This is a genomic window from Stenotrophomonas sp. YJH_SMC_64, assembly GCF_059371375.1.
Map to the genome: position 1 here is coordinate 55,988 of NZ_JCAFUN010000006.1, position 56,563 is coordinate 112,550.

Below are 56,563 nucleotides of genomic sequence, written 5' to 3' on the forward strand. Positions count from 1 at the left end.
CGCCGATCGAGCAGGCGTTGCGTGCGCTGGGCTGGGTCGACGGCGAGGTGGGGCCACCGCGTGCGGTGACTTCGGCCTTCGGCAGCGACGATGGCATGCCGTTCGAGCAGTGGCTTGCGCAGGTATTCCTGCCGCGCCTGCACGAAGCCCGCGCCGACGGCCAGTGGCCACCACGCAGCGACGTGGCGGTGGCGGCGTATCGCAACCTGGACGGCCAGCCTGGCGTCGAATCATTGCTGCGCCTGCTGGCACAGCTGGATGAACGGATCAACCAAGGCATCCACGCCGGGCGTGGATAACCCGACCAAGGTCGGCATCTACCAGAAGCACGCGTGCGCTGACGCGCCGCGCAGGAGAGCACCATGGAACGCATTGAACACCGCGCATGTTTTGGCGGCTGGCAGGACGTCTACCGCCATCATTCGACCACGCTGGGCTGCGACATGCAGTTCGCCGTGTACCTGCCACCGCAGGCGGAAACACAGAAGCTGCCGGTGCTGTACTGGCTGAGCGGCCTGACCTGCACCGAGCAGAATTTCATCACCAAGGCCGGCGCGCAGCGTTATGCGGCCGAGCACGGTGTGATCATCGTCGCGCCCGACACCAGCCCGCGCGGTGATGACGTAGCCGATGCCGAGGGCTACGACCTGGGCAAGGGGGCAGGGTTCTACCTCAATGCCACCCGCGCACCGTGGGCGAAGCACTACCGCATGCATGACTACGTGGCGCAGGAGCTGCCGGCGCTGATCGAGGCGAACTTCGCGGTGACCAACGCGCGCGCGATCAGTGGCCATTCGATGGGCGGCCATGGCGCGCTGGTGATCGCGCTGCGTAACCCCGGGCGCTATCGCAGCGTGTCGGCGTTTTCGCCGATCGTCGCGCCCAGCCACGTGCCGTGGGGGCAGAAGGCCTTCCATGCCTATCTGGGCGACAACCCGGCCGACTGGGCGCAATGGGATGCCTGCGAGCTGATCGCTATGGCTGACGAGCGCCTGCCGCTGCTGGTCGACCAGGGCGAGGCGGACGAGTTCCTGCAGACCCAGTTGCAGCCGCAGCGCCTGCAGCAGGCCTGCGACGCCGCCGGCCATCCGCTGACCCTGCGCCTGCAGCCCGGCTACGACCACAGCTACTACTTCATCGCCAGCTTCATCGGCGAGCACATCGCCCACCACGCCCGCGCCCTGCAGGGCTGAGGGCTTTCCGGTAGCGCCGGCCGCTGGCCGGCAACCTGCAGCCCTGTGATTCATTGGGTTTGCCGGCCAGCGGCCGGCACTACCATCGCGGTGCACTCGGAGTGTCGTTTTGCCGCAGTGGATCACGCCGCTGTGGCGTGCCGGCGCGCTATCGTGCGCGTAGACGGCCTTGCGGATCGGGGGGATGCATGCCGGTAGTGCTGGCGCTGCTGTATGTGCTGTGCCATGGCCTGGTGCTGGCCCTGTGGCCTGGCCCCGCCGGGGTAGGCTCCTTCGTTTTCCTGACCGGCGCACCGCTGCTGGCCGCCGCCGCGTGCCTGGTGCGGGCGCAACGTGACCGCGCCGCTCTGGGCTGGCGTTCTACCGCGATGGCACTGCTGCTGTGGGCCGGCGGCATGACGTTCAACATGGTGGATGCGCTGGGTGCCGGCCGGGCTGACTTCACCCCACGCGTCAGCCTGTTGTTGTACGTGCTGTATGGCGTGCCCCTGGTGTTCATCCTGGCGCGGGCACGCCGCGAGCGCCTGAGCATCAGCCTGATCGACGCGGCGATGGCGGCGCTGCTGGGTGTGCTGTTCTTCGTGCACACCGCATCGTTCGCCGCCCGTGTCGAGGTCGACGCCCATGCGATGTCCAACATGCAGCGCATGTTCGACATCCAGAACCTGTGTATCGCCGCGTTCGCCGTGGTGCGATGGCTGGCCGGCGACGTGCCCGAACGGCGCAGGTTCTTCCGCGCACTGGCGCTGTACGCGATGGCCTATCTGCTGGTGGCCTACTACATCAACCATTACACGTCCGACGATGCATTCGGTGCGTTCAACGATCTGCTGATTGACATACCTTTCCTGCTGATCGCCTGCCTGGCGCTGGACACGGCGCCGGACGCAGGCACAACGCCGCACCCGCGGCTGGCGAGGACGGTGCAGGCCGCCGGTCCGATCATCCTGCCATTGCTGCTGCTGGTGGTCGGCACGCTGGTGGTCGATCATGCGCGGCCGTTGGCCGTTGCCGGCTTCGTCGTAGCCACCCTTGGCTTCGGCCTGCGCAGCGTCCTGCTGCAGACCGATCTTCTGGAACGCCAGGCAGCACTGGATCAACTGGCGCGGCAGGATGGCCTGACCGGCGTGGCCAACCGCCGCGAGTTCGACGCACGGCTGACGTCCGAGTGGAATCGCGCACGGCGCAGCGGCACCGAGCTGGGCCTGCTGCTGGTGGATATCGACCACTTCAAGGCCTTCAACGACCAGCACGGCCATCCGGCCGGTGATCGTTGCCTGCAGGCGGTGGCCGGGGTGCTGAAGGCCATAGCCGGTCGCGGTGGTGACAGCGTTGCGCGTTATGGCGGTGAAGAGTTCGCCGTCATCGTGCCCGGAAGCCCGTTGTCGGGCGTGCTGGCGCTGGCCGAGCGGCTGCGCGAAGCGGTCGAAGCGCTGCCATTGCCGGAAGGCCCGGTCAGCATCAGCGTCGGCGTGGGTTACCTGCATCCGCCGGCTCTGGCCAGTGCCGATCAGTTGCTGGCAGACGCCGATGCCGGCCTGTATGCCGCCAAGCGGGCTGGCCGCAACCAGGTGATCCTGCATGCGCATGTGCTGGACGACGAGGGCAGCACGCACGGAACGATGGACTGCTGAGCAGCTCTCTGCATGCGATCACACGGGGGGCGCGACGGCTTATCGCTGCCGCAGCCAGCCGGTCGGATCGAGCAGCCTCAGCCCGACCGGTGACAATGAGCGTTGCCGCAACGGCAGGTTTGCCGCCTGCACGGCCATCGCACAGCGTGCCAGTTGCCGGCGCAACGGTGCCAGCGTGTCGTCTTCGCGGGGCCGCGCATGCCGCCATTGTGCGATGCGCAGCAGGCAGACCAGCAGGTCCAGTTCGCTGGCGGCAATGAAGGGAGAGCCGGCCGGCAGCAGATCGATCGGAGCGGCGGGGGTGGCCAGCAGCGGCAGCAGGCCGATGAAGGCGTCGCATCCCTCCTGGCCAAGCCCGAGTCCGCTCAGCTGGGCAAGGCCATCGGCCTGCAGATCGGGGTCGCGCAGCTGCCGTATCGCGCCCAGCAGCGCCTGTTCGCCGCGGCCGAACTGTCGACCGAAGGCGCGGTAGTTGACCCGGGTGGGAAACAACGGGGAACGGGAGGCCATGGTGGCTAGGGCTGTGGGTCGCGGGTTTCCACCAGTACCGGACAGGGCGCGTGGTCGATGGTCCATTGCCCGATCGAGGGTTCGAACAGGCGTTCCAGCCGGGACAGGTGGCGGTGGCCGATGACGATCAGGTCGCACTTCAGGCGCCGGGCCTGCTCGCTGATCACTTCGCCAGGGTCACCGGAGGGAATCTGCGCGATGGCGTCAATGCCGCGTTCGCGCAGCTCGGCCAGGGCTTCGGCCAGCACCGCTTCGGCCCGCGAGCGCTGGCGGGCGGCTTCCGGGTACTCGATGCGGTCGGCTTCGCTGGCATCGGCCGCCAGCGCGAATTCGGGGTCGAGCACGCACAGCAGGTGCAGGCGGCTGTGGGGGCCGGCGATGGCGGCGGCCAGGTCGAGCACGCGTGCGTGCTGGGGGCCACCATCCAGGGCGACCAGCAGGGTATTGAACATGGATGTCTCCTTGGCAGGCCGGGGATGGTCGCCGATGTCACCGCGCGCACCCATGCCGTGCGCGGCAGTCAATGAATGCGTCGAACGCAATCCACCGTGGTTGCAAGTGCCGTAAAGTCATCTGATTTACTGGAGACTGTCATGCCCCTGCCGGACCTGAACCTGTTGCTGGCACTGGACGTGCTGATTGACGAATGCAGCGTGGCCGCCGCCGCGCGCCGGATGAACCTGAGCGCGCCGGCGATGAGCCGTACCCTGGGCCGGATCCGCAACGCGCTGGGCGACCCGGTGCTGGTGCGTGCCGGCCGCGGTCTGGCGCCCACGCCCCGCGCCCTGCAGCTGCGCGAGCAGGTCCGCGATGTGATCGAGCAGGCCCACCGCGTCTTCAACGCCGGTCGTGAAGTGGACATGCGCGTGCTCGAGCGGACCTTCAGCGTGCGTGCCAATGATGTGTTCGTCGGGGGGTTCGGCGGACGCCTGCGCGAGCTGTTCCGCCAGCAGGCGCCGCGCGCAGTGCTGCGCTTCGTGCCCGAAGGCGATACCGATGACGATGCGATGGCGCAGGGCCGGATCGACCTGTACATCAGCACGGCCGGCAAGCATGCGCCCGATACCAAGGTGCAGAACCTGTTCAGTACCTCGTTCATGGGCGCCGCGCGCGAAGATCATCCCTTGTTCGATGAGGAGATCAGCGCCGAGCGTTTTGCCGCCTGCGACCACATCGCGGTGTCGCGCCGCGGCTTGCCGCGTGGTCCGATCGACGATGATCTGGCCGCGCTGGGCCTGCAGCGGCGGGTGGCGCTGATCAGCCCGACCTTCCACGGCGCGATCTTCGCGGCGGCCGAATCGGACCTGATCCTGCCGCAGATGCCGAGCGTGATGCTGGAGCGGATCGTCAGCATGCGCCTGCCGCTGCGCCTGTTCCCGCTGCCGATCCCGGTGCGGACCGCCGCCATCGTGCAGGCCTGGCATCCACGCCTGGACAACGACGCCGCCCACCAGTGGCTGCGGCGGTCGATCAAGACCATGTGCGAAAGCGCAGGGGAGGCCCCGCGCTGACATCTGCATGCGTGCGCCTGGCGCACGCCTGGGATGCGGGTTGCGCCATTTTTCGCAGGGTACCGGCTCCCTAGACTGCGCTCCCCGGAGTTTCACTGAGCGCATTCCAATGACCCCCAACATGCCGTGCACCGCACGGATAGGTGCCCGGCGATGAGTACGCCGGCCGCCGCTGTCCCGGCCGCCGCAGCGCCCCGTCCTGCCGCCGCCCCCGGGCTCGATCGCCGCATTCTGGTCGGCCTGTGTGGCGTGCTGCTGGCGGTGCTGGTGTCGGGCTTCAACGAGAACATCACCAAGGTCGCCCTGGCCGACATCCGTGGCGCGATGGGTTTCAGCGTCGACGACGGCAGCTGGGTCGTCGCCCTCTACAGCGCGATGTCGGTCAGCGCGATGGCCTTCGCACCGTGGTGTGCCGCCACCTTCTCGCTGCGCCGCTTCGCATTGGCGATGATCGGTGGCTTCATGGTGCTGGGCGTGCTGTGCCCGCTTGCCCCGAACCTGCAGGTGTTCCTGCTGCTGCGCGCGCTGCAGGGTCTGTGCGGTGGCGCGCTGCCGCCGCTGCTGATGAGCGTGGCGCTGCGCTTCCTGCCCCCGGGCATCAAGCTGTATGGCCTGGCCGGCTATGCGCTGACGGCGACGTTCGGCCCAAGCATGGGCACGCCGCTGGCCGCGTTCTGGGTCGAGCAGGTGGGCTGGCACTGGGCGTTCTGGCAGATCGTGCCGTACTGCCTGGCCGCCATGGCGATGGTCGGCTGGGGCCTGCCTCAGGACCCGCTGCGGCTGGAACGCTTTGCCCAGTTCGATGGCGTCGGCCTGCTGCTGGGCCTGCCGGCGCTGGTGCTGCTGGTGCTGGGCCTGGTGCAGGGCCCGCGCCTGAACTGGTTCGACTCGCCGATGATCACGCTGATGATCGGTGGCGGTGCCGGCCTGATGGTGCTGTTCATGATCAATGAATGGTTCCATCCGCTGCCGTTCTTCAAGCTGCAGCTGCTGGCCAACCGCAATCTCAGCTACTCGCTGGTGACGCTGGGCGGCGTGCTGTTCGTGCTGCTGGCAGTGATCTCGATCCCGTCCGGGTTCCTGGCCAGCGTGCAGGGCTACCGGCCGCTGCAGACCGCACCGATGCTGCTGTGGGTGGCGCTGCCGCAGGTGATCGCGCTGCCGCTGGTGGCGGCGCTGCTGAACATCCGCGCGGTGGACTGCCGCTGGGTGCAGGCCACGGGCCTGGCGATGCTGGCGCTGGCCTGCTGGCTGGGCTCGCACCTGGACGTGGCCTGGATCCGCGACAACTTCCTGTGGGTGCAGCTGCTGCAGGTGTTCGCGCAACCGATGGCGGTGCTGCCGCTGCTGATGCTGGCCACCGGCGGCCTGGCGCCGCAGGACGGCCCGTTCGCCTCGGCCTGGTTCAACACGGTCAAGGGCTTCGCTGCCGTGCTCGCCGGTGGTGTGCTGGATGCCGTCGCCCAGGGCCGCCGTCATTTCCATTCCACCGTGCTGGTCGACCGCCTTGGCGAGCAACCGTGGCTGGCCGATGGCCCGCAGCTGGGCGCGCGCCTGCATGCACAGGTACAGGCGCTGACTTCGGCCGACCTGTACTGGGTGGTCGCACTGGTGGCGCTGGCCTTCATTCCCCTCATTGCCTGGATGCCCACCCGCATCCATCCGCCACGTGCCGTGGCCTGAACCTTTCGCAGGAACCCCCTCATGACGATCAATCGAACCACCCTCAACACTGGCCTGGGCCTGGGCGTGCTGGCCCTGGCCGTCGGCGCGTGGCTGCTGCTGCGCGATGGCGGCCACCAGACCACCAACAATGCGTACGTGGTGGCCGACTACACCCTGGTAGCGCCGAAGATTCCCGGCTTCGTCAGTGCCGTGGAAGTCGAGGACAACCAGTCGGTGAAGGCCGGTGATGTGCTGGCCCGCATCGACGACCGCGACTACCAGGTCGCCCTGCAGGCGGCCCGTGCCGACCTCGCCAATGCCCGTGCACAGCTGGCCAATGCGCAGGCCGCACTGGCCCAGCAGGACTCGTTGATCGCGCAGGCCAGGGCCAGTGTCGATGTCAGCCGTTCCGAACTGACCCTGGCCAGTGCCGACCAGCAGCGTTACCGCGAACTGGCCCGTGACGGCGCCGGTACCGTGCAGAACGCGCAGCAGGCGCAGTCGAAGCAGGCCGTGGCCAGTGCGCATCTGCAGCAGGGCCAGGCCGCGCTGTCGACCGCACGCCAGCGCACCGACATCCTCAGCGCGGGCGTGCAGGCTGCACAGGCGGCGGTGCAGCGTGCGGAAGCGGCGCAGGCACGCGCCGAACTGGATCTGTCGCACACCGTGCTGCGCGCACCGATCGATGGCATGGTCGGTCGCCGCGCGGTGCGCGTGGGTGCCTACCTGACGCCGGGTACGCCGGTGGCCGCGGTGGTGCCGCTGAAGCGCGCCTTCGTGGTCGCCAACTTCCAGGAAACGCAGATGACCCGCATGCAGGCCGGCCAGCAGGTCGAACTGAAGGTGGACGTATTCCCGGGCAAGCCGCTGCGCGGGCACATCGACAGCATTGCACCAGCCACCGGCGTCACCTTTGCTGCCGTCGCACCAGAGAACGCCACCGGCAACTTCACCAAGGTGGTGCAGCGCATTCCGGTGAAGATCGTGCTGGAGCCGGGCCAGCCGCTGCTGGACCAGCTGCGTGCCGGCATGTCGGTGGAAGCCAGCGTTGACCTGGGCAGCCGCGCGCGCGCGCAGAGCGTGCAGCACAGTCCGGGCCACAAGAGCGGGGAGGGCGCATGAGCGCAGTCACCGTGTTCCGCACCTTCGTTGCGGCCAGCCTGTGCACGGCCCTGGCTGCCTGCACGATGGGTCCGGACTTCGTACGTCCGCAGGCGGAACTGCCCAGCCACTGGCAGAGTGAGGCCGTCGCCGGCAACGCCATCGACCAGGACGCGGCCTGGTGGGCCGGTTTCGACGATCCGCTGCTGGGGCAGCTGGCCAACCAGGTGCTGGCGGCCAACCTGGACCTGCAGCTGGCGGCCAACCGCGTGCAGCAGAGCCGTGCTGCACGCGGCATCACCGCCGCCGATCGCCTGCCCAGCGTCAGCGCGAGCGCCAGTGGCGTGCGTGCACGCAACAGCGAGGTGGGCCTGAATGATCCGTCCGGCAACGGCGGCCGTGATGACTACGGGCTGTTCCAGGCCGGTATCGGCCTGAGCTGGGAACTGGACCTGTGGGGCCGCGTGCGGCGGCAGGTGGAAGCGGCCGACGCGCGCGTGCAGATGGCCGAGGAGGATGCACATGCAGTGCGCATCGCGCTGCTGGCGGAAACCGCGCGTGATTACCTGCAGCTGCGCGCGACGCGGCAGCTGCTGGCGATCACCGAGGACAACCTCAGCATCGCCCACGACATCAAACGCCTGACCGAAGCACGCCAACGCCAGGGTGTGGCCAGCACGCTGCAGGTGTCCAGCGCGGCCGCGCAGGTGGCATCGCTGCAGGCACGCATCGCGCCGTTGCGGCATCGCGAATCGCAGCTGCGCAATGCGCTGGCGTTCCTGCTGGCGCAGCCGCCGCAGGCGCTGGACGCGCAGCTGCAGGATGCACGCCGTGACTGGCCGGCGTTGCCGGCCGTAGCGGTGGGGCTGCCCAGTGAACTGGCCGAGCGTCGCCCTGACATCCGTCGTGCCGAAGCGGCACTGCATGCGGCAACGGCAGGCATCGGCGTGGCCAAGGCCAGTTTCCTGCCGCGCATCACCTTGAATGGCGACGCCGGCTTCCAGGCCAAGCAGCTCGATGATCTGGATGGCTGGAACGCGCACCGTTTCAGCATCGGTCCGTCGATCAGCCTGCCGATCTTCCAGGGCGGACGGCTGAAGGCCAATCTCGCGCTGAGCAGGCTGCAGCAGCAACAGTCGGCCCTGCAGTTCCGCCGTACCGTGCTGCAGGCATGGCACGAAGTGGATGACGCCATGGATGGCTACAGTGCCGAGCAGCAGCGCACGGTGCAGCTGCACGTGGCAGTGGATGAGAGCGAGACGGCACTGGGGGCGGCGCGCCGGCAGTATCAGGCCGGCGTGGTCGACATGCTGGACGTGCTGACCACCCAGCGCATCGCACTGGACAACCAGGCCGCGCTGGCCAACAGCCAGGCCACCGCCGCGATCGCGCGTGTAGAGCTGTACCGCGCGCTGGGCGGAGGCTGGTAGTGCCGGCCGCTGGCCGGCACCTTCATGGATGTTGCGGATGCCGGCCAGCGGCCGGCACTACCTCGCGTCGCGGTAGTTGCCAACCAAGGTTGGCAACTACCAGAGCAGGGCCTCAACGCACGTCGCGCAGTTCCCAGTGGCTGCCGGCCAGCAGGCGCAGGCGCTGCTTGAACACGTCACTATCGATGCGGGTGGTGGCGACCAGGTTGATGCGCAGGTCCTTCTGCTCGCCGGTCACGGTGGCGTCCGGATCGGTCACGCCCCACTGCGGTTCCACCGCGTCCGGGTCGGGCTGCTTGGCCTTCCAGCGCTCGAACAGCGTGCCGCTGCGCAGGGCATCCTGCAGCTCTTCGGCGAAACCGGCGGCGCCCTGCGAATGGAAGGACAGGTCAGGGTCGTTGCCGCGGGCCTTGGACGGGTCGGGCAGGCTGATGTGGTACTGCGCAGGCATGGAGTTCTCCTTGAAGTGCGGCAAGACTGGCACAACCGCAGTGGAATCGATGTGCAGATTCCGGCCGTGGCCAGCGCTCATTCGAACCGATGCGGCCCATCGGCGAAGCCTACGGTGACCGCGCCCTTGCCGACGTTGACCATGCCGGTCAGGCTCATCACCGATTCGTACACGGTCACGCCATGGGTGGCGCAGACCTCTTTCAGCTGTGCGTAGCCGGGCAGGGAACGCAGCTCGTCCAGTTCTCCGCCGTAGCTGACGCACACCGTCGGCGTCATCAGTCCGGCACGTACGCGCTGGCCGACCACCGCGAACAGCTTCTGCACGGCATTGTCGAATCCCTTGATCTTGGCCACCGGCCCGGTCTCGCCGCGGTAGCCATGCAGCACCGGCTTGATGTCCAGCGCGCTGCCCAGTGCGGCGCTGAGCAGGCCGACACTGCGGTCGCCCTTGTGCCGTGCGCGCGCACGCATGTAGTACAGGTCACGGGTGACCATGTAGCCGTGCACGTTGCCGGCCAGTTCCTCCAGCCGCTCGCGGATCTGCTGCACGCTGGCGTTGCTCTCGCGCAGGCGCACGGCTTCCACCGCCGTAACCGCCTGCGCGGCGAACAGGTTCTGGGTATCGAGCACGCGCAGCGCGAACGGTGAGTTGTAGCCTGCCGCCTGGCGCACCGGCTTGTAGTCGTTGAGGATGGCGAAGCTGGCCTGCAGCGCGTTGTCATGGATCGGGCTGCGGGTCTTGGTGATGGTCATGCAGAACACGTGGTCGTAATCGATCACCAGCTGCTGCAGGAACAGGTCGCGGATCTGGTTGACACTGAAGGGAATGGTTTCCGCCTCGGCGCCGTGTTCGGCCACGTGCGCGTGCAGGAAGCTCAGGGTGGCCTGCTCATCGCGGTGATCGGCCAGCACGGCTTCGCCGATGCGGACGGTGATCGGCAGCAGCACGATGTTGTGCTCGGCAATGAAGTCCTGCGGCAGGTCGCAGGCCGAGTCGACGACGATTCCGATGCGCATCCGCGGCTCCCCCTCCAGGGCGGTTGTAGGTTCGGAAACGTGAAATCTATCTCAAAACCAGAGCCCGCGCCCGAGGGAAAGGCGCCACCCCTGTTCAGCGATCGCGCTGTACCGCCACCGGCAGGCTGTCCAGGCGTTGCCATTCGGGCTGCTGCAGCAGGGCAGGATCGGCCAGCACGGCCGCCATCAGCGGATGGGCGTCGTTGCCCCAGAACAGTTCCTGGTCGATGGCCAGGGTCGGGACCCCGAACACCCCGGCGCCGATTGCGGCCTCGGTGTTGCGCCGCAACTGTTCCTTGACCGCCGGGGCGGCGATGGCGCTGGCGACATCCTCGATGCCCAGCTGCGCACCCGGTTCGCGCAGGGCTTCGGCGCTGTCACCGGCATGGCCGTCGCGCCAGATCCAGTCGAACAGCACGTCCACCGCCTGTGCGCTGGCTCCGGCGGCCAGGCACAGGCGCAGCGCCGACAACGGATTGAACGGATGGCCGGGCGGGAAGCGCATCGGCGTGCCCTCGGCCTGCGCGGTCCATTGCAGCTGGCGGTACATGAAACGGCGCTTGGCCGGGATCTCGGCCGGCCCGAGATTGCCCAGGTGATGCAGCACCGCGCCGAAGGCGATCGGCACGGTCTGGATCTGCGCGAACTGCGGCAACTGTTTCAGCTTCTGCCAGTGCAGGTAGGAGTAGGGCGAGACGAAGTCGAAGTACCAGCGCAGGGTGGCCATGGTGGTGTCCTTCAATGCGGTCAGGGCTGCGCATTGCGCTGCAGGTAGCGATCACGCAGGTCGGTCTGGCGCGAGCGCATCGGCATCGCACGCCCGCCCAGCCAGACCTGTTCGGCATAGTGCGCCACGTCCAGCGGGTCGCCTTCCCACAGCACCAGGTCGGCGCGCTTGCCGGGCTCGATGCTGCCGATCTGGTCGGCCACGCCGAACGCCTGTGCGGGTACCCGGGTCAGCCCGGCCAGACCGTCAGCCCAGGGCAGGCCGTTGGCCACTGCATTGCCAGCCAGCTGGCGCATCTTGCGCGCATTGTGGGTGGCGTCGCCGCGCTGCACGAACGACACCGGCACGCCTGCACGCTGCAGGCGCGCGGCGTTTTCCAGGGTGGCACCGATCTGGTCGAAGCTGGCTGGCAGGTTGGCCAGCACGTCGACGAATACCGGCACGTGCGCAGCGGCCAGCTCCGGCGCGACCTGCCAGGCTTCGCTGGCACCGGCAATGGCGATCTTCACCTTCTCGCGTGTGGCCCAGCGCAGCAGCTGGCGGATGTCCGAGGCACGATCCACCTCCACCACGATGCGGCCCTGGCCGGCCAGGTAGCGACTGAGTGTGCGGCGCCCGGCCGGGGTCAACAGCGCGTGCGGCGAATCCACAGCAACCTGGCCGCGTGCTTCGTCGACCATCTGTTGCAGCAGCATCCATTGCGCGGCGCGCGAATGGCCGGTCAGTTCGGAGGCGGCCGCGCCGATGCGCAGGAACAGGGCACGCGGGCCGATCGGGTCGGCGCTGCCGTCCAGCCGCATTACGCCGCCCTGGCCGGCCACGAAACCACCACCAGTGGCTGCCCCCAATGCAGTGAAGCCGATGCCTTCCAGGCGCGTGACCGGAATCAGCACCGAGGCCGGGTTGTAGGCGAGGGTGACGTCGAATTCCGGGCGCAGCGGCTGCTCGCCGAGCTTCAACGAACTGTCCACCGTGCTCGATTCACCCGAGACCTCTTCGATGCCGGTTTCGGTGATGCCACCGAACAGGGCCGGGGTCAGCGGCCTGCCATTGGCTTCGACCACGGTCGCCCCGGCCGGCGCGGACAGGCCGGGGCCGACCGCGCGGATGATGCCACCCTGGACCAGCACATCGGCGTTGTGCAGGCTGCCGCGTGCGCTGGCCGTGTGCACCGTTGCGTTGCGCACCAGCAGGTCCTGTGCCTGTGCGGATGCGGAGATGCAGGCCAGCACCATGACAGTAGCGCCGAACCATGCTCGGCTGCCCTTCGCGGCAGACTGCGCCAACTGCTTGAGCACCATCATCAACGCACCTCCTGGCCGAGCTGGAAATCAGAACGCGGCGTCGCTGCCGGTGCACTGCGGTCGTACAACCTGCGGCCATCAATGAAGACCTGCTCGGCCAGCGCGTAGGAACTGAAAGGGTTGCCGTTCCAGACCACCACGTCGGCCATCTTGCCGGCCTCCAGGGTGCCGGTCTGGCCTTCAATGCCCAGCGCCTTGGCGGCATTGGCGGTCATCCAGGTGATGGCGTGTTCGGGCGTGATCTCCGGCATGCGCGCGCGGCGCGCGGACGCCATCACCTTGGCTGCTTCCTGGTTCAGGCGCTGGATGCCCTCGGGTGAATCGGAGTGGACGATGGCGCAGCTGTTCTTCGGCCGGTCGACCAGCGCGATGTTCTCCGGAATGCCGTCGAAGGCTTCCATCTTGAAGCCCCACCAGTCGGCCCACAGCGCACCGCAGACGCCGCCGGCGGCCAGCCTGTCGGCCAGCTTGTAGGCCTCCACGCCGTGGTGGAAGGCGGCTACCTTGAAGCCGAATTCCTTGGCCAGATCGAGCATGGTGGCCATCTCGTCGGCGCGGTAGCAGTGGATGTGCACGCGGATGTCGCCTTCGATCGCGCCGGCCAGCGTGTCCAGCTTGAGATCGCGCTTGCCGCCGGCATCACCGGCGCTGTCGCCCTTGTCGCTGCCGAACCAGCTCTTGCGCTTGGCCGGCTTGGGCTTGTTCTTGGCGATGTAGTCGGCGGCATCGATGAAGGCGGCACGATAGCCGGCCACGTTGCCCATGCGCGTGGCCGGGGTCACGCCCTTGCCCTCGCCATAGACCCGCTTGGGGTTCTCGCCGCAGGCCATTTTCAGGCCCCACGGCGCACCGGGGAACTTCATCGCCTGGTAGGTGATGGCCGGGACGTTCTTCAGCGTCACGCCGCGGCCACCGACAAGGTTGGCCGAGCCCGGCAGCACCTGCATGCTGGTCACGCCGCCGGCCAGCGCGGTGGCGAAGCCCGGGTCCTGCGGCCACACCGAGTGTTCGGCCCAGACGTTGGCGGTGACCGGTGCGGTCATCTCGTTGCCGTCGCTGTGCGCACCGACACCCGGGCTGGGATACACGCCCAGGTGCGAATGCACGTCGATCAGGCCCGGAGTGACCCACTTGCCCTGTGCATCAATGCGGGTGACGCCCGCATCGGCCTGCAGCTGGCGGCCGACGGCAACGATGCGGCCGTCGCGCAGCAGCACATCGGCGTTGTCCAGGCGCTGGCCGGTACCGGTCAGCACGGTGGCGTTCTGGATCAGTACCGGCGCATCGGGATGGGCCTGGTAGGTGCTGGGGTAGGGATCGGCGACGAAGCGCGAGGCGCCCACCGCCGGAGCCGTACTCAATGAAAGCAGCGCCAGGGCCACCCCGGCGCGCAACAACGTCGATGCCATGCAGTTCCCCTTGCAACCTGGTCCAACCGCCGACGCTAGCCCGGTGGTGGCGGGCTTGCCAAGTGACCTTCTTCACAGGACGGTCGACGGCGGCTCGACTGCACCGGCCGGGTGGCCGAAAATACCCGGTCCCCCGCCGTACCGGACCGCCCATGAAAAGCAAGCAGGAAATCGTCGACAACTGGCTGCCCCGGTATACCGGCGTGCCTCTGGACCAGTTCGGCCAGCACATCCTGCTGACCAACTTCGGCGGCTACCTGCATACCTTTTCCGAGCTGACCGGTGCGCCGGTCATCGGCCTGGACCGGCCGATGGCAAGCGCCACGATCGACGGCATCACCATGATCAACTTCGGCATGGGCAGCCCCAATGCCGCGATCATCATGGACCTGCTGTCGGCGGTGATGCCCAAGGCGGTGCTGTTCCTGGGCAAGTGCGGTGGCCTCAAGCGCAAGAACCAGCTGGGCGACCTGGTGCTGCCGATCGCTGCGATCCGTGGCGAGGGTACCTCGGGAGACTACCTGCCGCCGGAAGTGCCGGCGTTGCCGGCGTTCGCGCTGCAGCGTGCGGTCTCGACCATGATCCGCGACCTCGGCCACGACTACTGGACCGGTACCGTCTACACCACCAACCGCCGGGTCTGGGAGCACGACGAGGCCTTCAAGGAGCGGCTGCGGGCGATGCGCTGCATGGCCATCGACATGGAAACCGCCACCGTGTTCGCCGCTGGCTTCGCCAACCACATCCCCAGCGGTGCGCTGCTGCTGGTGTCGGACCAGCCGATGATCCCCGATGGGGTCAAGACCGAAGCCTCCGATGCCAAGGTCAGCTCCCAGTTCGTGGAAAACCATATCCAGATCGGTATCGAGGCGCTTAAGCTTATCCGGCGCAACGGCAAGTCGGTCCGCCACCTGCGCTTCGACGAATGATGATGATGGCCTGGCGCGGCGCGCCGGCCCTGGGGAGTAGGTGATGGACGTTGCCGCGCAAGTGGTGGAATTCTGGAAGGAGGCGGGCCCTGCGAAGTGGTTCGCCCGCGACGACGCGTTCGACGCGCAGTTCCGCCAGTTGTTTCTGGATGAGCATTTCGCCGCCGCTTCGCGCGCGCGCGAACATTGGCTGGGCAGTGCCGAAGGGGCGCTGGCCCTGATGCTGCTGCTCGACCAGTTCCCGCGCAACTGCTTCCGGGGTACTGCCCATTCCTACGCCACCGATGGCCTGGCCCGGCATTACGCCATGCGCGCCATCGAGGAAGGCCTGGACCTGCAGCTGGTGCCGAAGCTGCGCGCCTTCATCTACCTGCCGTTCGAGCACTCCGAGGATCCGCTGGACCAGGACCGCTCGGTGGCGATGTTCGACGTGCTGGGTGACAAGGAATACCTGCAGTACGCCGAACTGCACCGCGACATCATCCGCCGCTTCGGTCGTTTCCCGCATCGCAATGCCGTGCTCGGTCGCTTCCCCACGGCGGAAGAACTGGATTACCTGGCCGAAGGCGGGTTCGCCGGCTAAGAAAAAGGGGACGGAGGGGATTAAGTCGTTTGTGCCATAAACGACTTAATCCCCTCCGTCCCCTTTCTCAGTGCCGATCAGTACTTCGGCACGCCGTTGTCCACCTCTTCCGACCAGGCGTTGATGCCGCCGGTGACGTTGAACACCTTGGTGAAGCCCAGTGCACGGAACTGCTCGGCAGCCTGTGCGCTGCGGCCGCCGTGGTGGCACATGAAGGCCAGTGCGGTGTCCTTGGGCAGGGCCTCCAGCTCCGCACGGCCGTTGCCGTCGAAACTCTTGAACGGCACGCCCACGGCAGCGATCTCGCGCTCCTCGGCCGGGCGCACGTCCACCAGGGTGATGTTGCCGGCACGCACCAGGTCATCGGCATCACGCACGCTGATTTCCTGCACCGGCTTGGGTGCGTTCGGATTGTCGATGGCCAGGCCCTTGCCGCGGATGTCGTCCACCCAGTCGATGGTGATGCCGTTGGCGCGACGCGCGCTGGCCAGGTCGAACTGCACGCGCAGGCCGTTGGACTCGGCAGCGATCGCGCCTTCGTCGTGCGGAGCCAGCTGGAAGTTCGGCTGGAAGCCGGCGTCGATGCTCAGCTGCAGGGCAGCGCCCGGAGCGTCGGCCAGCGCGCCCTTGAGCATTTCCACGGCGGCCGGGGTGACGGTGATGCTCGGCGGGGTGCGGTCCGGTGCGGCCAGGCCCAGCACGCTGCTCAGCTCGCCGCTGGCGGCCATCTGCAGCACGATGTCGCTGCCACCGACCAGTTCGCCGTCGATGTACAGCTGCGGGATGGTCGGCCAGTCGCCGTAGGCCTTGATGCCTTCACGGATTTCCTGGTCGGCCAGCACGTTGACGTGGGCAAACTCGACGCCGAGGTCCTGCAGGGCGCCCACGGCCTTGGCCGAGAAACCGCACTGCGGCATCGACGGCTGGCCCTTCATGAACAGCACGACGCGGTTGGCGTTGAGGATGGATTCGATGCGCGAACGCAGGGCGGGATCGAGGGACATGGACGTCGGGTTTCCGGGAATTCGAATCATCAATTCTACCCCTCATGGCATCATGGGGGATGAGCAACGCAGGAACATTGCATCGCATCCCGACCCGGCCCTGGCGCTGGCTGCCTTGGCTGGTGGCGTCGCAGTTGGCCGTGATCCTGGTATGGGTACTGGCAGGCTGGCACTGGGGCCTGCCGCTGATGGTGGCCAGCCACGCGCTGTTCATGGTACCGATATTCCTGCCCAACAGCCGCTTCTACGCACCGGTGCTGAGCCGGTTGCCAGAGGCCGGCAACAGCGTCTGGCTGACGATCGATGACGGCCCCGGCCCGGAAACCCGCGCCGTGCTCGACCTGCTGGACCGCCACCAGGCGCGGGCCACCTTCTTCCTGGTGGGGGAACGTGCGCTGGCACAGCCGGAACTGGTGCAGGAGATCCTGCGCCGCGGCCACGACCTGGGCAACCACAGCCACAGCCACCCACAGGCGCGCTTCTGGCGTCTGGGCCCGGCGGCGATGCGGGCGGAGATCGAGGGCTGCCAGCATGCACTGCAGGCCCTGAGCGGGCATCCAGTGCGCTGGTACCGCTCGGTGGTGGGCATGACCAATCCGTTCGTGGCACCGGTGTTGAAGGCGCTGGGCCTGGTGCGCGTGGGCTGGAGTGCCCGGGGCTACGACGGCGTCGGCTGCACGCCGGAGGGCGTGCTGTCGCGGCTGTTGCCTGACCTGCAACCCGGCGCCATCGTGCTGCTGCATGAGGGCGCCGCCCACGGTCACAATCGGGTGATCATCGAACGCGTTCTGCAGGCGCTGGACGAGCGGGGGCTGAAGGCGCGGCTGCCGGTCCTGTAAACCAGGCTTCTGGCCGCTTGGGGCAGCCGGGCGTGGGCTCGCCCCTACAGGAGTGGTCGCGAGGCCATCCACGCATGGCGTGGATCTACCGCAACAGCACAGCCGAGCGTGGGTTCGGCCCTACAACGCGGGGCGTTTGGCCACCAGCAGCCAGCTGTTGAAGGGGGTACGCCCGTGCAGCGGCCGGGGCGCGGTCACCTGCAATCCAGCTTCGGCAAGCGTTGTCTGCAATACCTGCGGATCGGGGTAGTGGCGCGGTCGCGTGCCCATCCAGCCGATCAGCCAGGCCAGCCGGTCCGCCACCCGCGTGGTGCGGTCGCGGCCATCGCCGGTGGCCAGCGGCGTGCGCAGCAGCAGGCGGCCGCCGCGGGCCACCTGTGCGCTGGCCGCGCGCAGCAGTGCCTGCTGTGGGCCCGCGTCCAGGTACTGCAGCACGTCCAGCAGCAGGACGTGCCCGGCCTGCGCCGGCAGCGGCGCCTGCACATCCACGCAATCGAAGCGCACGTCATGCAGGTCGGCGGCAGCACGCTGCGCGCGGGTGATCTTGCCGGCATCCACGTCCACGCCAAGGTAGCGCTGGGTACCGCCGCGCTGGCGCAGTACATGGGCGAACAGGCCCAGCCCGCAGCCCAGGTCCAGCACCGGCTGCCCATCGTCAGGCAGATGCTGCAGCACGCCGTCGTACAGCGGATCGCTGCCGAGCTTGCCACGGGTGTAGTAGTAGTCGCGGCGGCTGCCCCAGGCCTGCGCCGGGCGGAAGGCCTCGGCAATCAAGCGGGCCTGCGGGGCCGTCAGGGGAGTGCAGGGCAGGGGCGGGCCGTTCCGTGGCGTGCCGTCCATCGCCTCAGTCCGTGCCGCCGAGCAGGTGCGCGGCCACCGGAAGGGCGCGTGCGCTCCACAGCGCGTACATCCGCGCCGAAGGGTGCAGGCCATCCTCGGCGATCATCGTCGGGTCTTCGCCCTGTGCGCGGCTGATATCGGTGATGTCGACGAAGGCCACGCCCTGCTGGGTGCTGATCACCTCGGCTGCCGCGTTGAACTCGTCGGTCTCGATCTCGATCGCGGCCAGGTCGCGGCCACTGCCGACACCGAACGGGGTCGCGCCCCAATCGGGGAAGGACAGCACCAGCACGCGGCCGGCATCACCGCCGGCGAAGCCGATCGCCCGCTGCAGCAGGGCCTGGAACTGGCTGCGGTACTCGTCCAGCGGACGCCCGCGGTACTGGTTGTTGACGCCGATCAGCAGGCTGACGAAATCGAACGGGCCCTGCGGTGCAGCCGCGTCGATACCCGCATCGAGCTCGTCGGTCGTCCAGCCGGTGGTCGCAATGGTCTGCGGGTCGGCCAGCGCCACGTCCTGCGCGCGCAGCGCGGCGGCCAGCTGGTGTGGCCAACGGCCTTCGACTGCAACCGCTTCACCGATGGTGTACGAATCGCCCAGCGCCAGGTAGGACAGCGCCACGGCTCAGGCCACCGAGCGGCGAGGCTTCAGCGGCACGACCTTGGTCGCATCCTCGGCGCGGCGCGCCAGCACACGGTCGATGCGGGCGAACACATCGCGCATCACCGAGGCCTCCGGCATCAGGGTCACGCGGAAATGGTGGCGGTACGGCACGTTGAAGCTCGAGCCCGGCACCACCAGCACGCCTTCGTTGTTCATCAGGTCCAGCGCGAAGTTGTGGTCGTCGAAGCCCTTCGCAGCGGCGCCGACCACGGCCGGGAACGCGTACAGCGCGCCGGCCGGCGCGACCAGCGACAGGTGCTCGCTGGCTTCGCAGGCCTCGATCACCGCGCGGCGGGTTTCATACAGGCGGCCGCCTGGCGTGCACAGCTCGGAGATGGTGTCCGGGCCGTTCACCGCAGCTTCGATGGCGTACTGGCCTGGCACGTTGGCGCACAGGCGCAGCGCGCCGAGCAGGTCCAGCGCAGCGCGGAAGTCGCCCAGGCGCGCATTGTCGCCGCTGAGGTGGGCCCAGCCCACGCGCCAGCCGCAGGCGCGGTGCACCTTGCTCAGGCCGCTGAAGGTCAGGCACGGATGGTCGCCGGCCAGCGGCGCGACCGGCTGGAACACCGCGTCGTCGTACAGGATCTGGTCGTAGATCTCGTCGACCAGCAGCAACAGGTTGTGGCGGCGTGCGATCTCGACCACGCGCTCCAGCAGTTCGCGCGGGTAGCTGGCGCCGCTGGGGTTGTTCGGATTGATCAGCACGATGGCGCGGGTGCGCGAGGACACCAGCGTCTCGATCTCGCTCGGGTCCGGCTGGAAGCCGTTCTCCGGTGCGCAGCGGTAGTACACCGGACGGCCATCGTTGAGGATGGTCGAGGCCGACCACAGCGGGTAGTCGGGCGAGGGCACCAGCACTTCATCGCCCGGGTTGAGCAGCGCACGCAGCGACAGGTCGATCAGCTCGCTGACGCCATTGCCGAGGAAGACACGGTCAGGGTGCGCATCGGGCGCGCCACGACGGGCGTAGTAGCTGGCGATGGCTTCGCGCGCCACCGGCAGGCCCTGCTGGTGCGTGTACGGGTCGGTGCGGCCCATGTCGTCAGCGATCGCACGCTGCAGGTGCTCCGGCGCGCGGAAGCCGAAAGCGCCCGGATTGCCGATGTTGAGCTTGATCAGCTTGCGGCCCTGCGCCTCCAGCTCCCGGGCTCGCCGCGCCAGTTCTCCGCGGATTTCGTAGCGCACTTCGGAAAGGCGCTCGCGGATGGCCAGGGGCTTGGGCGAGTTGGTGGACATGGGAGCTGGGCCGTCAAAAGGCATGGGGCTTCCATCCTACCGGAATTGCTGCAATGCATGGCAAGGGCGCCGGGCCCGTCATTGCTGGGCTGGCAGGGCGCCGGCACAGGTAGAATGGCGGCGATGACCCAGACCCCCGATTTCATCGCCCTGCAGACCATTGGCTGGCCCTGGCCGGGCCCGGCGCAGCAGGCCGACTGGCAGGCCGCGATGGCCGCACATCCGCAGGCCCGCCCGGCACGGGTGATCGAACAGCACCGCACCCACTACGTGGTGGCCAATGGCCCGGATGCGTCGATCAAGGCCGAGTCGCTGCCGGAATGGCAGCGCCCGCGCTTCCCCAGCCATGAACGGCCGGCGGTGGGTGACTGGGTGCTGCTCGATGGCATCCGCATCGTCGCCCTGCTGCCGCGTCGTACCGCGATCAAGCGTGGTGCTGCCGGCGAGCATTACCACCAGCAGGTGATCGCGGCCAACATCGATACGGTGTTCATCGTCTGCGGCCTGGATGCCGACTTCAATCCGAGGCGCATCGAACGCTACCTGCTGCTGGTCGGCGGTGGTGGTGCCGAACCGGTGGTGGTGCTGACCAAGGCCGACCAGACCGAGTACAGCGAAGACGCGCTGGCGGTGCTGGAAGAGCTGGAGATGCAGGGTATCGCCCTGCATGCGATCAATGGCCTGGATGCCGACAGCGTGGCGGTGCTGCAACCGTGGCTGGGCCCGGGCCGCACGGTGGTGCTGGTGGGCTCGTCCGGTGCCGGCAAATCCACGCTGACCAACACCCTGCTCGGCGAGCAGCGGATGAAGACCAACGCGGTGCGCGCCAACGATTCACGTGGACGCCACACCACCACGCACCGCGCGCTGATGCCGCTGCCGACCGGCGCCTGCCTGATCGACACCCCCGGCATGCGCGAGCTGAAGCCGACCGGTGAAGAGACGCTGTCCGAAGGCGGCTTCGCCGATATCGAAGCCCTGGCCGCACAGTGCCGTTTCAACGACTGCAAGCACCAGCAGGAACCGGGCTGTGCCGTACGCGCAGCGATCGAAGCAGGTGAGATCGAAGAGAGCCGGCTGCTCAACTACTTCAAGCTGAAGGAAGAAGTGGCCGCCGCCGCCGCCAAGCTGGCGGTCCGCCAGGCCGAGACCGCGCAGGAGCGTGGCGGCAAGAAGGGCAAGGGCCAGCAGTTCCGCCCGGCCGGCAAGCCGCGTAGGCGCTGATCGGTACCGCGGGGGCGGATCCCATTGCACCGCAATGGGCGCTGACCCCTGCAATGAACCCGCCTCTGTCTGCTTCGGGCGGATGCCAACTGCCCGCTCCTGACAGGTGCCAACCCTGGCTGGCACGGGTGTGTCCGAAGCCCGCCGTCGGCGGATGCCAACCAACGTTGGCACCTACCAAAGCAAGGGCAGGGCGCTATAGTCCGCGCATGGAACCGACTGCGACGCTGGACCGTGACGTGGCCCACCATGCAGCGCTCGATGCGCGCCTGGTCGAGGCCGTGGGAGGCATCCGCCTGCTGGGCCTGACCAGTTGGCCGGCAACGGTGCAGGCACCGTTCCTGGACAGCGTGGCACGTGGTCAGCCGGTGCTGCCGAAGGTGGATTACCCACGGCTGGACTTCAGCGAAGAACGTCGCGCGCTGGCCGCGATCGCCGCCGACTGCGACGACAGCCACCCACTGGGCCACTACGTGCGACAGTCGGCGCAGAGCTGGGACCTGGCCGCGCAGCTGCTGGAAGGGCTGGGCACCGCGGCGGTCGATACCTGTTCGGTGCAGCTGTTCGGCGCACCCGAGCAGCCGCTGCCGGGCAATGGCCCGAGCACGCGCGAAGCAGCGCGCCACTTCATCCAGATTGCCGCCGAACTGGACCACGAACTGCTGGCGCCGGAAGAGCAGGTGCCAGTGTCGGCCATCGCCCTGCAGCTGCAGCTGCAGAACGACCTGGATGCCTTCTTCGAATCGCGCATCATCCAGGTACAGCTCGACCCGGAACTGGTGTCCAAAGCAGCTGCCGGCCCGACCCGCATCCGCCTGCGCACCAGTGCGCGCTTCAGTGCCTACGACCGCGCGCAGCTGTTCCACCACGAAGCGCTGGTGCATTCGCTGACCGCATTGAATGGCCGCGAACAGCCGGTGCTGCCGAGCCTGGCATTGTCTTCGCCGCGGGTGACCGCGACACAGGAAGGCCTGGCCACGTTCGCCGAGCAGATCACTGGCAGCATCGACATCGAGCGCCTGAAGCGCATCAGCCTGCGTACCGAAGCGATTGCGATGGCACGCGAAGGCGCCGATTTCATCGAAGTGTTCCGCTATTTCTGCGACGCCGGACAGAACGCGGAGGAGAGCTTCGCCTCGGCACAGCGCGTGTTCCGCGGCGTGCCGCCGAGTGGCGGCCTGGCCTTCACCAAGGACACGGTGTACCTGCGCGGCCTGGTGTCGGTGCACACCTTCTTCCGCCACATGCTGGCCGAGGACCGCCTGCAGGTCTGTCGCTGGTTGTTCGCCGGCAAGATGAGCCTGACCGATGCGATCGCGTTCGCGCCGTTGTTCGAGGCGGGGGTGCTGAAGCCTCCGCGCTGGCTGCCGCACTGGGTGAGCCGGGCGAATGGCCTGGCCGGGATGCTGGCGTTCTCGCTGTTTGCCAACCGGATACGGATGGACCAGCTGGCGCCGGAATGAAATGCGTTGGCGGGATGATGCGCTGGCGGCTCGATTGATGTCGCTGGGCGGCGGTGGGGCACCCTGGCCAGGACACGCCGTAAACCCATCCATGGGGGCTCGATCGGCGCATCCATGCGCCTCACGGTCCTGGCCAGGGTGCCCCACCGCCGCCAGACAGTTTCCCGCGCGGGCGGCAGCACATCACCGCGCCGAAGGGATTGCGCTTGAAAAGCAAAGAGCCGGGCAATGCCCGGCTCTTTGCTTTTTGCTCTTCTTTGCCTTCCGCACCGTGGCGCGGGAAACCGTCGAGCAGGGTCGGATGGGCCGGCGCAGGACCGTTGGCGCCATGGATGGCGCCATCGAGCCCCCATGGATGGGTTTACGGCGTGTCCTGCGCCGGCCCATCCGGCCCTGCCCCGCGACGATAATCAAGACGCCGCGGGGCAACGCTTTCGACTTAGAACTCCGCCGCCACCGTCATGAACAACTGCCGCGGTGCGCTCGCATGGATCGCATAACGCGTGCCCTTCGGATCAGTCGGTGCGAACGAACTCAGCTGGCCGGCATAGCGCTTGTTGGTCAGGTTGGTCGCATTCAACGACACCCGCACGTTGCGCAGGCCCAGGCCGGGGCCGAAGTCGTAGCCCGCACCGGCGTCGAAGGTGGTCACGCCCGGCACCGACTGGTCGTTGGTGTAGGTGTAGTAGCGCTTGCCGGTGTACTTGGCACGCAGGCTGGCGAAGAAGCCATCGCGGTTCCAGCTGATCTCACTGGAGGCCATGCGCTGCGGCGTATCCACCGTGATCTTGCCGGCCACCGGAACGATGGCGCCGCCAGAGGTGTAGTCATCCTCGTAGGTGGTCTTGTTCCAGGACAGCGCGTTGTACCACTGCAGGCCGTCGATCGGCTTGAGGATGAAGGTCAGTTCCGCGCCGTAGCTCTTCACCGAACCGACGTTGATGAAGCGCGTCACGCACTCCGGACGCGTGCCGACTTCGATGCTCGAGCACGGGTTCAGCGACAGCAGGCGGTTGTCGAACTTCACGTTGTAACCCGCGATCGATGCCTGGTACTTCTCGCCGAAGGTACGGAAGCCGGCTTCCAGGCTCTTGGACTTCTCCGGCTCCAGGCCGGCGCTGGCCGCGAACGATTCCGGCGACACCTGCAGCGGGCCGCCGCTGCCACCGCCGACGAAGGCGGCGATGTTCTCGGCGTAGGAGGCGAACAGCTCGTTGTTGGCGTTGAGCTTGAAGCCCAGGCCCACCTGCGGCAGCACCGACTCCTTAGCGGTCAGCGTGCCCGAGGCGATGCTGGTTTCCACGCCCGGCTGGGCGTTGGCACGCATGCGGGTGTTCGGGCTCTTGATGCCCACGTCCACGGTCAGGCGCTGGTCCAGGAAGCGCATGCGGTCCTGCACGTAGAACTGGCGCGTGCGGATGTCGAAGTCCTGGTTGAACAGCAGGCGGTCCGGGTTCTTCAGGTACAGGTCGTCCAGGAACGGGCCACTGATGTAGTAGAAGTTGCGCGAGACGTTGTGGTCGTTCTGCTCGTACCACAGGCCGGCTTCCAGTTCGTGGATGCCCACCGTCCACGACAATGCGGCGGTCAGGCCATCGCGGTTGATCGTGTAGTTGGTGCTGCGGATCGAGATCGGCAGCATCCTGTCGGTGCCCGGGTAGGATGGCTGGCCCGGTGCCCACCAGTGGCCCTGACCACGGTTGTCGTGGTGATAGGCCAGCAGCTTCAGGCGGCCCTGCTCGCCCAGGCGAAGGTCGGCATCGACCGAATAGAGATTGTCGTCGCGCAATGCGCGGCTCTGGTAGTAGGCATCGTCGATGCTGTTGACGCCGCCGCTGAACTTGCAGCGCGCCTTGTTGTAGGTGCCCGGCGCGCAGTACGCAGCGGCCACGGCGCGATCCCAGTCCGGCGCGTAGATGTTCCAATCCCAGCCCAGGCCACGCGCCAGCATGTCCTTGGACAGGTAGGCGTAGTTGGCCTGGCTGGCGCGCGAGGTGGCCACGAACGCCCCGAAACGGTGGTCGCCGACATTCCACACTGCCTTGGCGTTGAACTGGCGGGTGGTCTGGTTCTGGTAGGGCGCGGCCCACATGTCCTGGTCCTGGTGCACGCCGGACACATAGGCCGAGAAGCCGTTGATGTCACCGGTATCCACGCGCAGGTAGCCACGGCGCTGGCTGTTGTCGCCGACGGTGACGCTGGCGCGGCCACCGAATTCGGTGGACGGGTCCATCGAGAAGTACTGGATGGTGCCGCCCAGGTTGCTGGTCGAGGCCACGCCCAGCGAACCGATGCCCTGCGACAGCTCGGCACCGGCCAGGTTCTCGGCGATGATCGCGCGGGCGATGCTCAGGCCGTTGTAGTTGCCGTAGCTGTTGTCGCCCAGCGGGATACCGTCCAGCGTGTAGCCGAGGCGGCTCTTGTCGAAGCCACGCAGGCTGATGGTCTGCGATTCCTCGTTGGCACCGAAGGCGTCGTTGGACTGCACCGACACGCCCGGCAGGCGGTCGAGGATCTTCTGGCCGCTGGTGCCCGGCGGCAGCACCTGCTTGTCGACGGTGGTGATGCGCTGCACCTGGCGGGTCTCGCCCTGGCCGATCACGGAGACGGTATCCAGCGTCTGCGCGCTCAGCGCGGCATCGGTGCTGGCGCCGGTATCGGCGGCGGTGGCGGCATGGGCGCTGGTGGCGGCGGAGAGCGCGATCGCCACGGCGATCGTCAGGTGTCGGGTCTGCATGGTGGTCCGTTGCATTGGGGGTGGTCACCGGCACGCGTGCGCGGTGCATGGCCACTATGCGAACGGAACATGAAACCTTCTTTACGGAAAACCAACGAACGGTGCAGGGCAGTGGTGCGTGTCCTGCAACATGTTCGTCATGGTGGTAGGCCGGTGGGAATCAGAAGCGCTCCCCAGGCCAGCTCAATTTGAGCTGGTCCATGCAGTCGCGGTCATGTTCGGAGAATGAGAACCCGATCTGGATGCCGTTCACTACTGTGCCGAACACCGTCGACTCGTCCAGGCTATGCCCTGACGGCACGGAAAGGACATTGAAGTCGGGGTAGCGACGACCCATCTGCTTTCGCGAGATGCAGGCGCCGCTCAGCCGCAGCGTAATGCCTTTGATGATTCGCCCGGACGCGTCGGTGTAGATCTGGCCAGAGGGCCCCTTGATCCTCCCAGCGACCACGAATGGCGCCAGATCGATGGTGGCGCTGTCGCCCCGGCCCATTCTTGCTTCCGAACGCGAGCCGGCCGGAGCCAGGGGTGATAGCTGCGCGACAAGGTCAGAGCGTGACAGCTGCAAGGACCAGCGCTCCACGAGCCGCCAGGTTGCACCCGCCTCTTCCGCAGTGGCAGCGGGTGGCGTGGCCGCCAGTGGTGAGCTGGCGACCACAAGAAGCGCAATCAGCAATGCACGCATGCCTACCTCCTTGATCCGCGATTCCGGCCGTTCGTCCATCGGGCTCAGCGAGCGTTGGCAGGTATAGCACCGGTTCTGCCGATGTATCGGGCAATGCGTCCCGAATATGCAGAAGCAAAAAAAGGGGCCGCATCCCCCTCGCAAGCGAAGGTTCACCGGCCCCGCGCACTCCGTGGGGGAGGAGGTCCACGCCTTGCGTGGAGACGGGCTCAACCCATGTACAGACCACCGTTGACCGCGTAGTCGGCACCGGTCACATACGAGGCTTCATCCGACGCCAGCCACGCGCACAGGCCGGCCACTTCCTCGGGGCGGCCCAGGCGGCGCACTGGTACCGAGGCGGCCAGCCGGTCCAGCACATCCGGCGGGAAGCTGCTGATCGCCTGGCTGGCGATGTAGCCCGGCGACAGCGTGTTGACGGTGACCCCGCGCGACGCAACTTCGGCAGCCAGCGCACGGCTGAAGCCATGCATCGCGGCCTTGGCGGTGGCGTAGTTCACCTGGCCGATCTGTCCCTTGTGGGCACTGACCGAACCGATGTTGATGATGCGGCCCCAGCCCCGCGTGGCCATGCCGTCCACCACCTGCTTGGTCAGGTTGAACAGCGCGTTGAGGTTGGACGCGATCACCGCGTTCCAGTCCTCCACCGTCATCTGCCGGAACAGCAGGTCGCGGCTGCCGCCGGAATTGTTGACCAGTACATCCACCTCGCCGACTTCGGCGCGGACCTTGGCGAACGCCGCGCTGGTCGAGGCCCAGTCCGTCGCGTTGCCTTCGGAGGCGATGAAGTCGAATCCCTGTTCGCGCTGCTCGCGCAGCCAGTTGGCCTTGCGCGGCGAGTTCGGCGCGCAGCCGGCAACCACGGTGTGGCCGCTGCGGGCCAGGCTCTGGCAGATGGCAGTGCCGACACTGCCCATTCCACTGGTGACGTAAGCGATTCGAAGCGTCATTGCAGAAGGCTCCTTGGCAAAGGGTCAGGCGGCGAGGGGATACAGGCCGAACAGCAGGCTGCCGACCATCAGCAGCATCGAGATGGCGATGGCCCACTTCAGGGTGAACTTCTGGTGGTCGGCGAATTCGACCTTGGCCAGGCCCACCAGCAGGTAGGTGGACGGCACCAGCGGGCTGAGCAGGTGCACCGGCTGGCCGGCCAGCGAGGCGCGCGCCATTTCCACCGGGGTGATGCCGTAGTTGCCAGCGGCCTCGGACAGGATCGGCAGCACGCCGAAGTAGAACGCGTCGTTGGACATGAAGAAGGTGAACGGCATCGACGCCACCGCCGTGATCACCGCCAGGTACGGGCCCCACGATTCCGGAATCACCGCCAGGAAGCTGTGCGACATCGCTTCGACCATGCCGGTGTTGTTGAGGATGCCGGTGAAGATGCCTGCGGCGAAGATCAGCGACACCACCGACAGCACGTTGCCGGCATGGTTGACCACGCGGCGGCGCTGCTCGGCCAGGTTCGGATAGTTGATCACCAGGGCGATGGCGAAGCCGACCATGAACAGCACTGGCATCGGCAGCACGCCGATGATCAGCGCGGTCATCAGTGCCACGGTCAGCGCCAGGTTCACCCACAGCAGCTTCGGGCGCTTGATGTCTTCGGCGTCTTCCACGGTCGGCAGCGGGTTGCTGTCATCGGACACGCTGTTGTCCATCCAGCTGCCGCCCTTGGGCAGGGTCACCACGCCGAGGCGACGGCGTTCCTTCAGGCCCAGGTACCAGGCCAGCAGCAGCACGCCGGCACAGGCGATCACCATCGACGGGATCAGCGGCACGAACACGTCGGCCGGGTCCACGTGCAGCGCGGTGGCCGCGCGTGCGGTCGGGCCGCCCCACGGGGTCAGGTTCATCACGCCGCCGGCGAGGATGGTCACGCACGTCATGTTCAGCGCGTTCATGCCCAACCGCTGGTACAGCGGCAGCATCGCCGAGACGGTGATCATGTAGGTGGTCGAGCCATCGCCATCGAGCGAGATCAGCATCGCCAGCACCGCGGTGCCAAGCACGATCTTCATCGGGTCGCCCTTGACGAAGCGCAGGATCACCCGCACCAGCGGATCGAACAGGCCCGCGTCGATCATCACCCCGAAGTAGAGGATGGCGAACATCAGCATCACGCCGGTCGGCGCGATCTTCTTGATGCCCTCCAGCATCATCTCGTCGATGCCGGCACCGAAGCCACCGATCAGCGCGAACAGGATGGGAATGGTGATCAGGGCGACGAGCGGCGACAGGCGTTTGCTCATGATCAAGTACATGAACGTAATGACCATGCCAAAGCCGAGGATGCTCAGCATCATCTGCGGACTCCTTGCGAAAACAGGACGTGGGGAGTGGAAGGGGCCCGGGCGGAATGCCCGGAATGTCGGGCCTAGAAGTCGTACTGCAGGCGGCCGGTGACCGCGCGCGTGCGGTCCACCGTCACCCCGGCCAGGCGATCACGGTTGCGGCTTTCGATCACGTTGAGCATGAAGCGCAGGTTGTCGCGCAGGTACCAGTTGCCACCCAGCGTCCAGGCTTCGGTACTACCGCGACGCAGGTCCGGCGCACCGTCGAGATGCTGCGCGCCCCACATCTGGTCGTAGCGCAGCGCCACTTCGAAGGCACCGGCCTTGTGCCGGATGTCCTTCACCCGCGCGAATCGACCGGTCTTGCGGTCGTAGGCACGACTTTCGCCGGTGACGAACCAGCTGAGCATGCCGTAGGCCGCCATTACATCGCCGCGCTGCGCGCCGTCGTCGAAGGTGGCGCCACTGAACTCGCCCTGCCACGACAGCGGGCCGCGCACCTGCGCGTATTCCAGCGACCACTTGTTGACGTCGGTATCGCGGCCGGCGGAGAAGTCGACCAGGGTCAGGCGACTGTTGTCGGACAGATGGCCGGCCGGGCGCGGGCGGATGCGCAGGCCGGGCACGCCGTTGGCGCCGGGGTTGTCGTAGGCCTCGCGGGCCAGCGACAGGCCCAGGTGCAGCACGTCGCCATCGCTGGGCGAGGGTGCCCAGGTGACGCGGCCACCGGCGGCGCGACCCTTCACCTGCCAGGCGTCGATGCTCTCCAGGCTGTAGAGGCTGGCCGCCCAGGTGAAGTCACCGGGGTTGGCCTGCCAGGACGCACCCAGGCGGTACAGCGGCGCCAACGTGGTGCCGGCGTTGCCACGTTCCAGGAAGCTGCCGTAGTTGGAGCTGGTGCGGTCATCCAGCGAGAAGTACTGCTTGAACTGGCCCACGGTCAGCTTGCCGGCCTTGCCGAAGCTGCGCGCCAGGTACACGTCCTTGGCCTCGACGCGGTCGCCGGAGAAATCGGCCTCCAGCTTGTAGTCGACCACGAAGAACTTGCCGGATACGTCAACCCACGCGCGGCGGATTTCGGTGTCGTCCTTGTTCGGGGTGCCGCGGTTGTCGTTGTCGAAGGTGGCGAAGTCCAGATGCAGGCGGCCCCCCAGGGTGGCGGTGACCGGACGGTCGTCTTCGGCAGCGAAGCCCGGCGCCGACAGGACAGCCAGCGCCATCATGGCGGCAGGACGCCGCCAGGCAAACGTGAATTCCACAAACCCTCCCAGGTGCGCGCCAGGCGCGCGGCAATCGTGGGCACCGGACGGTGCGCGGCCGCAGTCTGGGTCGGGCAAGCTGTCATCGTCCTGTCAACGGATTGTGCGGTGCAGCGTAAAGCGGCTCGCTGCTGCTTCCTGGCAGGGCCCGGCGAGCGCGGCAGCGGCATGCGGTAGCATTCGTTTCCCCTCCCACCCTCGTGCCCATGCGCCTGCTGCTGGTCGAAGACAACCCGGATCTGGCCGATGCGATCATCCGCCGCATGCGCCGCAGTGGGCACGCCGTGGACTGGCAGGCCGATGGCCTGGCCGCCGCCAGCGTGCTGCGCTACCAGAGCTTCGACCTGGTGGTGCTGGACATCGGCCTGCCCAAGCTCGATGGCCTGCGCGTGCTGGCCGGCATGCGCGAGCGTGGCGACAGCACGCCGGTGCTGATGCTGACCGCACGCGATGGCATCGAAGACCGCGTGCAGGCGCTGGATGTCGGCGCCGACGACTACCTGGGCAAGCCGTTCGATTTCCGCGAATTCGAAGCGCGCTGCCGCGTGCTGCTGCGTCGTGCACGAGGCCAGGCCAGCGAAGTGGTGCAGATCGGCGGCTTCCAGTTCGACAACGCGGCGCACCGGGTCAGTCTCGACGGTGAACCGATCGAACTGCCCAACCGCGAGTACCGGCTGCTGGAGATCCTGGTCGGCCGCCTCGGCCAGGTAGTCGGCAAGGACGAAATCGGCAACGGCCTGTTCGGCTTCGACGACGAAGCCGGCCCGAATGCCATCGAGCTGTATGTCGGTCGCCTGAGAAAGAAGCTGGCAGGCGCACCGCTGCGCATCACCACGGTGCGCGGCGTTGGCTACCTGCTGGAAGCCAGTGACGGCAGCGCCGACGCCGATGGCTGACGCGCGTACCGCGAATGCCGCACCGGGCTCGCTGCGGCGCACGCTGCTGGTCTACCTCGGCGCGTTGCTGGCGGTGTTCGCGGTGGCCCTGCTGTTTGCCGCGCGCGGCTATGGCCAGCGCGCCGCCAACCGTTCCTACGACCATCTGCTGGTGTCCTCGGCACTGTCCATCGCCGATTCGGTGGCCCTGGTCGATGGCCAGTGGCAGGTCGATCTGCCCTATGCCGCGCTGGACCTGCTGGCGATGGCCCCGGAAGACCGCGTGTTCTATCGGGTCGCCGACAGCCGCGGCAACCTGATCACCGGCTACGGCGACCTGCCGGCGCCGCCGCGACGGCCCGGCACGCAACCGCAGCTGTTTGATGCGGCGTACAGCGGCGAGACCGTGCGCTTCGTGGTGGTCGGCCGCAGTTTCGCCGCCGCCTCGGCGCAGGGGGAAGTACAGGTGCAGGTCGGCCAGACCCGGCGTGCGCGCGAAGCGGTCGCGCAGGACATGGTCAACCGTGCATTGCTGGCGATCGGTGTGCTGTCCGGGCTGCTGCTGGCGCTGGTGGCCTTTGGCGTGCATCGCGCGTTCCGGCCATTGGTGCGGGTGGAACGCGAGCTGTCGCGCCGCGAGCCGTCCGATCTGAAGCCGCTGGATGCGCGCGTGCCGCGCGAGATGGACCAGATGGTGGCGGCGTTGAACCGCTTCATGGAACGACTATCCAGCAGCAACGAGACCTTGCGCGCGTTCATGGCCGAGGCCGCGCACCAGATGCGTACGCCGTTGGCTGCCCTGCGCGCGCAGGCACAGCTGGCGCTGGATGACGACGACCCCGAGGACATGCGGCGCAGCCTGCAGGCGATCGAACGCAATGCCACCCACATGAGCCGGTTGCTGAACCAGCTGCTCAGCGATGCCAGTGTGATCCATCGCTCGCATCTGCAGCGCTTTGCGGCGGTGGACCTGGCCGAGACCGTGCACCAGGCCCTGCATGAGGCGCTGCCGCAGGCCGGACCGGCACCGCGCGTGCAGCTGGCGATGACTGCCGAGCCGGTGCAGGTGCATGGTGATGCACTGCTGCTGCGCGAGGCGATCAAGAACCTGGTCGACAACGCCCTCAAGTACGGCGGTGACGGCCCGTTGCAGATCGCGTTGACCGTGGAAGGCGGGCAGGCCGTGCTGACCATCGCCGACCACGGTGCCGGCATTGCCGCCGCCGATGCCGAACGCGTGTTCGAGCGCTTCGCCCGTGGCGAAGGCGCGCCGTCCGGCGGCGCCGGGCTGGGCCTGGCCATCGTCAAGCGCGTGGTCGACAGCCATGGCGGTCGCATCGACCTCAGCAATCGCCCACAGGGTGGGCTGGTCGCCACCATCCGCCTGCCCCGGAGCAGTCCATGATCCGCCTGTTTGCTGCTGCTGTTGCCTTGCTGCTGGCCCTGCCGGTGCTTGCAGCACCGGGCGACGTGCGCCGCTTCCCGGCCCAGGCAAAGGCCACTGCGCAGCTGCGCATCCACGGCACCACCGACATCGAAGTGTTCGCGGTAGTGATTGCCGACTACCAGCGGCTGCACCCCGGCACTGAGGTGGTGTACGAGGACATCATCACCCAGGACCTGTACGCGCGGTACCTGCACGACCGCGGCGGACCGGCATCGCCGGACCTGCTGATCTCCAGCGGCATGGACCTGCAGACCAAGCTGGTCAACGACGGCCACGCGCTGCCACACCGTTCGGCGCAGACCGCCGCGCTGCCTGCCTGGGCGCAGTGGCGCAACGAGGCGTTCGGCATCAGCTACGAGCCGGTGGTGATGGTCTACAACACCCGCGCACTGCCGGCTGCGAAGGTGCCGCACACGCGTCGGCAACTGCTGGACCGGTTGCGCGCGGAGGGAGCACCGCTGCGCGGCAGGGTTGGTACCTATGACATCGAGCGCAGCAGTGTCGGCTACCTGTTGTCTACGCAGGATGCGCAGCGTGGCAGCATCGCCGGCGCGTTGCTGGGCGCGCTGGGCGACAACGACGTGGTGCGCGAGGAGCGCACCGGCGTGCTGCTGGACAAGGTCGCCAGCGGACAGCTGTCGCTGGTCTACAACGTGCTCGGCTCCTACGCGCAGGCGCGCATCGACGCGGGTGCGCCGCTGGCGATCGTGGAGCCCGAGGACTACACGCTGGTGGTGCTGCGTACCGCGGTGATTCCACGTACCGGCCCACACTCGGAAGAAGCCCGGCGCTTCCTCGACTACCTGTTGTCACCGCGTGGCCAGCAGGTGCTGTCGCGCGAGGCACGCCTGATGCCGATCGTGACCGGCAACGCACGTGGCGACGATGCGCCCGGCCGCAGCCGCCGCCCGATCCAGCTCGGCCCAGGCCTGCTGGTGTACCTGGACGCGCTCAAGCGCCGCCAGTTCCTGGATGCCTGGCGCAGCAGCGTGGAGCCGGCGGGGCGCTGAGGCTCCGGCCTGCCCGTACAATGGCGGCATGAGCGAATACACCATCCTGATCGCCGATGACCACCCGCTGCTGCGTTCGGCGGTGGTGCAGTCGTTGCGGCAGAGCCTGCCGCTGGCGCAGGTGCGCGAGGTCGCCAGCGCCGAGGCATTGGCCGAAGCGCTGGATGCCCACCCGGATGTGGACCTGGTGCTGCTGGACCTGACCATGCCCGGCGCGCACGGTTTTTCCGCGCTGCTGCACGTGCGCGGCTCGCATCCGGACATTCCGGTGGTGATCCTCTCGTCCAACGACCACCCGCGGGTGATCCGTCGTGCTCAGCAGTTTGGCGCCGCTGGCTTCATCCCGAAGTCCGCCCCGGCCGAGACCATCGGCGAGGCGGTGCAGGCGGTGCTCGATGGTGGCCTGTGGTTCCCGGCGATGGCCGCCGAGCGTTCGGAGGCCGATGCACTGCTGGCCAGCCGCCTGGCCCAGCTGACCCCGCAGCAGTTCCGCGTGCTGCTGTGCCTGGCCGATGGCCTGCTCAACAAGCAGATCGCCTATACGCTGGGGTTGGCCGAGAACACGGTGAAGGTACATGTCACTGCGATCCTGAAGAAGCTCGAATGCCACAGCCGCACACAGGCAGCGGTGCTGGTGAAGGCGCTGGAGCCCGAGGGCGACGCCGGCATCGGGTTGTAGTTTCCAGCCAACGGCGCAGCCCCTCGTGGGTGGGTTTGGGTTGGTCGCTGAAAGCAGAAGCTGCGAGCGGGCCGGTCGAGTTGGGTGCGCGGGGGACGCCGTGAATCCGTCCCTGGAGGCTTGGCAGCCGCATCCATGCGGCTGACACCCCCGCGCACCCAACCCGACCGGCCTCTGACAGATTTCGGTGGCCTGTCACCCACGGAAGAGAAAAGAAGATCAAAAGCAAAGGCAGCCTGGCAGGCCATTTTTCGTAGAGCCGAGCCCACGCTCGGCTGCTTTCCGGCCCGTCCGTGAGGCCGAGCATGGGCTCGGCTCTACACGAGCAAGCGCAGCGCGCGACCCGCTTTTGATCTTTTTTCTTCTCCGAGGGTGGACGCGCACGGAACGTGTCCGTGGCCGGGCAGATGGGCTGCACAGGGGCGTGAGCCGCATGGATGCGGCGACCGAGCTTACAGGGACGTACTTGCAGCGGCCCCTGTGCAGCCCATCTGCCCGGTCCCACCGATGAACTGCTTTGTGCGACCACCCACGAGGGGCTGCGCCATTGGCTGGAAACTACCCGCGATGCCGGATCAACAACTGGCTCATCAACGCCCGCAGCGCCGGCGGCTTCACCGGCTTGGCCATCATTCCCCAACCGCGCTCGCCGGCCATCTCACGCAATCCCGCATCGCGCTCGGCGGTGACCAGCACCACCGGCGGACGGGCCTGCCACAACTCGGCCAGCGTCTCGTACAGCACCGGCCCGTGGTGATCGCCCATGCGCACATCCAGCAGCACCAGCTCCGGCACCGCGCCTGTTGCCGCCAGCTGCAGCGCCGCCTGCGGGCCGTCGGCCAGCGCCACCTCGCAGCCCCAGCGCTCCAGCAGCGCGCGGCTGGCGGCGCAGACGTGCGGATCGTCGTCGATCACCCACACCCGGCGACCGCGCAGCGGATTGTCCGCGGCCGGTTCCTGCACCAGCACCGGCACAGGAGCAGTAGCGGGAATCGCGCTGGCTTCGCCGAACGGCACGCCCACCGCGAACACGCTGCCCTGGCCCAGCTGCGAGCGCAGGCGGATCGGGTGGCCGAGCAGCCGACCGATGCGGTCGACGATCGCCAGGCCAAGGCCGGCGCCGCGCTGCTGGCCGTCGTGCAGGCGGCGGAACTCCTCGAAGATCTCGCCCTGCAGCGCATCGGGAATGCCGGGGCCCTGGTCGTGAACTTCGATCCACAGCAGGCCTTCGCGGCGACGGCAGCCGAGCAGCACGCGGCCACGTTCGCTGTAGCGCAGTGCGTTGGACAGGAAGTTCTGCAGGATGCGGCGCAGCAGCGCTTCATCGCTGACCACCACCGCAGCGGTATCGACCCAGTCGACCACCAGCCCACGCGACTGCGCGGCGATGCCGAACTCGCGTGCCAGCGTCTGCAGCAAAGGCCCGAGCCGGAACGCCTGTACGCGCGTGGGCAGGCTGCCCGATTCCAGGCGCGCGATATCCAGCAGGCTGTTGAGGATCGCATCCTGCGCGGCCAATGCAGCATCGATGTGGTCGCTGGTCTGTTGCTGCGCCGGGTCACTCAGCTTGCCGCGCAGCACCGAGACGAACATGCGCGCCGCGTTGAGGGGCTGCAGCAGGTCGTGCACGGCCGAGGCAACGAAACGGGTCTTGTAGCGGTTGGCCTGCTCGGCTTCGCGGCGGGCTTCTTCCAGATCATGGGTGCGCTCGGCGATGCGGTGTTCCAGCGCATCGGCCAGCGAGCGCAGTTCGCGCGCGGCGTTCTTGTAGCTGGTGATGTCGGCATAGCTGGTGACGAAGCCGCCGTCAGGCAGCGGATTGCCACGGATCTCCAGCACCGTGCCGTCGTCCTTCTCGCTCTCGCGCATGTGCGGGCGGCCGCTGCGCAGGTGGTTCAGGCGACGCTCGATTGCTTCATCGACCGGGCCCGGACCGAGCAGGCCACGGCGTGCGTTGAAGCGGAACAGTTCCTCGATCGGCCGGCCGACGCGAACCAGGTCCTGTGGGAAACGGAACAGTTCCAGGTAGCGCGAGTTCCACGCGACCAGGCGCAGTTCGCGGTCGATCACCACCACGCCCTGCGGCAGGTGTTCGAGGCTGCGGCTGAGTCCGCTGTCGGCGTCGGTGGCCGCCTGCAGCAGGCCATCCTGTGCGGTGCGCAGTTCCTGTGCGTGCTGCTTGAGCAGGGTTTCCAGTTCGCGGCGGCTGCGCAGGCGATGCTTGGCCAGGCGTCGGCGCTGCTGCACGAACAGCACCAGGAAGCCCAGCGCCAGCCACGCGGCACCTCCGGTGAGGGCGGCTGCGCGACCGGCGGCGGTGGCGGCGCTGGCGTCGTGCAGCAGATGCAGGTTCCAGCCTTCGGCGGGCAGCGGCAGGCTTTGCCACAGCATCAGCTGCGGCAGTGCGGGATCGAGCAGGCGCACCATGCGGCCACCATCGGCAAGCACGTCTTCAGTACGCGCGCGCAATGGCTGCAACGCGCGGTCGGCGTATTGGCGGGCGTCCAGCATTTCGCGGCGCTCATCGGCGCCCAGCGGGCGCAGCAGGCGGTAGCGCCAGCTGTCACGGTTGGCCAGGAACACCACGTCATGGTCGTCGCTGGCCAGCACCACGTCCGGGCTGCTCAACCATTCCTGTTCCAGCGCCGACAGCTCGACCTTGATCACCACCACGCCGAGCCGCTTGCCGTCTTCCTCGATGGCCTGCGACAGGTAGTAGCCGGGTACGCCGGTGGTCATGCCGATGCCGTAGAAGCGGCCGCGGCCCTGCGCCAGTGCCTGCCGGTAGTAGGGGCGGTAGCTGTAGTTCTCGCCGACGTTGCTGGTCGGCTGGTCCCAGTTGCTGGCCGCCACTGCCACCCCGTCGTGGCCGACCAGGGTCAGGGTCGAGGCACGGGTGACTTCATTGGCGCGTTGCAGCTTGAGGTTCAGCCGCTGCTGTTCGGTGGGCGAGGGCGGCACACGCAGGGCGTGCAGCAGATCCGGATCCAGCGCCAGTACCTGCGGCAACGTGCCGAAGCGGTCGATGCGCTGCTGCAGGCCCTGGCCGTACAGCTGCAGCTGGCGTTGCACCTGGCTGCTTTCCTCGCCGAGGGCGCGCCGCCAGGCGTAGTGGCCGGCGGCGACCGCACAAAGCACGGTGCCTCCGACCATCACCAGGATGGTCAGCAACAGCATCCGGTGGCGGCTGAGCCAGTACATGGCGGCAGTCTACGCAGGGCCGGCGGGCGTGACGTGCACGCCCGCCGGGATCTGACGTGGAAGGGGTCAGAAGTGCATCTGCGCGCGCAGCTCGAAGATCTCCGGCGTGCTGTGCACACCACGACGGCTGGCGTCGACCTTCACGTAGTTGGCCTGGAACTTGAAGTGGCTGGTCAGGTACCAGTTCGCGCCCAGGGTCAGGTCGTGCTGGCGGCCACCAAGGATGCTGCCATCGTCCAGGTCCATGCGGCTGTAACGGGCCACCAGTTCCACCGCGCCGTAGTCGTGCGCCGGCTTGATGTTGGCCACGGCACCTGCGTTGTACGGGCGCGACTCGCCGGTCAGCACCCAGCTGGCCATCGCGTACTGGCCGCTGCCGGTGTAGTCGGGCTTGCCGTCATGGCGGGTGACCGTAGCGCGCAGGGCTTCGGCCTGCAGCGAGAACGGGCCGCGGATCCAGATGCCTTCCAGGCCGGTGCGGCGGATCTGGTCGGCGGTGACCAGGGCGCCGGAATCGACGTAGCGGATGTCGGTCAGGCCGGCTTCCGGGCGTGCGCGAAGGCGCGCGCTGGCCTCGTGGTGCACGTCACGGCCATCGCTGTAACCGCGCGGATTTTCCTGCGAGTAGGCCAGGCCCAGGTGGATCACGTCACCCGGCGCCTTCACCGGGGTCCACACCGCACGTACTGCCTGGGTGGTGCCGGGGTTGTCACCCTGCAGGTCCTTGCCGCCATAGGCGCCGGCCTGCAGCAGGTACTGCGGACGCTCCAGCACCCATTCCACGCCGGTGCGGCGGCCTTCGTAGAAGGCCTGCACGGGCAGCGCGGTTTCCAGGAAGCTGCCGGCGCGCGAAGAGGTGTTCGCATCCAGGCCGACCGGGGTCTTCATATAGCCGAAGCGGAAGCGACCGATGTCGCGACCGAAGAAGGCCTTGCTCTCGAAGCGCACGAACACGTCCAGCCAGGTATCGGACTGGAAGTCGTAGTAGACCATCGCGTCGTAGACGCCCTTCTTCTTCAGCGTCGCACCGAACTCCTTGCGGCGCACGGCGTCGTCGTCCTCCAGGCCGCTGCCCGAGGAGAAATCGTTGTAGTCGTAGGCGATGTTGGCGGTAGCGGCCAACTCGGTGCCGTCGCCGAAGGCGTACTTGGTCGGCCAGTTGTCGAAATCGGCAGCCGAAGCGAAGGCGGGAAGCGCGGCCAGCGACAGGGCCAGCAAGGTGGGAATCGGGCGCATGTTGGGTGCGGCTCTCTCAGATTGCGTGTGGACAGGACAACAACGGCCGCAGGGGCCGAAACTTTCGCAATGACGCGCCCGGCCGTTCAGCACGGGCCACCGGCCTCCCCAGGATCGGGCGGTGCGGCGCCAGTGTAGGCATCGCCGCCACCTGAACCGGGGGGCTAGTACCAATAGGTTATCTGCGCCGGCGTGCCCGGCGCGTACAAAGGCGTCCATTGGTCGCACCTCCTGCGCATGCAGCACAGGGCCTGCGATCAGTTTCCACGGTAACGGTTCCCGTGCTGTCCCGGGGCCGTACGTGCCTGAAAACGCCCCTTCCGGAGTCCGCCATGCACATCCCGACCGCAGCCCCGGCGCCTGCAAAGCCGTTGCCGATCTATCGCCAGCTGTATTTCCAGGTGATCGTGGCGATCGTCCTGGGCGCCATCCTCGGCCACTACGAACCGCTGATCGGCGAGAAGATGAAGCCGCTCGGCGATGCCTTCATCAACCTGGTGAAGATGATCATCGCGCCGGTGATCTTCCTCACCATCGTCACCGGCATCGCCAGCATGACCCACCTGCGCACGGTGGGCCGGGTGTTCGCCAAGGCGATGGCGTACTTCCTGTTCTTCTCCACGCTGGCACTGATCGTGGGCATGATCGTGGCGCACGTGGTGCAGCCCGGCGCCGGCATGAACATCAACCCGGCCGAGCTGGACCAGACCGCGGTGCACAGCTACGTCGAGAAGTCGCACGACCTGACCCTGGTCGGTTTCCTGATGGACATCATTCCGAAGACGCTGGTGAGCGCCTTCGTCGACGGCAACATCCTGCAGGTGCTGTTCATCGCGGTGCTGTTCGGCATCGCGCTGGCCTCGGTGGGCGAGAAGGGCAAGCCGATCCTGAACTTCCTGGAGGCGCTGGTCGCCCCTGTGTTCAAGCTGGTGCACATCCTGATGAAGGCCGCCCCGATCGGTGCCTTCGGCGCGATCGCCTTCACCATCGGCAAATACGGCGTCGGTTCGCTGGTCAACCTGGCGTGGCTGGTGGGCTCGTTCTACCTCACCGCGTTCCTGTTCGTGGCGGTGATCCTCGGTGTGGTCTGCCGACTGTGCGGCTTCTCGGTGTTCAAGCTGGCGCGCTACCTGAAGGCCGAGCTGCTGCTGGTGCTGGGCACTTCCTCGTCGGAGTCGGCGCTGCCGTCGCTGATGGAGAAGATGGAACGCGCCGGTTGCAGCAAGTCGGTGGTGGGCCTGGTGGTCCCGACCGGCTACTCGTTCAACCTGGACGGCACCAACATCTACATGACCCTGGCGGCACTGTTCATTGCCCAGGCCACCAACACCGAACTGACCCTGGGCCACCAGATCGCCCTGCTGCTGGTTGCCATGCTCAGCTCCAAGGGTGCGGCCGGCGTCACCGGTGCCGGCTTCATCACCCTGGCCGCCACCCTTGCCGTGGTGCCGGAGGTACCGGTGGCCGGCATGGCGCTGATCCTGGGCGTGGACCGTTTCATGAGCGAATGCCGCTCGCTGACCAACTTCATCGGCAATGCGGTGGCCACCGTGGTGGTTTCGCGCTGGGAAGGCGCGCTGGACCGCAACCGCCTGCAGCTGGCGCTGGATGGCCGCGAAAGCGAGCTGCCGCCGCCGGTGGACGCACTGCCCGAGGCGCTGCCGGCCAAGGGCTGACCCAGGTGTGTGGTACCGCGGGGCCGATCACGACAGTGGTACGGCCCCGCGGCGTTTCAGGGCGTCCCATGGCTGTCATCGGGGGCGCCGATGCTGGCATCCCGGTACCGTCGCATACGGCACGGAATTGTGCAGTCGCAGCATGCCTGCGACAGGATAGCGACAGGTCCAGACGCTCCAACGGGGGTATCATCCCCTGTCCCTTCTGCCCATTCATGTAACCCACATCGATGTCCAACGAAGATTTCAAACAGGCCGCCCTCGATTACCACCGGATGTCCCCGCCGGGAAAGATCAAGGTTTCCGCTACCAAGCCCATGCTGACCCAGCGCGACCTGTCGCTGGCGTATTCGCCGGGCGTGGCGTACGCCTGTGAAGCGATCAAGGCCGACCCGCAGCAGGCCAGCGAGCTGACCGCCCGCGGCAACCTGGTGGCGGTGATCTCCAATGGCACCGCGGTGCTGGGCCTGGGCAACATCGGCGCGCTGGCCGGCAAGCCGGTGATGGAAGGCAAGGGCGTGCTGTTCCAGAAGTTCGCCGGCATCGATGTGTTCGACATCGAAGTGGATGAAACCGACCCGGACAAGCTGGTCGACATCATCGCCTCGCTGGAGCCGACCTTCGGCGGCATCAACCTGGAAGACATCAAGGCGCCGGAGTGCTTCGTGGTCGAGCGCAAGCTGCGCGAGCGCATGAAGATTCCGGTGTTCCATGACGACCAGCACGGCACGGCGATCATCGTCGGTGCGGCCGTGCTCAACGCCATGGCGATCACCGGCAAGAAGATCGAGGACGTGAAGCTGGCGACCACGGGCATGGGCGCGGCCGGCATTTCCTGCGTGAACATGCTGGTGCAGCTGGGCCTGAAGCCGGAAAACATCCTGGCCTTCGACCGCGAGGGCGTGATCCACACCGGTCGTACCGACCTGGATCCGGAAAAGCAGCGCTATGCGCGCGACACCGACAAGCGCACCCTGGCCGAGATCGTCGACGGCGCGGACATCTTCCTGGGCCTGTCGGCACCGGGCATCCTGACTGCCGACATGGTCAAGACCATGGCGCCGGACCCGGTGATCTTCGCGCTGGCCAACCCGACCCCGGAGATCATGCCGGAGGTGGCGCGCGCCGCGCGTCCTGACGCGATCATCGGCACCGGCCGTTCGGACTACCCGAACCAGGTCAACAACGTGCTGTGCTTCCCGTACCTGTTCCGCGGTGCGCTGGACGTGGGCGCCACCGCGATCAACGAGGAAATGAAGATCGCCTGCGTGCGTGCCATCGCCGCGCTGGCCCGTCGTGCCGCCACCGACATGGGCTCGGCCTACGGTGGCGAGACGCCGAGCTTCGGCCGTGAATACCTGATCCCGCGCCCGTTCGACCGCCGCCTGCTGGTGGAGTTGTCGGCCGCCGTGGCCCAGGCCGCGATGGACTCGGGCGTGGCCTCGCGCCCGATCGAGGACATGGGCGCCTACCGTGACAAGCTGGCCCAGTTCGTCTACCGCACCAGCCTGATGATGAAGCCGGTCTACGACCGCGCGCGCAGCGACAAGCAGCGCGTGGTGTACGCCGAAGGCGAAGAGGAAGTGGTGCTGCAGGCGGTGCAGAACGTGGTCGACGACGGCCTGGCACACCCGATCCTGATCGGCCGCCCGGAAGTGATCGAATCGCGCATCGAGCGCCTCGGCCTGCGCCTGAAGATCGGCGAGAACGTTGAAGTCACCAACATCAACGACGACCCGCGCTTCAACGAATACTGGCAGTACTACCACGGCCTGACCGGCCGTCGTGGCGTGACCGTGGCCGCGGCGAAGAACCTGATGCGTTCGCGCCCGACCCTGATCGCGGCGGTGATGGTGGCCCGTGGCGAAGCCGATGCGATGCTGACCGGCATCGTCGGGCGCTTCCACAAGAAGCTGGGCTACGTGCGCAGCGTGCTGCCGCTGGAGCCGAAGGTCACCTCGACCTCTGCGATGACCGGCGTGATCAACCAGCAGGGCGTGTTCTTCTTCGTCGATACCCACGTGCAGGAAGACCCGACCGCCGAGCAGCTGTGCGAAGCGACCCTGCAGGCGGCCTACCGCATGAAGCTGTTCGGCATCGAGCCGAAGGTGGCGCTGCTGTCGCACTCCAACTTCGGCAGCCACGATTCCAAGGACGCGCTGAAGATGCGCCAGGTGCGCGAGCTGCTGCTCAAGCGCAACCCGCGTCTGAACGTGGACGGTGAAATGCAGGGCGACACCGCGTGGGATGAAGCGCTGCGCCAGAAGCTGCTGCCGGGCTCGACCCTGCAGGGCCGCGCCAACCTGTTCGTGCTGCCGAACCTGGAAGCGGCCAACATCGCCTACAACCTGGTGCGTGTGTTCACCGACGGCGTGGCGATCGGTCCGATCCTGATGGGCGTGAACAAGCCGGTGCACATCCTGACCACCAGCGCCACTTCGCGCCGGATCCTGAACATGACCGCGATCGCGGCGGTCGATGCGCAGATCCGCAAGCAGCTGGAAGCTGAAAAGAAGGCGTAAGCCTTCTTTTCAGCGACAGCTGCAGAAACGCGCCCCACGGGGCGCGTTTCTGTTTCCGCAAAGCGGAAACGGGTAGAGTCGACTGTTAGTCGACTGCTCTTGATTCGGACGCCGAAAATCCCGCGCTTCGCGCGATAGTCGACTAACAGTCGACTCTACCGGTCCCGATGCCGGTCCCGATGCCGGTCCCGATGCCGGTCCCGATGCCGGTCCCGATGCCGGTCCCGATGCCGGTCCCGATGCCGGTCCCGATGCCGGTCCCGATGCCGGTCCCGATGCCGGTCCCGATGCCGGTCCCACCGCTGCCACACGCGCTACGCCGCCCGGTCATCTCCCTGCAACGCCGTTGCGGCCCAATACGCCCACGCGGCCCGGCCGTGGGAAGGGACCGGACCAGCCTTCCCACCCTGGGCCCGACCAACTTTCCACGGGTGAGGGTGTCATGCGCAATCGAGTGACGCGGCGGTACTTCCAGCAGCTGTTCGCGCTGTACGCCGGCTTCGTGCAGTCGCGCTGAGGCGTAGACGCAGCGAGGTAGAGTCGACCGTTGGTCGACTATCGCGCGAAGCGCGGGGTTTTCGAGGGCTGTACGAAAGGCAGTCGACCAACAGTCGACTCTACCCAGTCGCCGCAATACCCAGCCGCCGCAATACCCAGTTGATCGCCCAGTCAGCGCCGCTTGCCGCGGCGCGCTGGTGCCGGCGGCGGTGCATCCGAACGCGGCTTGGCGTACTGCGTCCACAGCGCCGGCAGTGCCTTGCCGGTGTGCTTCTGCCACAGCGCCGGCGTATAGCGGCCGTCGCGCAGGGCCTTGTCCAGCGCCAGCACCAGGCCGGGATACTCGGCCTCGGCCCATTTCAGGAACGCACCGGTCACCCGGTAGCCGCTGTCGAAATTCTGCCCCTTCTCGACCTTGCCCGGCAGTACCCAGCCTGCGGCGGCATTGTCCATGCCGTAGCGGTCGCGTGCGTAGTCGGCGATGCCTTCCACCAGCCAGCCCGGCACCCGTGCATCGCCGTAACCTGGATAGCCCTGCACGATGTGCATCGCCTCATGGGTGACCAGGTCGATGTCGTTCGGGTGCTGCGCCAACCAGCCTGGGTTGATGGTGATCGTCGCTGCCTGGTCCTTGTCGCCGACGAAGGCGATGCCGGTGTAGGCCGGATCGATCACGATGCGCACCATCGCCGGCGCGGCCGGGTGGAAGTCCGCGCGTTCGCGCAGGTAGGCGAAGAAGAACGTATCGATCACCCGCTTGCGCTGCGGCGCGGCCAGGGCGCCACGGGCGTCCTGGTAGTTCAGCGTCACGCCGTCGCGGGTCAGCTGCGTATCGAACGCCTGGGTCTGGCCGAAACTTGAGAAGGACAGGGCAACAAGGGCCAGAGGCAGAAGACGGTAGCGCATGCCGCTCATTGTACGGTGCCGGCCGCCAGCAGTTCGATCTCCGCCAGTGGCAGCCGTGCCGGTGCCGCCAGGCGCAGGCGGTATTCGCTGTAGCGGCCGGGTCTGGCGATGCGGAACGGACGGGTCTGGCGGGCGGATTCGAAGTCTTCGCCGCTGCGCTGGTCGAGCACGGTCCAGCTGCCGCCGCCGTTGCGCGCCTCCAGCGTCCACTCACCGCCCTGGATGCGGCCGTCGCCGCTGGTGAGCGTGTACATCGTCGGCGTGCCGTCGCTCAGTCCGGTCAGCGCGATGGTTGCGCCGCCGCCCAGGCCCACGGTGGTACTCGCATCGTCATCGACCAGTGCGGGCAGGGCGCGGCCATCGGCCAGCGTCGCCTTCGCGCCGCTGCCGAGCAGGTCGTGCAGCAGCTGCGGGCGCTGGCCGCGCGCGGTCAACGAGCGCGGCACATCGTCCACGCCGCTGCCCCAGCGCGACGGACGGGGTCCCATCACGAAGTCGAGGGTCGCGCCCTTGGCGATCAGGTCGTGTGGCACCCAGGTCTTCGTCCACGGCTTGCCGTTGATCTTCAGCGACTGCACGTAGACGTTCTCGCGCGAGTTGTTGGCCGCGTTCACGGTCAGCACCGCGCCACCCTGCAGCTCCACGCGTGCATGCTCGAAGGCCGGCGAGCCGATCACGTACTCCGGGGCGCCCATGCGCAGCGGGTACAGGCCCAGCGAGGCCAACACGTACCATGCCGAGGTTTCGCCGTTGTCCTCATCGCCCGGATAGCCCTGGCCGATCTCGCTGCCGACGTACAGCCGCGACAGGATCTCGCGCACGTGCTGCTGGGTCTTCCACGGCTGCCCGGCATACAGGTACATCCACGGGATGTGGTGCGCCGGCTGGTTGCTGTGCGCGTACATGCCCATGCGCACGTCGCGCGCTTCGGTCATCTCGTGGATGGTACCGCCGTAGGAGCCGGCCAGTGCCGGGTCTGCGGTTTCCGGCGTGGCGAAGAAGGTATCCAGCTTCGCCGCCAGCTTGTCGCGGCCACCGTACAGCGCGGCCAGGCCTTCGCCGTCATGGGCGGCAGTGAAGGCGAAGGTCCAGCCGTTGGATTCGGTGTAATCGTGGCCCCACACGCGCGGGTCGTAGTCCTTGGCGTCCACGCGCCAGCGGCCATCGGCCCTGCGGCCCTGGAAGAAGCCGGTGGCAGGGTCGAACATCGTCGCGTAGCTGGCAGCGCGGTGGCGGAAGTAGTCGGCTTCGGTGCTGTAGCGCTCGCGTGCGGCGGGTGCGGTCGCGCGCTTGGCCAGCGCATCGGCCATGTTGGCGATGCCGAAGTCATTGAGTGCGCCTTCCATCGTCCACGACATGCCCTCATGCACGTCGGCGCTGGCGTAGCCCCGGAAGGTCGAACGGTCCATGCCCTTGCGGCCGACATGGCGGTCGGGTGGTACCACGGTCGCGTTCTTCAGCGCGGCGGCGTAGGCCTCGCCCGGATCGAAGCCGCCGACGCCTTTCAGCCACGCATCGGCGAAGGCCACGTCCGAGCTGGTGCCGACCATCAGGTCCGCGTAGCCCGGCGACGACCAGCGTGCGATCCAGCCGCCAGCGCGGTACTGCTCGATGAAACCCTGCACCATCTGCCCGGCATCGTCGGGCGTGAACAGCGCGTAGGCCGGCCACGTGGTGCGGAAGGTGTCCCAGAAGCCATTGTTGACGAACACCTTGCCATCGCGCACGGCGGCAAAGGTGCGGGTCGCGCTGCCCTCGGTGTTGTCATCGCTGGCGCTGGCCTGGTTGGCGTAGCGCCACTCCGGTGCGGCGGCGCTGCCCACGTTTTCATGGCCGGAATTCGGGTACAGGAACAGCCGGTACAGGCTGGAATACAGCGTGGTCTTCTGGTCGTCGCTGGCATCGCCGATGTCGAAGCGGGCCAGGCGTGCGTCCCATGCATCCTGCGCACGGCCGGCCACGCTCTCCAGCGTATCGGTGGCGGCGATTTCCAGGGCCAGGTTGTGTCGTGCCTGCTCCACCGAGATCAGCGAAGTGGCGATGCGCATGGTCACCCGCCGGTCGCTCCCGGCATCGAACTTGATGTAGCCGGTCGGTCGGCCGGTGTCGAGGCGACCGCTGCTGCGCCAGGGCTTGTCGAAGCGGGCCACCACGTACATGCGGCTGGCGCCGTTGGACAGGCCGCTGCGCGTGTCGGTGTAGCCGGACAGCGTCTGCGTGGCGGCGTCCAGAGTCAGGCCGCCGCGGGCATCGACGTTGTCGAACAGCAGGTTGGCGTCGCCGTCCTCCGGGAAGTCAAAGCGGAACAGCGCGGCATGGTCGGTCGGCGCGATCGATGCCGCGACGCCGTTGTCGAAGCGCACGTCGTAGCGGTAAGGGCGGGCGCTTTCATGGCTGCGGTCGAACGACAGGGCACGCTTGCGGCGGTCAGCCTCCGGCACGCCACGACTGGCCGAGGGCATCACCTGGAAGGTCTGGCGGTCGCCCATCCACGGGCTGGGTTGATGGCTCAGCGCAAGCGCCTGCAGCTGCGGACGGTTCTGCGCGTCGTTCTGCTCGTTCCAGCGGTACAGCCAGTTCAGCGCACCGGCATCGGTGACCGGGGTCCAGAAGTTGAACCCGTGCGGCACAGCCGTGGCCGGGAAATTGTTGCCACGCGAGAAGGTGCCGTTGGCCTGCGTACCGCGGGTGGTCAGCACCCAGTCGGAGACGCGCGCTGGCTGCTGCCGTGGCACGGTGTCCAGGCGAACGTCATCAATCCAGCCGGAGACTGGTGCGCCGTCGGCACTGGCCACCTCCAGTTCGATCGCCACCACGCGGCGGCCCTTCAGCGCGGGCACATCGCCCAGCCGCACCGCCTTGCGCGCCCATTGCTGCGGGTACAGCGTCTTCGAGTCGCCCTGCGCGCGTGCGCCGATCGCTACGCCGTGCTGGTCGCGTGCAGTGCCGGCCGAAACCCGACTGCCATCGTCCAGCAGCAGGTCCAGTGACACATAGGTCGAAGCCACGGTGTCCTTGCCGACGATCTCCGGCAGCACCAACCACGACAGGGTGGTATCCGCCTCGATGGTCACGTCCGCCTTGAACAGTTCGCGCCGCGCATTGCCACCTTCACTGCTGTAGCGCAGTGCGTGCAGGCCGCTGTAGCCGACATTGCGCTTGGCGGCGTAGGGCGCCGCGGGGCCATTGCCGATCGTGACCTGCAACGCGCCTGCGGCCGGTTCCGGAGCCGGCTGGCCCGGCTCGAACGAGCTCTGCAGTCCCTGTGCCAGCACCGGCATCGCGGTAGTCGCACAGGCCAGGGCCAGGGCGAGCGGAAGCAGGGCGCGGCGTGGATCGGACAGGGTCATGCAGGGGTCTCCCGGAAGGGCTGGCGGCGGGCAGAACCCGCATCGGCGGACACCACGGACAGCACCGCTCCGCCCGCCGGGATGGCAGTGGAAGAGGCGATGCCGGTCCGGTGGGGGCGGGCCATGCGATCGGGTCGGATTGGGGCAGGCCGGTTCACGACCTGGCCCGATCCTGCAACAGCCGTGGCAACCTGACAAGTGCCATTTAGTTCGATCCAAATGCGGTAAATATCGTTGTCGGTGGTTTCCCGGGGTGAATCTGCAGGATCGGTCGGGAATTCCCACCGGCACCTCATCCCGAAGTGGCATGCAAGGTCGCAGGGAATCGGCCCGGTACGCGCAAACACCCGTTGCGGCGCAATGTCGGGGCGGCCTGGATGCTAGAATCACAGGCCTCGCAACCCGTTCATCGACATCCGCCATGAGCCATACCGCCACTGCGCCCGCCAACGCCGAGAAGCGCTACACCGTGCACCGCAGCGATCTGCCGCTGAGCTGCCCGACCCCGGAAATGGCGCTGTGGAACTCGCATCCGCGCGTGTACCTGCCGATCGAAGACGAGCCCAATGGCGAAGCGCAGTGCCCGTACTGCGGTTCCGTGTTCGTGCTGGCCGACTAAGCGGCCGCCCCTTCGATGCGCCGATTGACCGTGGTGCAGTTGCTGCCGGCGCTGCACTCCGGCGGCGTCGAGCGCTCGACCCTGGAAATCGCTGCGGCCCTGGTCGCCGCCGGCCATCGCGCGCTGGTGGTTTCCGCCGGTGGCCGCCTGGTGCAGCCGCTGCTCGACAGCGGTGCCGAGCACCTCAGCCTGGACATCGGCCGCAAGTCGCTGCTGACCCTGCGCCACTTGCCGACCCTGCGCCGCTTGTTTGCCGAGGTTGGTGCGGACATCGTGCATGCCCGCTCGCGGCTGCCGGCCTGGCTGGGCCTGTACGCAATCCGTGCCCTGCCTGCCGCGCAACGCCCGCACTGGGTGACCACCGTGCATGGGCTGAATTCGCCCAGCCGCTACAGCGCGGTGATGACCAGCGGCGAACGCGTGATCTGCGTGTCCAACACCGTGCGCGATTACGTGCAGCGGCACTACCCGACCGTGCCCGAACAGGCATTGCAGGTGATTCCGCGTGGCGTCGATGTGGCCCAGTTCCCGCGCGTGGCGCGTGCCGATCGCCGTCCGCGGATGGCGCTTGCGGCAGAGTACCCATGGCTGGCGCAGGTTGAAGGCCCCTTGCTGCTGTTGCCGGGGCGTGGCACCCGCCTGAAGGGCCACGCACACGCATTGCAGCTGCTGGCGGATGTGCGCGCCGCCGGCGTGCCGGCACAGTTGTGGATGCTGGGCACCGATGAACCCGGCCGTGAAGCCTACGTGGCGGACCTGCGCCGGCAGGCGGCCGCGCTCGGCGTGGCCGAGGCCGTGCACATCAGCACGCCGACCGCACGCATCGCCCAGGCCTACGCGGCCAGCGACCTGGTACTGCAGCTGTCGGATAAGCCCGAAGCGTTCGGCCGCACCGTGGTCGAGGCGCTGTCGGTGGGCCGGCCGGTGCTGGGTTGGGACCATGGCGGCGTCGGTGAGCTGCTTCGGCAGCTGCAACCCGCAGGTGCCGTGCCGCTCGGCGATGCGCGGGCATTGGGTGAACGTGCGCTGGCCCTGCTGGCCCAGCCCCCGTCCTTGCCGACCCGCATCCCGTTTACCCTGCAGGCCATGCAGCGCGATACCCTCCGCCTCTATGCCGACCTCGCCGGCTGACCCCGCCGTCATCGTGCGCGACGACCGCGCCGGGCGCTGGGCGCCCTGGTGGGTGCTGGCGTACGTGGCGATGTGGCCGTTGCCAGGCATCGCCGAAACCGTGTTGGGCCTGGGCGCGCTGTACGCGGCGGCGCGCATGGTGACGCGACGCCTGCAGCGCCGCCCGCATCTGTTGAGCACGGCGGCCTGGGCACTGACTTCGATCCTGTTCCTTGGTTACTGGCTGCCGCAGGCATTCTCCGCATTCGATGCGATCGATCCGGCGGCCTCGTGGACCAAGGCTGCTGCGGGCCTGCGCTATCTACCCTTCATGTGGCTGGTGGCGATCGCAGTGGCTACGCCGGAGCGGCGGCGGCTGACCTTCGCGGGGCTGGCACTGATCACCGGCGCATGGACGCTGGATGCGCTGGTGCAGGCGGTGGCCGGCACCAGCCCATGGTTCTGGTCGCTGGAACACCTGAAGCTGGCGGTCAGTGGCCACGCACTGTGCCCGGCCGACGAGGCCGCACTGGCAGATCGCCTCAGTGGCGCACTGGGACCGTGCAACCTGAAGTTCGGCCAGGTGCTGGCCAGCCTGTCGCCGTTCCTGCTGCTGCCCGCCGCGCGGCGCTTTGGCAATACGGGCTGGCTGCTGGCTGCGGCAGCGCTGGGCAGCGTGCTGCTGTTGGCCGGTTCGCGCGCCTCGTGGATCACCTTCGCGCTGGTGCTGGCCTACAGCGGCGTGCGCCAGTTCGGCTGGAAACGGCTGGCCGCGCTGGCGCTGGTGGCGGTGCTCGGCGCCGGTGCGCTGACCGCCAGCGTGCCGCAGCTGCGCGAGCGCTTCGCGCGTACGGCCATGGCCCTGGATGGGGGCGAGCGTGGTGTCGACGAGGCCCTGTCAGGGCGCGCGCGGATCTGGGAAGCCGCCGCCTGCATGATTGAAGAGCACCCGATCAATGGCGTGGGTGCACGTGGTTTCCGCGATGCCTATCCCGCTTGCGTGGCGGAGGAAGGGCCGGCCGTGTGGGGCAATGCCCCGGCGCTTCATGCCCATCAGATCGTGCTGGAAATCCTCGCAGAGACTGGAGTGATTGGTCTGTTGCTGTGGCTGGCGGCGGTGGCCCAGGCCTGGCGCGCATGGCGCTACGCGCCGGCAATGGCCCGCGAACGCGCGCGTCCGGCGATGCTGGCGCTGGCGGTGACCGTGTTCCCGCTGAACACCCATCTGGCGTTCTATTCGGCCTTCTGGGGTGGCCTGACCGTATTGCTGGCCGCGCTGTTCGCCGGCAGCCTGCTGGCGCGCGACGCGGACGACACGCCGACGGCGGTGTGATCGTCCATCCAGCCTGGCGTGGCTCTACTGCGCGTACCGAACGGAGATTGCTGTGGTGGATCCACGCCATGCGTGGATGGAGCTTTCCCGACGCAAACACAGGTAACCCACCACTACCTGTGTTTCCATGCGTATCGCACGCTTGAGGCATGGCCAGCCCAGGACTCCGCTACGGTCGATATTCCCGATCCGGCAACGTGTACTCATTGACCACGGCAACCCTTGGCCGTGAACCGTTGTTCGCGGATGCGGCGAACATGGCGATCCTGATCGACACCCTGCGCTTCGTCGAGCGTAGGGGCTTCAGCCACAGTCTCGCCTGGGTGGTGATGCCCGACCATCTGCACTGGCTGATGGAACTGCGCAGTGGCAGCGCGGCTATCACGACCATGCAGTGCGGACCGACGAATCACTTCACGAGAAGGCGATGTACATCCTGGCCAATCCGGTCCGTGCGGGCTTGGCGTGCGTGGTGGGGGAGTACCCGTACGCCTGGTGCCGCTGGCCGTTGTGAATCCCGGCACGGAATCGAAAAGCATCCACGCATGGCGTGGATCTACTTGTAGAAATCGCTCCGCCCGCCTGGCTGGCGCTTGAAGCGGCGGTGGATCCACAGGTACTGGTCGGGTGCCTCGCGCACCATCTCTTCGATGGCCTGGTTGACCCGCGTGGTATCGGCTTCCACGTCGTCGCTGGGGAAATTCTCCAGTGGCGCGCCGATCTTCAGGAAGTACGTCCCGCCTTCGCGGCGATGGAAATACGGGATCACCGCACAGCCGGTCATCCGCGCCAGCTGGTGGGTGGCGGTGATGGTCGAAGCGGTGTGGCCGAAGAACGGCACGAACACGGTGTCCTTGCCGCGCATGTCCTGGTCGGGCGCGTACCAGAGGAAGCCGCCCTTCTTCAGGTGGCGCACGGTGGCGCGGATGTCCTCATTGGCGAACATGGCCTTGGCGTAGCGCAGGCGGCCGAACTTCACCGCCCACTCGTACACCGGGTTCTTGTGCTTGCGGTACATGCCTGAAAGATCAACGTAGTCGCACAGCAGGCGCCCGCACATTTCCAGGGTCATGAAATGGCCGGACACCAGCAGCACGCCACGACCTTCCGCCTGCATCTGCCGCAGATGTTCCAGTCCTTCGATCTGCACCTGCGGGCGGATGCTGTCGATGCTGCCCCACCAGGCGCGGATGCACTCGAACACGCCCACACCCAGGGCATCGAAGCTGTCGCGCACCAGGCGCTGGCGCCAGGCCTCGTCCTTCTCGGGGAAGCACAGCTGCAGGTTGACCTCGGCGGCGCGGCGACGGCTGCCCAGCAGGCGCCAGGTGATCCAGCCGACGCCCCGGCCCAGCGCACGCTGCAGCATCCACGGCAGGCGGGCGATGGCGAAGGCGCCCAGCATGGCGGCGAACATCGGCCAGTTGCGGGGATCGCGCAGCGACGGGCGGACGGCGGTGGTGGCATCGGACATTGGCCCATTCTACCAAGGCGGCCGCGTGTCTTTCCCGGGGGGCTCCCGTATCCTTGCCGCATGCGTAAAGACCCTGTCGAATGGATCCTGCGCGGCCTGTATTCGGTCGTGCTCTACATCCTGCTGCCGATCACCGTGTACCACCTGGTCTGGCGCGGCTTCCGGGTCCGTGAATACTTCCGGCGCTGGGATGAGCGCTATGCCTCCTATCCCCAGCCCACCGGCCAACCGCGGGTCTGGCTGCACGCGGTCTCGGTGGGCGAAGTCAATGCCGCTGCGCCGCTGGTGAACGCGCTGCGCAAGGAGCGCCCGGACATCCGCTGGGTCATCACCACCATCACCCCGACCGGCTCCGAGCGCGTGCGTGCGCTGTGGGGCGACGCCCTGGACCACGTCTACCTGCCGTATGACGTGCCCGGCAGCGTCAACCGCTTCCTCGGCCACTTCCAGCCCAGCCTGGCGCTGATCCTGGAAACCGAACTGTGGCCGAACATGCTGTTCGGCTGCCGTGACCGTGGCATTCCGGTCTACATCCTCAACGCGCGCCTCTCGGCACGTTCGCTGCGGGGCTACCGGCTGCTGGCGGCGTTGATCCGCCGCGCGCTCCGCACGGTCACCTGCGTGGCCGCGCAGTCGCAGGACGATGCCGAGCGTTTCGTGCAGCTGGGTGCCGCGCCGGAGCAGGTGCAGGCGCTGGGCAACCTGAAGTTCGACATCACTACGCCGGACGTGCAGGGCTTCGTCGAGCAGTTCCATGCCCGCGTGCCGGCCCGGCGGCCGGTGTGGATCGCCGCCAGTACCCATGATGGTGAAGAACAGGCGGTGATCGATCTGCATCGGCGCCTGCGCCGGCAGCACCCCGACCTGTTGCTGCTGTGGGCGCCCCGGCATCCCGAGCGCTTCCCGAAGGTGGAGGCGCTGGCGCGGGAGCAGGGCTGGAACGTGGCAACCCGGCGCGCGAAGCAGTGGCCGGAGGTTGGAACCGATGTGTTCGTCATCGATACCCTGGGCGAGCTGATGCCGTTCTATGCCTGCGCGCAGGTGGCGTTTGTCGGTGGAAGCCTGCAGCCGATCGGTGGCCACAACCTGCTGGAGCCGGCGGCGATGGGCACCGCTGCGGTGACGGGCCCGCACCTGCACAACTTCTCGGAAATTTCCCGCCGCATGCGCGAGGCGGGCGCGCTGTTGATCGGCGAAGACGTGCAGGCGGTCGGCGAACTGCTGCAGCACCTGCTCGAAGATCCGCAGGCACGCGAGGACATGGCGCGGGCAGGCTGCACGCTGATCAGCAACGGACGCGGTGCCCTGCAGCGTACGCTGGCGCTGGTCGGACCGCATCTGCCGCCACCTTGCCGCTGAGTCCGAAGGGCCGGCGCACGCGACGTGACTGTCGTGAAAGACCGCGTCAATTCTGCTTAGCGACCTGGAATCTGTCGTAGCGGGACCGTGAGCTTCCTTGCCAACGTGCCTGCCGTCACATCGTGATGCGCATGGCGCGTATTCCGATACCGCCTCCCGGCACAGGCTGTCAGTCTGCTGTCGACCGCGCTTGGGCGGATATCCAGGGAACTTGCGATGGACAGCGACAGCAGCCCCGGCATCGATGAGCCCGGGTACGGCGATCGCCTTGTGGTGGTGGCACTGACCTTGCTGCTGGGAGGCGGCGTGGTCGCGCTGGTCGGCCAGCACACCGCAGCCCAGGCAGGCCCGGCCATCGTCCTGAGCCTGCTGCTGGCCGCGCTGGGCACAGGGCCGCTGCTGTACTGCCTGCACGTTCTGAACCAGCAAAGGCCCGCTGCCGATGGCCTGCATGGCGTGGTGCGGGACTGCTGGGGAGGCGTGCCGGCCGTTCTGCTCGGTGGCGCGCTGCTGCTGGAACTGGTGGTGACTGCCGCTGGCGTTGCGCAGTCCGTCGCCAACCATCTGCATGTACTGCTGGCTGGTTGTGGAATCGAGGCCAGCAACGGGATGCCGGGTCAACTGATGGCTGCTGCCAGCCTGCTGTTGCTTGCAGTGGTCGGATTGCTGCGGCCACACCGTGTGGTGCTGGTTGCCTGCGTGCTGCTGACGGTGAAGGTCGGCGCCGGCCTGCTGTTGCTGGTGCTGGCAGCCCGCCATGTGCACTACGCGTACTGGATTCCATGGCTGCCGCCAGCAACGGCACCCTATCGCTTCGGGATCGGCGGTGTACTGGCGGCGAGCGTGCCGCTGTACGGTGTGTTCGCCACCGTTGGCCTGGCGCTGGGATTTCCTGGCATCGGCAGGCAGGCGGGGGCACGGCCGCCGCTGCTGCCGGCGTGCGTGCTGCTGGCCATGGTGCTGCTGATCGTACTGGCCGCGTTGCAGGCGGGCCTGGTCGAATTTCCGGCTCTGGCCAGCACGCGGCCTTTGTCGGTCGCCCTGCAGCATCACCCGCAGTTGTACTGGGTGATGCCCTTGCTGCCGCTGGCGGGAGTGGCAGGGTTGGTGGCGCTCATCCTGGTACTGCTGATGTTGGCTGCGCGGGTGGCGATGCAGCTGTGGCCGACGGCAGGTGACCGATCCCTGGAGTTCCGGGAGAGACTGGTGCCGGTTGCCGTCGTCCTGTCGGCGGCATTGCTGGCGTTGTGGGCGCCCATGGGCAGCCTGCCGGTACTGCCTGGTCCGGCAACCCTGTTGGTGATGGGGGCCGTGTGCGTGGCCGTGCTGCGCGGACGGGCACCGCGATCACGCGCCCTGCCGGTGCTGGCTCCCGTCGCCATCGCACTGTGTCTGCTGGCCGCAGTCGAACGGATGCGGGTCTGGCCCGGCTGACGGTCGGTGGGTGCATGCTTCCGTCCGCGCGACCAACAAAAAAGCCACCCTCGCGGGTGGCTTCTTCGTGACCGGCAGGCTGACGACTCAGTGCGTGGTGGTTGCCGGGTTGCCCGCGTCCTGGGTCAGCAGGCGGTTGACGTCCTGCAGCTCGGCCACGTCCAGCGCACCCAGCGACTGGCTCAGCAGCAGGCGGTTCTGCAGGAAGGTGTAACGGGCCTGGGCGTAGTCCAGCTGCGCCGAGAACAGGATGCGCTGGTTCTGGATCACGTCCAGCACGGTACGGGTACCGACTTCCAGGCCGACCTGCGAGGCGTCATAGGCGCTCTGTGCCGAGACCACCGCCAGGCGGCGGGCTTCCACTTCGCTGATGCCCTGTACCAGGGTCTGGTAGGCATTGCGGGTGTTGCGGTCCAGGGCACGCTTCTGCTGCTCGTAGCCGTCCTGGGCAATGTCACGCTGGGCCAGCGCCTGGCGCACGCCGGACTGGGTAGCGCCGCCGGCGAAGATCGGCACGTTCAGGGTCAGGCCGATGCTGTTGGTGCGGGCATCGGGGGACAGCGAGCCGGAGCCGGTGCTGTCGCCCCAGGTTGCGGTCTTGCCCCAGCTGCCGCCCAGCGACAGGGTCGGGTAGTGGCCACCACGCGCGGCCTGCACGCCGGCTTCGGCGGCGCTCACCTTCAGTTCCTGCGCCTTCAGCGCCGGATTCTGGGTGGTGGCCTGGTGCACCAGCTCATCGATGTTGCCACGGTTGGCCGGCACTTCCGGACGGAAGTCGGCCGGCAGGCCGCGCAGGTTGACCACCGGCTGGCCGGTCAGTTCGGTCAGGGCCTGGTAGTTATCGGCCAGGGTGTTCTGCGCAACGATGGTGTTGGCACGCGCCTGGTCGTACTGGGCGCGTGCTTCGTGCACGTCGGTGATCGGCGCCAGGCCCACTTCCAGGCGCTTGTCGGCGAAGTCGAACTGCTTCTTCGCAGCCGCTTCATTGGTCTGTGCGGCGTTCAGCGATTCGATCGCCACCAGCACGTTGAAGTAGGCCGCCGAGGTGCGCACGATCAGGCTGTCGTTGGCAGATTCGAGGGTGAAGTCCGCCGCCTTGCTCAGCTCACGCTGCGAACGCAGGTTGTTGATCTGGGTCCAGTTGAACAGCGTCTGGCTGCCATCGATCGTGTAATTGCGGCGCTTGTTGGTGAACGAGCCGGAGTTGATGTCGGCGTTCGGCTCGCTGCGCGTGCGGTTCAGCGTGGCCTGGCCGTTGATCTGCGGCAGCAGGGCGGCGCGCGCCTGCACGGCGCCTTCCTTGTCGACCAGCCGGGTCGATTCGGCGGCGGACAGCTGCGGATCGCCGTTGCGCGCCATTTCGTAGACCTGCAGCAGGTCGGCGGCATGGGCAGACAACGGCAGCAGGGCAGTGGCCAGCGCAACAGCGAGGGATCGGCGGATCATTGCGGCTTCCTTGGACTCAGAGGTGGAACTGGGGTGCCGGGGCGGCACCGCGCAGGTAATCGATATCGGTCTCGAACAGGGACTCGGTGCTGCCGTCGGCCTTGACCAGCAGGGCCTCCATCGCCGGCGAGCGGCCGTGGATCACGAACAGGCGACCACCCGGACGCAGCCACGAGGCGAACTGTGACGGCACCACGTCGACCGCACCAGTGACACAGATCACGTCAAAGCGGCGTTCGGTCTGCCAGGACAGGGCGTCAGCCACTTCCACGCGGACGTTGGTGCCCAGGCCGGAGGCGTCCAGGCGGGCACGCGCGGCGGTGGCCAGCTCCGGGTCGATCTCCAGGCTCAGCACGTCGCGCGCGAGCGCGCCGATGCAGGCGGACAGGAAGCCGCTGCCGGTGCCGATTTCCAGCACTTCGTCACCCGGCTGCAGATCCAGTGCCTGCAGGGTACGGCCCTCGATGACCGGCTTCATCATCTTCTGGCCGTGGCCGATCGGCAGTTCGACATCGGCGTAGGCCAGCGCGCGGTGTGCATCGGCGACAAAAGCCTCGCGCGGCAGGCGGGCCAGGACGTCGAGCACCTTGATGTCCAGCACGTCCCAGGGACGGATCTGCTGTTCCACCATCAGTTCGCGGGCGTGGGCGTAATCAATCGTCATGAGGTTCAAATCC

46 protein-coding genes and 1 pseudogene (1 of these 47 only partly in view) are annotated in these 56,563 nt (G+C 67.7%); 24 read left to right on the forward strand and 23 right to left on the reverse strand.

The window, feature by feature from the left end; all coding sequences use genetic code 11:
* The 3 genes from AC5P9L_RS07715 to AC5P9L_RS07725 form a co-directional block, all read left to right on the forward strand.
* Positions 1–299, forward strand: the 3' portion of a protein-coding gene (locus AC5P9L_RS07715; RefSeq protein WP_012481241.1) for a YqcC family protein. Its footprint begins 61 nt before the window's first position; the window shows 299 of its 360 coding nt (coding positions 62–360); the start codon falls outside the window, past its left edge; its stop codon occupies positions 297–299.
* 63 nt (positions 300–362) lie between these two features.
* Positions 363–1,193, forward strand: a complete 831-nt coding sequence (gene fghA, locus AC5P9L_RS07720) for an S-formylglutathione hydrolase (RefSeq protein WP_049459665.1) — start codon at positions 363–365, stop codon at positions 1,191–1,193.
* A gap of 188 nt (positions 1,194–1,381) precedes the next feature.
* Positions 1,382–2,827: a GGDEF domain-containing protein gene (locus AC5P9L_RS07725; RefSeq protein WP_099474242.1), complete on the forward strand. Its 1,446-nt coding sequence runs from the start codon at positions 1,382–1,384 to the stop codon at positions 2,825–2,827.
* A 39-nt stretch (positions 2,828–2,866) separates the two neighbouring features.
* On the opposite strand, the gene AC5P9L_RS07730 is transcribed toward AC5P9L_RS07725, so the two are convergent.
* Together AC5P9L_RS07730 and AC5P9L_RS07735 are read right to left on the reverse strand one after the other, a co-directional pair.
* Positions 2,867–3,337, reverse strand: a complete 471-nt coding sequence (locus tag AC5P9L_RS07730) for a hypothetical protein (RefSeq protein WP_005411004.1) — start codon at positions 3,335–3,337, stop codon at positions 2,867–2,869.
* 5 nt (positions 3,338–3,342) lie between these two features.
* Positions 3,343–3,789 carry a universal stress protein gene (locus AC5P9L_RS07735; protein ID WP_005411003.1) on the reverse strand — a complete coding sequence of 149 codons (447 nt, stop codon included), beginning with the start codon at positions 3,787–3,789 and terminating at the stop codon, positions 3,343–3,345.
* Positions 3,790–3,930: 141 nt separating this feature from the next.
* On the opposite strand from AC5P9L_RS07735, the gene AC5P9L_RS07740 reads away from it, so the two are divergent.
* The 4 genes from AC5P9L_RS07740 to AC5P9L_RS07755 all read left to right on the forward strand — a co-directional run bounded on the left by AC5P9L_RS07740 (position 3,931) and on the right by AC5P9L_RS07755 (position 9,044).
* On the forward strand, positions 3,931–4,848 hold the full coding sequence (locus tag AC5P9L_RS07740; RefSeq protein WP_043034033.1) for a LysR family transcriptional regulator: 918 nt from the start codon (positions 3,931–3,933) through the stop codon (positions 4,846–4,848).
* Positions 4,849–5,001: 153 nt separating this feature from the next.
* Complete coding sequence (locus AC5P9L_RS07745; RefSeq protein ID WP_033835214.1) at positions 5,002–6,531, forward strand: MFS transporter; 1,530 nt, start codon at positions 5,002–5,004, stop codon at positions 6,529–6,531.
* Positions 6,532–6,552: 21 nt separating this feature from the next.
* Positions 6,553–7,635, forward strand: a complete 1,083-nt coding sequence (locus AC5P9L_RS07750; protein ID WP_012481236.1) for an HlyD family secretion protein — start codon at positions 6,553–6,555, stop codon at positions 7,633–7,635.
* Positions 7,632–9,044 (forward strand): efflux transporter outer membrane subunit, encoded by a 1,413-nt coding sequence (locus tag AC5P9L_RS07755; protein WP_012481235.1) that lies wholly within the window; start codon positions 7,632–7,634, stop codon positions 9,042–9,044. The genes AC5P9L_RS07750 and AC5P9L_RS07755 overlap by 4 nt, the downstream gene beginning before the upstream one ends.
* A gap of 112 nt (positions 9,045–9,156) precedes the next feature.
* Here the strand turns inward: AC5P9L_RS07755 and AC5P9L_RS07760 are convergent, their stop codons facing one another.
* The 5 genes from AC5P9L_RS07760 to AC5P9L_RS07780 form a co-directional block, all read right to left on the reverse strand.
* Entirely contained in the window at positions 9,157–9,495 is a 339-nt protein-coding gene (locus AC5P9L_RS07760; protein ID WP_005414449.1) for a hypothetical protein, read from the reverse strand.
* Positions 9,496–9,572: 77 nt separating this feature from the next.
* The gene (locus tag AC5P9L_RS07765) at positions 9,573–10,514 is read right to left on the reverse strand and encodes a DegV family protein (protein WP_012481234.1); all 942 of its coding nucleotides are present in this window, start codon (positions 10,512–10,514) and stop codon (positions 9,573–9,575) included.
* A gap of 94 nt (positions 10,515–10,608) precedes the next feature.
* A complete protein-coding gene (locus AC5P9L_RS07770; protein WP_005414448.1) occupies positions 10,609–11,241 on the reverse strand; it encodes a 2-hydroxychromene-2-carboxylate isomerase in 633 nt (210 codons plus the stop codon).
* Positions 11,242–11,261: 20 nt separating this feature from the next.
* The gene (locus AC5P9L_RS07775; RefSeq protein WP_043034036.1) at positions 11,262–12,545 is read right to left on the reverse strand and encodes an amidohydrolase family protein; all 1,284 of its coding nucleotides are present in this window, start codon (positions 12,543–12,545) and stop codon (positions 11,262–11,264) included.
* Positions 12,545–13,954 carry an amidohydrolase gene (locus AC5P9L_RS07780; protein WP_227415425.1) on the reverse strand — a complete coding sequence of 470 codons (1,410 nt, stop codon included), beginning with the start codon at positions 13,952–13,954 and terminating at the stop codon, positions 12,545–12,547. Before AC5P9L_RS07780 ends, AC5P9L_RS07775 begins: the two co-directional genes overlap by 1 nt.
* A 152-nt stretch (positions 13,955–14,106) precedes the next feature.
* Here AC5P9L_RS07780 and AC5P9L_RS07785 point away from each other — a divergent pair, with 152 nt between their 5' ends.
* Positions 14,107–14,883 (forward strand): AMP nucleosidase, encoded by a 777-nt coding sequence (locus AC5P9L_RS07785; protein ID WP_005414446.1) that lies wholly within the window; start codon positions 14,107–14,109, stop codon positions 14,881–14,883.
* A 43-nt stretch (positions 14,884–14,926) separates the two neighbouring features.
* Complete coding sequence (locus tag AC5P9L_RS07790) at positions 14,927–15,466, forward strand: DUF924 family protein (protein WP_005410992.1); 540 nt, start codon at positions 14,927–14,929, stop codon at positions 15,464–15,466.
* Between the two features lie 77 nt (positions 15,467–15,543).
* On the opposite strand, the gene grxD is transcribed toward AC5P9L_RS07790, so the two are convergent.
* Positions 15,544–16,470, reverse strand: a complete 927-nt coding sequence (grxD, locus tag AC5P9L_RS07795) for a Grx4 family monothiol glutaredoxin (RefSeq protein ID WP_033835209.1) — start codon at positions 16,468–16,470, stop codon at positions 15,544–15,546.
* Positions 16,471–16,529: 59 nt separating this feature from the next.
* Between grxD and AC5P9L_RS07800 the strand changes: the two genes are divergently transcribed.
* Positions 16,530–17,309 carry a polysaccharide deacetylase family protein gene (locus tag AC5P9L_RS07800; protein WP_033835208.1) on the forward strand — a complete coding sequence of 260 codons (780 nt, stop codon included), beginning with the start codon at positions 16,530–16,532 and terminating at the stop codon, positions 17,307–17,309.
* A gap of 120 nt (positions 17,310–17,429) precedes the next feature.
* Here AC5P9L_RS07800 and AC5P9L_RS07805 read toward each other — a convergent pair whose 3' ends face one another.
* From AC5P9L_RS07805 to AC5P9L_RS07815, 3 genes are read right to left on the reverse strand one after another with little or no spacing between them, the layout of a single operon-like run.
* On the reverse strand, positions 17,430–18,149 hold the full coding sequence (locus AC5P9L_RS07805; RefSeq protein ID WP_049450566.1) for a class I SAM-dependent methyltransferase: 720 nt from the start codon (positions 18,147–18,149) through the stop codon (positions 17,430–17,432).
* A gap of 4 nt (positions 18,150–18,153) precedes the next feature.
* On the reverse strand, positions 18,154–18,771 hold the full coding sequence (locus AC5P9L_RS07810; protein WP_099484744.1) for an SGNH/GDSL hydrolase family protein: 618 nt from the start codon (positions 18,769–18,771) through the stop codon (positions 18,154–18,156).
* 3 nt (positions 18,772–18,774) lie between these two features.
* Entirely contained in the window at positions 18,775–20,049 is a 1,275-nt protein-coding gene (locus AC5P9L_RS07815) for a pyridoxal phosphate-dependent aminotransferase (protein ID WP_227415424.1), read from the reverse strand.
* Positions 20,050–20,163: 114 nt separating this feature from the next.
* Here AC5P9L_RS07815 and rsgA point away from each other — a divergent pair, with 114 nt between their 5' ends.
* Both rsgA and AC5P9L_RS07825 read left to right on the forward strand, forming a co-directional pair.
* Positions 20,164–21,273, forward strand: coding sequence for a ribosome small subunit-dependent GTPase A (gene rsgA, locus AC5P9L_RS07820; protein WP_227415439.1), 1,110 nt, complete (start codon positions 20,164–20,166; stop codon positions 21,271–21,273).
* A 209-nt stretch (positions 21,274–21,482) separates the two neighbouring features.
* Positions 21,483–22,736 (forward strand): flavohemoglobin expression-modulating QEGLA motif protein, encoded by a 1,254-nt coding sequence (locus AC5P9L_RS07825; RefSeq protein ID WP_024956039.1) that lies wholly within the window; start codon positions 21,483–21,485, stop codon positions 22,734–22,736.
* A 439-nt stretch (positions 22,737–23,175) separates the two neighbouring features.
* Here the strand turns inward: AC5P9L_RS07825 and AC5P9L_RS07830 are convergent, their stop codons facing one another.
* The 5 genes from AC5P9L_RS07830 to AC5P9L_RS07850 all read right to left on the reverse strand — a co-directional run bounded on the left by AC5P9L_RS07830 (position 23,176) and on the right by AC5P9L_RS07850 (position 29,675).
* Positions 23,176–25,473, reverse strand: a complete 2,298-nt coding sequence (locus AC5P9L_RS07830; protein ID WP_062605669.1) for a TonB-dependent receptor — start codon at positions 25,471–25,473, stop codon at positions 23,176–23,178.
* A gap of 160 nt (positions 25,474–25,633) precedes the next feature.
* A complete protein-coding gene (locus AC5P9L_RS07835) occupies positions 25,634–26,158 on the reverse strand; it encodes a hypothetical protein (RefSeq protein ID WP_062605671.1) in 525 nt (174 codons plus the stop codon).
* A 209-nt stretch (positions 26,159–26,367) separates the two neighbouring features.
* Positions 26,368–27,108: an acetoacetyl-CoA reductase gene (gene phbB / locus AC5P9L_RS07840; protein ID WP_005414435.1), complete on the reverse strand. Its 741-nt coding sequence runs from the start codon at positions 27,106–27,108 to the stop codon at positions 26,368–26,370.
* 24 nt (positions 27,109–27,132) lie between these two features.
* The gene (locus tag AC5P9L_RS07845) at positions 27,133–28,461 is read right to left on the reverse strand and encodes a CitMHS family transporter (RefSeq protein WP_012481220.1); all 1,329 of its coding nucleotides are present in this window, start codon (positions 28,459–28,461) and stop codon (positions 27,133–27,135) included.
* Between the two features lie 74 nt (positions 28,462–28,535).
* The gene (locus AC5P9L_RS07850) at positions 28,536–29,675 is read right to left on the reverse strand and encodes an OprO/OprP family phosphate-selective porin (RefSeq protein ID WP_227415438.1); all 1,140 of its coding nucleotides are present in this window, start codon (positions 29,673–29,675) and stop codon (positions 28,536–28,538) included.
* Between the two features lie 242 nt (positions 29,676–29,917).
* On the opposite strand from AC5P9L_RS07850, the gene AC5P9L_RS07855 reads away from it, so the two are divergent.
* From AC5P9L_RS07855 to AC5P9L_RS07870, 4 genes are read left to right on the forward strand one after another with little or no spacing between them, the layout of a single operon-like run.
* Positions 29,918–30,607: a response regulator transcription factor gene (locus AC5P9L_RS07855; RefSeq protein WP_019662067.1), complete on the forward strand. Its 690-nt coding sequence runs from the start codon at positions 29,918–29,920 to the stop codon at positions 30,605–30,607.
* Positions 30,600–31,991, forward strand: coding sequence for a sensor histidine kinase (locus AC5P9L_RS07860; RefSeq protein ID WP_099523995.1), 1,392 nt, complete (start codon positions 30,600–30,602; stop codon positions 31,989–31,991). The genes AC5P9L_RS07855 and AC5P9L_RS07860 overlap by 8 nt, the downstream gene beginning before the upstream one ends.
* Positions 31,988–33,043, forward strand: a complete 1,056-nt coding sequence (locus AC5P9L_RS07865; protein ID WP_227415423.1) for an ABC transporter substrate-binding protein — start codon at positions 31,988–31,990, stop codon at positions 33,041–33,043. The genes AC5P9L_RS07860 and AC5P9L_RS07865 overlap by 4 nt, the downstream gene beginning before the upstream one ends.
* A gap of 28 nt (positions 33,044–33,071) precedes the next feature.
* A complete protein-coding gene (locus AC5P9L_RS07870; protein ID WP_005414428.1) occupies positions 33,072–33,722 on the forward strand; it encodes a response regulator in 651 nt (216 codons plus the stop codon).
* A 558-nt stretch (positions 33,723–34,280) separates the two neighbouring features.
* On the opposite strand, the gene AC5P9L_RS07875 is transcribed toward AC5P9L_RS07870, so the two are convergent.
* Both AC5P9L_RS07875 and AC5P9L_RS07880 read right to left on the reverse strand, forming a co-directional pair.
* Positions 34,281–36,923: a hybrid sensor histidine kinase/response regulator gene (locus tag AC5P9L_RS07875; protein WP_227415422.1), complete on the reverse strand. Its 2,643-nt coding sequence runs from the start codon at positions 36,921–36,923 to the stop codon at positions 34,281–34,283.
* Positions 36,924–36,989: 66 nt separating this feature from the next.
* Positions 36,990–38,159, reverse strand: a complete 1,170-nt coding sequence (locus tag AC5P9L_RS07880) for an OprO/OprP family phosphate-selective porin (RefSeq protein WP_005414426.1) — start codon at positions 38,157–38,159, stop codon at positions 36,990–36,992.
* A 332-nt stretch (positions 38,160–38,491) separates the two neighbouring features.
* Here AC5P9L_RS07880 and AC5P9L_RS07885 point away from each other — a divergent pair, with 332 nt between their 5' ends.
* The gene (locus AC5P9L_RS07885; RefSeq protein ID WP_005410972.1) at positions 38,492–39,835 is read left to right on the forward strand and encodes a dicarboxylate/amino acid:cation symporter; all 1,344 of its coding nucleotides are present in this window, start codon (positions 38,492–38,494) and stop codon (positions 39,833–39,835) included.
* Between the two features lie 230 nt (positions 39,836–40,065).
* On the forward strand, positions 40,066–42,357 hold the full coding sequence (locus AC5P9L_RS07890; RefSeq protein WP_005410971.1) for an NADP-dependent malic enzyme: 2,292 nt from the start codon (positions 40,066–40,068) through the stop codon (positions 42,355–42,357).
* 669 nt (positions 42,358–43,026) lie between these two features.
* Here the strand turns inward: AC5P9L_RS07890 and AC5P9L_RS07895 are convergent.
* Positions 43,027–43,770 carry a basic secretory protein-like protein gene (locus AC5P9L_RS07895; RefSeq protein WP_005410969.1) on the reverse strand — a complete coding sequence of 248 codons (744 nt, stop codon included), beginning with the start codon at positions 43,768–43,770 and terminating at the stop codon, positions 43,027–43,029.
* A complete protein-coding gene (locus AC5P9L_RS07900; protein WP_227415421.1) occupies positions 43,767–47,111 on the reverse strand; it encodes a GH92 family glycosyl hydrolase in 3,345 nt (1,114 codons plus the stop codon). The genes AC5P9L_RS07895 and AC5P9L_RS07900 overlap by 4 nt, the downstream gene beginning before the upstream one ends.
* A 421-nt stretch (positions 47,112–47,532) precedes the next feature.
* On the opposite strand from AC5P9L_RS07900, the gene AC5P9L_RS07905 reads away from it, so the two are divergent.
* The 4 genes and pseudogenes from AC5P9L_RS07905 to AC5P9L_RS07920 all read left to right on the forward strand — a co-directional run bounded on the left by AC5P9L_RS07905 (position 47,533) and on the right by AC5P9L_RS07920 (position 50,687).
* On the forward strand, positions 47,533–47,730 hold the full coding sequence (locus AC5P9L_RS07905; RefSeq protein WP_005410967.1) for a zinc-finger domain-containing protein: 198 nt from the start codon (positions 47,533–47,535) through the stop codon (positions 47,728–47,730).
* A gap of 15 nt (positions 47,731–47,745) precedes the next feature.
* Positions 47,746–48,861, forward strand: a complete 1,116-nt coding sequence (locus AC5P9L_RS07910; protein WP_005414418.1) for a glycosyltransferase — start codon at positions 47,746–47,748, stop codon at positions 48,859–48,861.
* Positions 48,842–50,173 (forward strand): O-antigen ligase family protein, encoded by a 1,332-nt coding sequence (locus AC5P9L_RS07915; protein ID WP_049396209.1) that lies wholly within the window; start codon positions 48,842–48,844, stop codon positions 50,171–50,173. The genes AC5P9L_RS07910 and AC5P9L_RS07915 overlap by 20 nt, the downstream gene beginning before the upstream one ends.
* A 149-nt stretch (positions 50,174–50,322) precedes the next feature.
* Positions 50,323–50,687 (forward strand): annotated as a pseudogene (locus tag AC5P9L_RS07920) (transposase).
* 42 nt (positions 50,688–50,729) lie between these two features.
* On the opposite strand, the gene AC5P9L_RS07925 reads toward AC5P9L_RS07920, so the two are convergent.
* The gene (locus tag AC5P9L_RS07925; RefSeq protein ID WP_043034051.1) at positions 50,730–51,647 is read right to left on the reverse strand and encodes an LpxL/LpxP family Kdo(2)-lipid IV(A) lauroyl/palmitoleoyl acyltransferase; all 918 of its coding nucleotides are present in this window, start codon (positions 51,645–51,647) and stop codon (positions 50,730–50,732) included.
* Positions 51,648–51,707: 60 nt separating this feature from the next.
* Here AC5P9L_RS07925 and waaA point away from each other — a divergent pair, with 60 nt between their 5' ends.
* Both waaA and AC5P9L_RS07935 read left to right on the forward strand, forming a co-directional pair.
* A complete protein-coding gene (waaA, locus tag AC5P9L_RS07930; protein ID WP_005414416.1) occupies positions 51,708–53,006 on the forward strand; it encodes a lipid IV(A) 3-deoxy-D-manno-octulosonic acid transferase in 1,299 nt (432 codons plus the stop codon).
* 216 nt (positions 53,007–53,222) lie between these two features.
* Positions 53,223–54,440: an amino acid transporter gene (locus tag AC5P9L_RS07935; protein WP_227415420.1), complete on the forward strand. Its 1,218-nt coding sequence runs from the start codon at positions 53,223–53,225 to the stop codon at positions 54,438–54,440.
* 87 nt (positions 54,441–54,527) lie between these two features.
* Here AC5P9L_RS07935 and AC5P9L_RS07940 read toward each other — a convergent pair whose 3' ends face one another.
* Complete coding sequence (locus tag AC5P9L_RS07940; protein WP_005410961.1) at positions 54,528–55,886, reverse strand: TolC family outer membrane protein; 1,359 nt, start codon at positions 55,884–55,886, stop codon at positions 54,528–54,530.
* A gap of 16 nt (positions 55,887–55,902) precedes the next feature.
* Positions 55,903–56,550: a protein-L-isoaspartate O-methyltransferase family protein gene (locus tag AC5P9L_RS07945; protein WP_005410960.1), complete on the reverse strand. Its 648-nt coding sequence runs from the start codon at positions 56,548–56,550 to the stop codon at positions 55,903–55,905.
* Between the last annotated feature and the right edge of the window lie 13 nt (positions 56,551–56,563).

Bases quoted from the DNA above. Each gene is read 5' to 3' on its own strand.
- AC5P9L_RS07780 (WP_227415425.1), bottom strand. From the start codon at position 13,954: ATGGCATCGACGTTGTTGCGCGCCGGGGTGGCCCTGGCGCTGCTTTCA.
- AC5P9L_RS07885 (WP_005410972.1), top strand. From the start codon at position 38,492: ATGCACATCCCGACCGCAGCCCCGGCGCCTGCAAAGCCGTTGCCGATC.
- AC5P9L_RS07790 (WP_005410992.1), top strand. From the start codon at position 14,927: ATGGACGTTGCCGCGCAAGTGGTGGAATTCTGGAAGGAGGCGGGCCCT.
- rsgA (WP_227415439.1), top strand. From the start codon at position 20,164: ATGGCGGCGATGACCCAGACCCCCGATTTCATCGCCCTGCAGACCATT.
- AC5P9L_RS07945 (WP_005410960.1), bottom strand. From the start codon at position 56,550: ATGACGATTGATTACGCCCACGCCCGCGAACTGATGGTGGAACAGCAG.
- AC5P9L_RS07770 (WP_005414448.1), bottom strand. From the start codon at position 11,241: ATGGCCACCCTGCGCTGGTACTTCGACTTCGTCTCGCCCTACTCCTAC.
- AC5P9L_RS07845 (WP_012481220.1), bottom strand. From the start codon at position 28,461: ATGCTGAGCATCCTCGGCTTTGGCATGGTCATTACGTTCATGTACTTG.
- AC5P9L_RS07760 (WP_005414449.1), bottom strand. From the start codon at position 9,495: ATGCCTGCGCAGTACCACATCAGCCTGCCCGACCCGTCCAAGGCCCGC.
- AC5P9L_RS07905 (WP_005410967.1), top strand. From the start codon at position 47,533: ATGAGCCATACCGCCACTGCGCCCGCCAACGCCGAGAAGCGCTACACC.
- AC5P9L_RS07895 (WP_005410969.1), bottom strand. From the start codon at position 43,770: ATGAGCGGCATGCGCTACCGTCTTCTGCCTCTGGCCCTTGTTGCCCTG.
- AC5P9L_RS07735 (WP_005411003.1), bottom strand. From the start codon at position 3,789: ATGTTCAATACCCTGCTGGTCGCCCTGGATGGTGGCCCCCAGCACGCA.
- AC5P9L_RS07765 (WP_012481234.1), bottom strand. From the start codon at position 10,514: ATGCGCATCGGAATCGTCGTCGACTCGGCCTGCGACCTGCCGCAGGAC.
- AC5P9L_RS07805 (WP_049450566.1), bottom strand. From the start codon at position 18,149: ATGGACGGCACGCCACGGAACGGCCCGCCCCTGCCCTGCACTCCCCTG.
- AC5P9L_RS07875 (WP_227415422.1), bottom strand. From the start codon at position 36,923: ATGTACTGGCTCAGCCGCCACCGGATGCTGTTGCTGACCATCCTGGTG.
- AC5P9L_RS07915 (WP_049396209.1), top strand. From the start codon at position 48,842: ATGCCGACCTCGCCGGCTGACCCCGCCGTCATCGTGCGCGACGACCGC.
- AC5P9L_RS07935 (WP_227415420.1), top strand. From the start codon at position 53,223: ATGGACAGCGACAGCAGCCCCGGCATCGATGAGCCCGGGTACGGCGAT.
- fghA (WP_049459665.1), top strand. From the start codon at position 363: ATGGAACGCATTGAACACCGCGCATGTTTTGGCGGCTGGCAGGACGTC.
- AC5P9L_RS07870 (WP_005414428.1), top strand. From the start codon at position 33,072: ATGAGCGAATACACCATCCTGATCGCCGATGACCACCCGCTGCTGCGT.
- AC5P9L_RS07900 (WP_227415421.1), bottom strand. From the start codon at position 47,111: ATGACCCTGTCCGATCCACGCCGCGCCCTGCTTCCGCTCGCCCTGGCC.
- AC5P9L_RS07890 (WP_005410971.1), top strand. From the start codon at position 40,066: ATGTCCAACGAAGATTTCAAACAGGCCGCCCTCGATTACCACCGGATG.
- AC5P9L_RS07860 (WP_099523995.1), top strand. From the start codon at position 30,600: ATGGCTGACGCGCGTACCGCGAATGCCGCACCGGGCTCGCTGCGGCGC.
- AC5P9L_RS07775 (WP_043034036.1), bottom strand. From the start codon at position 12,545: ATGATGGTGCTCAAGCAGTTGGCGCAGTCTGCCGCGAAGGGCAGCCGA.
- AC5P9L_RS07755 (WP_012481235.1), top strand. From the start codon at position 7,632: ATGAGCGCAGTCACCGTGTTCCGCACCTTCGTTGCGGCCAGCCTGTGC.
- AC5P9L_RS07785 (WP_005414446.1), top strand. From the start codon at position 14,107: ATGAAAAGCAAGCAGGAAATCGTCGACAACTGGCTGCCCCGGTATACC.
- AC5P9L_RS07865 (WP_227415423.1), top strand. From the start codon at position 31,988: ATGATCCGCCTGTTTGCTGCTGCTGTTGCCTTGCTGCTGGCCCTGCCG.
- AC5P9L_RS07730 (WP_005411004.1), bottom strand. From the start codon at position 3,337: ATGGCCTCCCGTTCCCCGTTGTTTCCCACCCGGGTCAACTACCGCGCC.
- AC5P9L_RS07825 (WP_024956039.1), top strand. From the start codon at position 21,483: ATGGAACCGACTGCGACGCTGGACCGTGACGTGGCCCACCATGCAGCG.
- waaA (WP_005414416.1), top strand. From the start codon at position 51,708: ATGCGTAAAGACCCTGTCGAATGGATCCTGCGCGGCCTGTATTCGGTC.
- AC5P9L_RS07850 (WP_227415438.1), bottom strand. From the start codon at position 29,675: ATGATGGCGCTGGCTGTCCTGTCGGCGCCGGGCTTCGCTGCCGAAGAC.
- AC5P9L_RS07725 (WP_099474242.1), top strand. From the start codon at position 1,382: ATGCCGGTAGTGCTGGCGCTGCTGTATGTGCTGTGCCATGGCCTGGTG.
- AC5P9L_RS07835 (WP_062605671.1), bottom strand. From the start codon at position 26,158: ATGCGTGCATTGCTGATTGCGCTTCTTGTGGTCGCCAGCTCACCACTG.
- phbB (WP_005414435.1), bottom strand. From the start codon at position 27,108: ATGACGCTTCGAATCGCTTACGTCACCAGTGGAATGGGCAGTGTCGGC.
- AC5P9L_RS07855 (WP_019662067.1), top strand. From the start codon at position 29,918: ATGCGCCTGCTGCTGGTCGAAGACAACCCGGATCTGGCCGATGCGATC.
- AC5P9L_RS07925 (WP_043034051.1), bottom strand. From the start codon at position 51,647: ATGTCCGATGCCACCACCGCCGTCCGCCCGTCGCTGCGCGATCCCCGC.
- AC5P9L_RS07745 (WP_033835214.1), top strand. From the start codon at position 5,002: ATGAGTACGCCGGCCGCCGCTGTCCCGGCCGCCGCAGCGCCCCGTCCT.
- AC5P9L_RS07815 (WP_227415424.1), bottom strand. From the start codon at position 20,049: ATGTCCACCAACTCGCCCAAGCCCCTGGCCATCCGCGAGCGCCTTTCC.
- AC5P9L_RS07910 (WP_005414418.1), top strand. From the start codon at position 47,746: ATGCGCCGATTGACCGTGGTGCAGTTGCTGCCGGCGCTGCACTCCGGC.
- AC5P9L_RS07800 (WP_033835208.1), top strand. From the start codon at position 16,530: ATGAGCAACGCAGGAACATTGCATCGCATCCCGACCCGGCCCTGGCGC.
- AC5P9L_RS07740 (WP_043034033.1), top strand. From the start codon at position 3,931: ATGCCCCTGCCGGACCTGAACCTGTTGCTGGCACTGGACGTGCTGATT.
- AC5P9L_RS07940 (WP_005410961.1), bottom strand. From the start codon at position 55,886: ATGATCCGCCGATCCCTCGCTGTTGCGCTGGCCACTGCCCTGCTGCCG.
- grxD (WP_033835209.1), bottom strand. From the start codon at position 16,470: ATGTCCCTCGATCCCGCCCTGCGTTCGCGCATCGAATCCATCCTCAAC.
- AC5P9L_RS07830 (WP_062605669.1), bottom strand. From the start codon at position 25,473: ATGCAGACCCGACACCTGACGATCGCCGTGGCGATCGCGCTCTCCGCC.
- AC5P9L_RS07880 (WP_005414426.1), bottom strand. From the start codon at position 38,159: ATGCGCCCGATTCCCACCTTGCTGGCCCTGTCGCTGGCCGCGCTTCCC.
- AC5P9L_RS07750 (WP_012481236.1), top strand. From the start codon at position 6,553: ATGACGATCAATCGAACCACCCTCAACACTGGCCTGGGCCTGGGCGTG.